52 protein-coding genes, 1 tRNA gene and 3 pseudogenes are annotated in these 52,497 nt (G+C 41.9%); 23 read left to right on the top strand and 33 right to left on the bottom strand.

The genetic code is table 11. The annotated features are described in order from the left end of the window. Nucleotides 1–331: LuxR C-terminal-related transcriptional regulator (locus tag ACKTT2_RS36680; RefSeq protein WP_407895901.1), on the top strand; the 331-nt coding region annotated here is incomplete at its 5' end. 73 nt (nt 332–404) lie between these two features. Here the strand turns inward: ACKTT2_RS36680 and ACKTT2_RS36675 are convergent. The 4 genes from ACKTT2_RS36675 to ACKTT2_RS36660 all read right to left on the bottom strand — a co-directional run bounded on the left by ACKTT2_RS36675 (nt 405) and on the right by ACKTT2_RS36660 (nt 2,407). Continuing rightward, on the bottom strand, nt 405–713 hold the full coding sequence (locus tag ACKTT2_RS36675) for an NIL domain-containing protein (protein WP_407895900.1): 309 nt from the start codon (nt 711–713) through the stop codon (nt 405–407). A gap of 509 nt (nt 714–1,222) precedes the next feature. Continuing rightward, nucleotides 1,223–1,585, bottom strand: coding sequence for a response regulator (locus tag ACKTT2_RS36670; protein WP_407895899.1), 363 nt, complete (start codon nt 1,583–1,585; stop codon nt 1,223–1,225). Between the two features lie 298 nt (nt 1,586–1,883). Continuing rightward, a complete protein-coding gene (locus ACKTT2_RS36665) occupies nt 1,884–1,994 on the bottom strand; it encodes a hypothetical protein (protein WP_407895898.1) in 111 nt (36 codons plus the stop codon). Nucleotides 1,995–2,047: 53 nt separating this feature from the next. Continuing rightward, nucleotides 2,048–2,407: a chemotaxis protein CheW gene (locus tag ACKTT2_RS36660; protein WP_407895897.1), complete on the bottom strand. Its 360-nt coding sequence runs from the start codon at nt 2,405–2,407 to the stop codon at nt 2,048–2,050. A gap of 112 nt (nt 2,408–2,519) precedes the next feature. Here ACKTT2_RS36660 and ACKTT2_RS36655 point away from each other — a divergent pair. Both ACKTT2_RS36655 and ACKTT2_RS36650 read left to right on the top strand, forming a co-directional pair. Then, nucleotides 2,520–2,672 (top strand): annotated as a pseudogene (locus ACKTT2_RS36655) (Uma2 family endonuclease); the annotation flags it as partial. Between the two features lie 20 nt (nt 2,673–2,692). Beyond that, nucleotides 2,693–2,881 carry a hypothetical protein gene (locus ACKTT2_RS36650; protein ID WP_407895896.1) on the top strand — a complete coding sequence of 63 codons (189 nt, stop codon included), beginning with the start codon at nt 2,693–2,695 and terminating at the stop codon, nt 2,879–2,881. A 52-nt stretch (nt 2,882–2,933) separates the two neighbouring features. Here the strand turns inward: ACKTT2_RS36650 and ACKTT2_RS36645 are convergent, their stop codons facing one another. Continuing rightward, a complete protein-coding gene (locus ACKTT2_RS36645) occupies nt 2,934–3,203 on the bottom strand; it encodes a hypothetical protein (protein WP_407895895.1) in 270 nt (89 codons plus the stop codon). Beyond that, the gene (locus tag ACKTT2_RS36640) at nt 3,151–3,489 is read right to left on the bottom strand and encodes a DUF6972 family protein (RefSeq protein ID WP_407895894.1); all 339 of its coding nucleotides are present in this window, start codon (nt 3,487–3,489) and stop codon (nt 3,151–3,153) included. Before ACKTT2_RS36640 ends, ACKTT2_RS36645 begins: the two co-directional genes overlap by 53 nt. Nucleotides 3,490–3,608: 119 nt before the next feature. On the opposite strand from ACKTT2_RS36640, the gene ACKTT2_RS36635 reads away from it, so the two are divergent. After that, complete coding sequence (locus tag ACKTT2_RS36635) at nt 3,609–3,857, top strand: hypothetical protein (RefSeq protein ID WP_407895893.1); 249 nt, start codon at nt 3,609–3,611, stop codon at nt 3,855–3,857. A gap of 32 nt (nt 3,858–3,889) precedes the next feature. Here ACKTT2_RS36635 and ACKTT2_RS36630 read toward each other — a convergent pair. From ACKTT2_RS36630 to ACKTT2_RS36620, 3 genes and pseudogenes are all read right to left on the bottom strand, one after another. After that, nucleotides 3,890–4,495: pseudogene (locus ACKTT2_RS36630) on the bottom strand (Uma2 family endonuclease). Between the two features lie 52 nt (nt 4,496–4,547). Further along, nucleotides 4,548–4,724 carry a hypothetical protein gene (locus ACKTT2_RS36625; protein ID WP_407895892.1) on the bottom strand — a complete coding sequence of 59 codons (177 nt, stop codon included), beginning with the start codon at nt 4,722–4,724 and terminating at the stop codon, nt 4,548–4,550. Nucleotides 4,725–5,500: 776 nt separating this feature from the next. Continuing rightward, nucleotides 5,501–6,406, bottom strand: a complete 906-nt coding sequence (locus tag ACKTT2_RS36620) for a LysR family transcriptional regulator (RefSeq protein ID WP_407895891.1) — start codon at nt 6,404–6,406, stop codon at nt 5,501–5,503. Between the two features lie 216 nt (nt 6,407–6,622). Between ACKTT2_RS36620 and ACKTT2_RS36615 the strand changes: the two genes are divergently transcribed. The 4 genes and pseudogenes from ACKTT2_RS36615 to ACKTT2_RS36600 all read left to right on the top strand — a co-directional run. Beyond that, on the top strand, nt 6,623–7,951 hold the full coding sequence (locus ACKTT2_RS36615) for a Na+/H+ antiporter NhaC family protein (RefSeq protein WP_407895890.1): 1,329 nt from the start codon (nt 6,623–6,625) through the stop codon (nt 7,949–7,951). Between the two features lie 101 nt (nt 7,952–8,052). Next, complete coding sequence (locus ACKTT2_RS36610) at nt 8,053–8,532, top strand: GNAT family N-acetyltransferase (RefSeq protein WP_407895889.1); 480 nt, start codon at nt 8,053–8,055, stop codon at nt 8,530–8,532. A gap of 321 nt (nt 8,533–8,853) precedes the next feature. Beyond that, nucleotides 8,854–9,087 (top strand): hypothetical protein, encoded by a 234-nt coding sequence (locus ACKTT2_RS36605; protein WP_407895888.1) that lies wholly within the window; start codon nt 8,854–8,856, stop codon nt 9,085–9,087. A gap of 61 nt (nt 9,088–9,148) precedes the next feature. Further along, nucleotides 9,149–9,268 (top strand): annotated as a pseudogene (locus ACKTT2_RS36600) (type II toxin-antitoxin system VapC family toxin); the annotation flags it as partial. Between the two features lie 103 nt (nt 9,269–9,371). On the opposite strand, the gene asnS reads toward ACKTT2_RS36600, so the two are convergent. Then, complete coding sequence (gene asnS / locus ACKTT2_RS36595) at nt 9,372–10,763, bottom strand: asparagine--tRNA ligase (protein WP_407895887.1); 1,392 nt, start codon at nt 10,761–10,763, stop codon at nt 9,372–9,374. A gap of 14 nt (nt 10,764–10,777) precedes the next feature. Next, nucleotides 10,778–11,131 (bottom strand): sll0565 family protein, encoded by a 354-nt coding sequence (locus tag ACKTT2_RS36590; protein ID WP_407895886.1) that lies wholly within the window; start codon nt 11,129–11,131, stop codon nt 10,778–10,780. Between the two features lie 139 nt (nt 11,132–11,270). Between ACKTT2_RS36590 and ACKTT2_RS36585 the strand changes: the two genes are divergently transcribed. After that, a complete protein-coding gene (locus ACKTT2_RS36585; protein ID WP_407895905.1) occupies nt 11,271–11,558 on the top strand; it encodes a DUF6439 family protein in 288 nt (95 codons plus the stop codon). A 104-nt stretch (nt 11,559–11,662) separates the two neighbouring features. On the opposite strand, the gene ACKTT2_RS36580 is transcribed toward ACKTT2_RS36585, so the two are convergent. Beyond that, a complete protein-coding gene (locus tag ACKTT2_RS36580; RefSeq protein ID WP_407895885.1) occupies nt 11,663–12,112 on the bottom strand; it encodes an ATP-binding protein in 450 nt (149 codons plus the stop codon). 429 nt (nt 12,113–12,541) lie between these two features. Further along, nucleotides 12,542–13,903 carry a 23S rRNA (uracil(1939)-C(5))-methyltransferase RlmD gene (gene rlmD, locus ACKTT2_RS36575; RefSeq protein WP_407895904.1) on the bottom strand — a complete coding sequence of 454 codons (1,362 nt, stop codon included), beginning with the start codon at nt 13,901–13,903 and terminating at the stop codon, nt 12,542–12,544. 81 nt (nt 13,904–13,984) lie between these two features. On the opposite strand from rlmD, the gene ACKTT2_RS36570 reads away from it, so the two are divergent. Beyond that, nucleotides 13,985–14,470, top strand: a complete 486-nt coding sequence (locus ACKTT2_RS36570; protein WP_407895884.1) for a bilin-binding protein — start codon at nt 13,985–13,987, stop codon at nt 14,468–14,470. Between the two features lie 976 nt (nt 14,471–15,446). Next, nucleotides 15,447–15,587: a hypothetical protein gene (locus ACKTT2_RS36565; protein ID WP_407895883.1), complete on the top strand. Its 141-nt coding sequence runs from the start codon at nt 15,447–15,449 to the stop codon at nt 15,585–15,587. Nucleotides 15,588–15,903: 316 nt separating this feature from the next. On the opposite strand, the gene ACKTT2_RS36560 is transcribed toward ACKTT2_RS36565, so the two are convergent. The 3 genes from ACKTT2_RS36560 to ACKTT2_RS36550 all read right to left on the bottom strand — a co-directional run bounded on the left by ACKTT2_RS36560 (nt 15,904) and on the right by ACKTT2_RS36550 (nt 16,913). Continuing rightward, complete coding sequence (locus ACKTT2_RS36560; RefSeq protein ID WP_407895882.1) at nt 15,904–16,290, bottom strand: type II toxin-antitoxin system death-on-curing family toxin; 387 nt, start codon at nt 16,288–16,290, stop codon at nt 15,904–15,906. Then, complete coding sequence (locus tag ACKTT2_RS36555; RefSeq protein ID WP_407895881.1) at nt 16,290–16,487, bottom strand: DNA-binding protein; 198 nt, start codon at nt 16,485–16,487, stop codon at nt 16,290–16,292. Before ACKTT2_RS36555 ends, ACKTT2_RS36560 begins: the two co-directional genes overlap by 1 nt. A gap of 123 nt (nt 16,488–16,610) precedes the next feature. Next, on the bottom strand, nt 16,611–16,913 hold the full coding sequence (locus tag ACKTT2_RS36550) for a hypothetical protein (protein ID WP_407895880.1): 303 nt from the start codon (nt 16,911–16,913) through the stop codon (nt 16,611–16,613). Between the two features lie 259 nt (nt 16,914–17,172). On the opposite strand from ACKTT2_RS36550, the gene purL reads away from it, so the two are divergent. From purL to ACKTT2_RS36535, 3 genes are all read left to right on the top strand, one after another. Beyond that, the gene (purL, locus tag ACKTT2_RS36545; protein ID WP_407895879.1) at nt 17,173–19,650 is read left to right on the top strand and encodes a phosphoribosylformylglycinamidine synthase subunit PurL; all 2,478 of its coding nucleotides are present in this window, start codon (nt 17,173–17,175) and stop codon (nt 19,648–19,650) included. A 189-nt stretch (nt 19,651–19,839) separates the two neighbouring features. Beyond that, entirely contained in the window at nt 19,840–21,339 is a 1,500-nt protein-coding gene (purF, locus tag ACKTT2_RS36540) for an amidophosphoribosyltransferase (RefSeq protein WP_407895878.1), read from the top strand. 385 nt (nt 21,340–21,724) lie between these two features. After that, entirely contained in the window at nt 21,725–21,985 is a 261-nt protein-coding gene (locus tag ACKTT2_RS36535; protein WP_407895877.1) for a hypothetical protein, read from the top strand. Nucleotides 21,986–22,042: 57 nt separating this feature from the next. Here ACKTT2_RS36535 and ACKTT2_RS36530 read toward each other — a convergent pair whose 3' ends face one another. From ACKTT2_RS36530 to ACKTT2_RS36515, 4 genes are all read right to left on the bottom strand, one after another. Then, nucleotides 22,043–22,417, bottom strand: coding sequence for a response regulator (locus ACKTT2_RS36530; RefSeq protein ID WP_407895876.1), 375 nt, complete (start codon nt 22,415–22,417; stop codon nt 22,043–22,045). 314 nt (nt 22,418–22,731) lie between these two features. Beyond that, nucleotides 22,732–23,016 carry a hypothetical protein gene (locus ACKTT2_RS36525; protein WP_407895875.1) on the bottom strand — a complete coding sequence of 95 codons (285 nt, stop codon included), beginning with the start codon at nt 23,014–23,016 and terminating at the stop codon, nt 22,732–22,734. Nucleotides 23,017–23,107: 91 nt separating this feature from the next. Continuing rightward, nucleotides 23,108–24,154 (bottom strand): ABC transporter permease, encoded by a 1,047-nt coding sequence (locus ACKTT2_RS36520; RefSeq protein ID WP_407895903.1) that lies wholly within the window; start codon nt 24,152–24,154, stop codon nt 23,108–23,110. 59 nt (nt 24,155–24,213) lie between these two features. After that, complete coding sequence (locus ACKTT2_RS36515; protein WP_407895874.1) at nt 24,214–24,732, bottom strand: adenine phosphoribosyltransferase; 519 nt, start codon at nt 24,730–24,732, stop codon at nt 24,214–24,216. A 475-nt stretch (nt 24,733–25,207) separates the two neighbouring features. Here ACKTT2_RS36515 and ACKTT2_RS36510 point away from each other — a divergent pair, with 475 nt between their 5' ends. Both ACKTT2_RS36510 and ACKTT2_RS36505 read left to right on the top strand, forming a co-directional pair. After that, nucleotides 25,208–25,834: a DUF3038 domain-containing protein gene (locus ACKTT2_RS36510; protein ID WP_407895873.1), complete on the top strand. Its 627-nt coding sequence runs from the start codon at nt 25,208–25,210 to the stop codon at nt 25,832–25,834. After that, nucleotides 25,831–27,393 (top strand): DUF4335 domain-containing protein, encoded by a 1,563-nt coding sequence (locus ACKTT2_RS36505; protein ID WP_407895872.1) that lies wholly within the window; start codon nt 25,831–25,833, stop codon nt 27,391–27,393. Before ACKTT2_RS36510 ends, ACKTT2_RS36505 begins: the two co-directional genes overlap by 4 nt. A 144-nt stretch (nt 27,394–27,537) precedes the next feature. Here the strand turns inward: ACKTT2_RS36505 and ACKTT2_RS36500 are convergent, their stop codons facing one another. Continuing rightward, nucleotides 27,538–29,805 (bottom strand): transglycosylase domain-containing protein, encoded by a 2,268-nt coding sequence (locus ACKTT2_RS36500; protein ID WP_407895871.1) that lies wholly within the window; start codon nt 29,803–29,805, stop codon nt 27,538–27,540. Between the two features lie 414 nt (nt 29,806–30,219). On the opposite strand from ACKTT2_RS36500, the gene ACKTT2_RS36495 reads away from it, so the two are divergent. Further along, a complete protein-coding gene (locus ACKTT2_RS36495; protein ID WP_407895870.1) occupies nt 30,220–30,915 on the top strand; it encodes a hypothetical protein in 696 nt (231 codons plus the stop codon). Nucleotides 30,916–31,191: 276 nt separating this feature from the next. Here the strand turns inward: ACKTT2_RS36495 and lspA are convergent, their stop codons facing one another. Beyond that, on the bottom strand, nt 31,192–31,662 hold the full coding sequence (lspA, locus tag ACKTT2_RS36490; RefSeq protein ID WP_407895869.1) for a signal peptidase II: 471 nt from the start codon (nt 31,660–31,662) through the stop codon (nt 31,192–31,194). 1 nt (nt 31,663) lies between these two features. Further along, nucleotides 31,664–32,251: a biotin transporter BioY gene (locus ACKTT2_RS36485; protein WP_407895868.1), complete on the bottom strand. Its 588-nt coding sequence runs from the start codon at nt 32,249–32,251 to the stop codon at nt 31,664–31,666. Nucleotides 32,252–32,699: 448 nt separating this feature from the next. Here ACKTT2_RS36485 and pstS point away from each other — a divergent pair, with 448 nt between their 5' ends. The 4 genes from pstS to pstB all read left to right on the top strand — a co-directional run bounded on the left by pstS (nt 32,700) and on the right by pstB (nt 36,904). Further along, nucleotides 32,700–33,899 (top strand): phosphate ABC transporter substrate-binding protein PstS, encoded by a 1,200-nt coding sequence (pstS, locus tag ACKTT2_RS36480; RefSeq protein WP_407895867.1) that lies wholly within the window; start codon nt 32,700–32,702, stop codon nt 33,897–33,899. 296 nt (nt 33,900–34,195) lie between these two features. Further along, nucleotides 34,196–35,146, top strand: a complete 951-nt coding sequence (gene pstC, locus ACKTT2_RS36475; protein WP_407895866.1) for a phosphate ABC transporter permease subunit PstC — start codon at nt 34,196–34,198, stop codon at nt 35,144–35,146. Between the two features lie 20 nt (nt 35,147–35,166). After that, complete coding sequence (gene pstA / locus ACKTT2_RS36470; RefSeq protein ID WP_407895865.1) at nt 35,167–36,051, top strand: phosphate ABC transporter permease PstA; 885 nt, start codon at nt 35,167–35,169, stop codon at nt 36,049–36,051. 46 nt (nt 36,052–36,097) lie between these two features. Beyond that, nucleotides 36,098–36,904 carry a phosphate ABC transporter ATP-binding protein PstB gene (gene pstB, locus ACKTT2_RS36465; RefSeq protein WP_407895864.1) on the top strand — a complete coding sequence of 269 codons (807 nt, stop codon included), beginning with the start codon at nt 36,098–36,100 and terminating at the stop codon, nt 36,902–36,904. A 167-nt stretch (nt 36,905–37,071) separates the two neighbouring features. Here the strand turns inward: pstB and ACKTT2_RS36460 are convergent. The 5 genes from ACKTT2_RS36460 to ACKTT2_RS36440 form a co-directional block, all read right to left on the bottom strand. Beyond that, nucleotides 37,072–37,142, bottom strand: a tRNA-Gly gene (locus ACKTT2_RS36460). 78 nt (nt 37,143–37,220) lie between these two features. Next, the gene (locus ACKTT2_RS36455; RefSeq protein ID WP_407895863.1) at nt 37,221–38,339 is read right to left on the bottom strand and encodes a hypothetical protein; all 1,119 of its coding nucleotides are present in this window, start codon (nt 38,337–38,339) and stop codon (nt 37,221–37,223) included. 197 nt (nt 38,340–38,536) lie between these two features. Beyond that, entirely contained in the window at nt 38,537–38,731 is a 195-nt protein-coding gene (locus tag ACKTT2_RS36450) for a hypothetical protein (RefSeq protein ID WP_407895862.1), read from the bottom strand. Next, nucleotides 38,728–39,045, bottom strand: a complete 318-nt coding sequence (locus ACKTT2_RS36445; protein WP_407895861.1) for a hypothetical protein — start codon at nt 39,043–39,045, stop codon at nt 38,728–38,730. Before ACKTT2_RS36445 ends, ACKTT2_RS36450 begins: the two co-directional genes overlap by 4 nt. Before the next feature lie 124 nt (nt 39,046–39,169). After that, nucleotides 39,170–42,751: a response regulator gene (locus tag ACKTT2_RS36440; protein ID WP_407895860.1), complete on the bottom strand. Its 3,582-nt coding sequence runs from the start codon at nt 42,749–42,751 to the stop codon at nt 39,170–39,172. A gap of 633 nt (nt 42,752–43,384) precedes the next feature. Here ACKTT2_RS36440 and ACKTT2_RS36435 point away from each other — a divergent pair. Both ACKTT2_RS36435 and ACKTT2_RS36430 read left to right on the top strand, forming a co-directional pair. Further along, nucleotides 43,385–44,011 carry a GNAT family N-acetyltransferase gene (locus ACKTT2_RS36435; RefSeq protein WP_407895859.1) on the top strand — a complete coding sequence of 209 codons (627 nt, stop codon included), beginning with the start codon at nt 43,385–43,387 and terminating at the stop codon, nt 44,009–44,011. Nucleotides 44,012–44,717: 706 nt separating this feature from the next. Beyond that, on the top strand, nt 44,718–45,278 hold the full coding sequence (locus ACKTT2_RS36430) for a hypothetical protein (protein WP_407895858.1): 561 nt from the start codon (nt 44,718–44,720) through the stop codon (nt 45,276–45,278). Between the two features lie 8 nt (nt 45,279–45,286). On the opposite strand, the gene ACKTT2_RS36425 is transcribed toward ACKTT2_RS36430, so the two are convergent. The 5 genes from ACKTT2_RS36425 to ACKTT2_RS36405 all read right to left on the bottom strand — a co-directional run bounded on the left by ACKTT2_RS36425 (nt 45,287) and on the right by ACKTT2_RS36405 (nt 52,420). Next, complete coding sequence (locus ACKTT2_RS36425; protein ID WP_407895857.1) at nt 45,287–45,931, bottom strand: YqiA/YcfP family alpha/beta fold hydrolase; 645 nt, start codon at nt 45,929–45,931, stop codon at nt 45,287–45,289. Between the two features lie 132 nt (nt 45,932–46,063). Beyond that, nucleotides 46,064–47,443, bottom strand: a complete 1,380-nt coding sequence (gor, locus tag ACKTT2_RS36420; protein ID WP_407895856.1) for a glutathione-disulfide reductase — start codon at nt 47,441–47,443, stop codon at nt 46,064–46,066. Nucleotides 47,444–47,629: 186 nt separating this feature from the next. Then, nucleotides 47,630–48,970 carry a glutathione-disulfide reductase gene (gene gorA / locus ACKTT2_RS36415; protein WP_407895855.1) on the bottom strand — a complete coding sequence of 447 codons (1,341 nt, stop codon included), beginning with the start codon at nt 48,968–48,970 and terminating at the stop codon, nt 47,630–47,632. 70 nt (nt 48,971–49,040) lie between these two features. Next, the gene (locus tag ACKTT2_RS36410) at nt 49,041–51,194 is read right to left on the bottom strand and encodes a cation:proton antiporter domain-containing protein (RefSeq protein WP_407895854.1); all 2,154 of its coding nucleotides are present in this window, start codon (nt 51,192–51,194) and stop codon (nt 49,041–49,043) included. Between the two features lie 449 nt (nt 51,195–51,643). Continuing rightward, nucleotides 51,644–52,420, bottom strand: coding sequence for a PDDEXK family nuclease (locus ACKTT2_RS36405; RefSeq protein ID WP_407895853.1), 777 nt, complete (start codon nt 52,418–52,420; stop codon nt 51,644–51,646). Between the last annotated feature and the right edge of the window lie 77 nt (nt 52,421–52,497).

Genomic DNA, 52,497 nt, shown 5'->3' with positions numbered 1-52,497 from the left:
TGATGTGTACATGGTCAAGCCTTTTGAGCCAGAGGAACTCGTAGCACAGGTAGAATCTTCTCTGAAGCAGACCATTCGCTGGAAAGAACACCAAGCAAAAGGAGGGGAAAATGGTTCTCGCATCCAAGTTCCCTTCGATGTACAACTGACCCCAACCGAACTAAAAGTTGTTCAATTTGTGGCGCGAGGCTTAGCTAACCGCGAAATCGCTGAAGAATTAAATGTTAGTCAGCGTACAGTCGAAAGCCACGTGTCCAATATGTTGGGCAAAACCAATCTCCACAATCGCACCGAACTTGCACGGTGGGCGATCGAAAACCAAATGGCGTAAAGGGATGCGTGGATTTTAGATTTTGGATTAAGAATCAAAAATCCAAAATCTAAAATCCACGCATCCCTTTGTGTTACCAACCGTCTTGATTAACCATTGGTTGATGCTTAATTTCTAGATTTAGTTCATCTAGATAGGTCAAAGCACTGGCAATTTGGAAAACTGTTCCTCGTAGTTCCAAATCAAAACAGCCTTTTTGCGATACATCCCCAAGGAGTTGTGCTGTAGCGATATTGACCGTAACGCCACTGTGAGAGATCAGCTTGGAAATAACGGGCTGTTCGTGCATATCTTTGGGAATGTAAACCGTAACGCGAGTTTCTGTACGTCTGTTATCGCGAAAATTATTGGTAGATTTACCCTGTCTGACCAGAAGAGCCATAATAGTAGATTTCCCTTGAAATTAGTAGATTTCCCTTGAAAATGATTTGAAGGGAGTTTGAATTAGCACAAATCTTTTCCCCCCAATCAAATACAGAGATATCACTTTTTTAAGCACAATTCAAGACCCTATATTTCTATAGTTGGGACAAGTATATTTTATAAATCTCAATATAATTTTTGATAAAATTTAATATTTATAAAGTAATACCTTTTCTTCAAATATTAGCAACAGATGCTCCCCCCTAGCTCCCCTTAAAAAGCTACGGTGTACACACAAATTGAATTTACCCCCCTTAATCCCCCCTTAAAAAGGCTACGGTGTACACAGATCTCTCGAAAAGATATGAAACATCATGAAAACAGGAGAATTTGATTCCAATTCCCCCCTTTTTAAGGGGAGCCAGCGCTCTGGTGCAGGGTCTCCCGAACTCACAGCGACTGGCGTGGGTTAGGGGGGATCGAAACCGCAAGAGAGCACTTCAAAAGACTTGTGTGTACACCGTAGCCTTATGGTAACTTAATTAAATAATCGTTTGCACCTTGAGCAAAGGCTTCTGCTTTTAACTCTGGTTCTTCTTTGCCAGATAGAATAACAATGGGAATATCTCGAGTTGCTTCGTAGAAACGAAACCAACGCAACAGCATAAGCCCATCTATACCTGGTATTACCAAATCTAAAAGAATCACTGTTGGTGTAATTTCTACAGCTTTCTGAATAGCTTGAGTTGGAGCGCTTATGTAGTGAAACAAAATATCTTTTTCATGCGTCAGTATTTGCCGAACTGTTTCGCCAACGATCGCCTGGTCATCAATCAGCAGAACAGTCACTGTATCGTTTTGAAGAGTGAAAGTCGATGTGATTGTTGGCAAGTTTTGCTGAGTGTTGAATTTAGACGCTCTTTGGACTATTTGTTTCGTTTTTTGTAAGATTTTTCTCGACTTTAAAATCCTGTTATATCTCCTAGCCATAAACATAACTCAATATTGTCAACTATTAACGACAATTATAGAATCAAGAAAATACAAATTATAAGAGTTTGCTTATATATTTTGTAGGAATTATTCCTTGAATAAATTCAGTAAGTCTACTGTTGTCGAAAAATAGATATAGATATGTTTATGTTAGTGGTTAATTCTTAGTAGGAGCAAAAGGCATTTACTCAAAGGTCTAATATGTAGTACGTACCCGCTCGCAGCAGACAGAAGCGATCGCATCCACTGGTAAAATCTCTGTTGCTGCTTCTAATTCTGCGGCGGCTTTAGGCATCCCATAAACCACTGAAGTTCGACGGTCTTGAGCAATAGTATGCCAGCCAGCTGTTCTTAATTTTTTTAAACCTCAATGTTTAGATCGACCATCTCGGTTTCAGAGATGTGCAATGTTTCTACAACTCTTTCCACCATTAAACCCACTAGATGGGGCATTTCCGATTTTGAAGTTTCGTTGCGATCGCTCAGACAGTGCTTAATCAATACGATGCGAGTACTAAAATTCTCACAGCATGGGCGATCGTGCATTAACTGGCACAGGTCAAGCACTGGTACAATACGTCCACGGTAATTAAAAACCCCAGCAACGTATTTGGGTGTGTGGGGTAGAGTTTTGAGAATCACCAGGGGGAGGACTTCTACAACCTGCTGACTTGCGATCGCATAAAGTTGATTATCAATATTAAGTAATAAAAATAACATTTATAGACCTTGTAATATGGATTAAGTGAATGCAGTTTAACTCAATCCTGCAAGGTCGTTAAACAGAGAAAACACTTGAAATTGGGATTAACACGGGGGTGTTTGAGTGGTATTGCAGCAGCCTGCTGGTTCTATACCCATTCTATCCCTAGAGAGTGGCGATCGCCTAACTCGTACTGAATTTGAGTGCTGCTATGAAGCAACCCCAGGAAAATTCAAAGCCGAACTGATTCAAGGAGTGGTTTGCGTGGCATCCCCTGTAAGAGTTATTAAGGTTAAAAATTGATGTTGCAATCAATTAAAGGAGTTTATAAGCACGGGAAGGTAGAGCTTACTGAATTACCTTCTGATGTATCAGAAAGCCCTGTAATTGTCACTTTCGGTTACAGAGCAACTGGAAAAACAAGTGTTTTAAACAATATCATTAAACCAAATGAATCTTGTTCCTCCAGCGCTCTCATTTGCAGCATTTGATCGAGTACTACTTTTATAAAAAGTGCAATCGCTCTTTTAAGATTTGAGCAAGTCAAGCTAATTCTGATGCTAACAGCCGACCTTTTATTGGTTCATACTCATCTTCTAGTAACCAAAGCTGTGCTTCATCATAACTATTGCTTGAAAACACAATTTTATACCCTTGAGCCGGGTCGTAAATCCTATAGTTCCCGTGAATGTTACTTAGTAGTAGAAGAATATAAGGAGGTGACAGCATAGGATCTACCCATACTTCTGCAAACTCCCAGTCATTGTTCACTGGGTCTTGTGCGGGGGATGACATGGTATTGGTCGTATGCATTGATTTTTATCTCACCATAGTAAAGCGGAATACGGCTACCGTCTGGACTAATTCTATAACCAACTGGTTCATCAAAGAACATTCCATAGCGCTCATATTCCCGAATGATTCCAGTAAATTCTCCCTTTTCTATTATGGCTTGGGTAACTCGGTTCATAATAAACTCATCTTTAAATACATGAGCGGCAATTCCTCTGTTCAGGAGTCTTTGCATTTGTGGTGTATCTTGAAGGTGTTTGGCAACGTGCCTATAGTCTAAGGTAATTTGACGACTAATTCCGCTCATGAATTCATAGCTTGGGATGGTAATTAGTTAGTCTACTATAACTTTATTGACTCAATCGGAGTGAATTAATTATATTGCTCTACGTATAAACCTTAATTACTCATTTAATGAAAGTTCAAATGCTCCAGATTTTAACCAAGCTTTTGCGGCATTGCCAAACTATTTGGCTGCAAGTGTTACCTGAACAAACCACGACTGAACTCCTGCCTTTGCTTGGGCATCTCTATGAGTCTGGTTTACTTACACCGCCCATGTCCTCTGATGCAGAACCGATTTCTGATGCTGATTTAGCAGCAATGGTTCAGTCTATTTATGTTGCTGGTCAACCACTTTCAGAAACAATTATTGAGGAGCGAGGTGAGTGGTAACAGCGTACTTTCTTTAGTTGACCCTACAGTCTTCAACGAGGAAGGATGTCATCTAAGCGAAGTTCAAGACCGGGAAAAAGCGGTGAGTTAATTAATTGATTTAATCTATATTGTTGTTGAATATAAGTATCTTCAACTAATTGACAAACGGTAAAGGTAGGTTGTTTGGGCTTACCAATAAATGCTACGCCACCCAGACCGCGATAATCCACAATCCAATATTCAGGAATACCTAAAAGCGTGTATTCTTCAACTTTGGGAGCATAATTAGTTTCCCAGTTGCTACTAACAACTTCAACCACCAATTTTATCTATCGCCCCATAGTAATTACAGGTTCTCGTTCCCAAAGTGGTTCGCGATCTAGAACAGTTTCATCCAGAACAATAATATCAGGACGACGAGCGGTAGCTATATCTGCAAAGGGGTAAATTAAACAAGTGCGAGGAATAAACCAGGGAAGTTTTTCCGCAACAAGATAGATACCAATTTGGGTTGCAAGCTTACCACTCACTGTTTCATGAGGACCAGTAGGTTCCATGTCAATTAGTTCTCCATCTGCTAGTTCATAGCGGGAATTATCTCGGTATTGGGAGACAAAATCTTCTTTAGTGAGAGTTTTTGGAGGGATATACGTCATGAAAATCTCCTCAGTAATGCGATCGCTTTAAGACAGAACTTTTGCAAAGTCTTTAGTATTGCGTATAACCAAAATACTCTTTACGACGTTCTGCTTCTATATCAGCCAACACTTCATCAAAAAGTAGATTATCATTATACATTCCAATTACCTCAAGCCAGGGATTATCAGTTTGGGGAGAATCAATTTCTAAAGTCACTATTTTTGAATTTTGTAAACGTTTTTGCAAAAGCTACTGTAAGTTTTCCAAAGCTTCATTTTCAGTTTTGCCAGAGCTTTTACAGTTTGATAATCCTAAGACCAATGCACTAAATCTACCATCAGACTCACGTTCAACCAACACACTATAAGTTAGCTTAGAAGTATCACGCTTAGGACTGTTTGAAGAGCTAAAACCGATCGGACTTTTTTCCTTTTTCGATATTTTATAATTTTAGTAGATTTAGACACAAGATGAATGGAACAGCAGTCATAACTAGCGATTGTAGATTTCTTTACGGCTAAGCAGACCAGTCACTTGCACGGGATTCTCACTCAATTCGTCAATTATGTCATGTTTTTGAAACGATCTGTTCTTCAACAAAACAATTACTTTAATATCATCTCCACTGATGTCTTGTTTGTACTCATCGGAATCTGAATTAAACCGTTTTGAATTTTTGCTTGAAACTCTACAGCCTTTAACATTTTTAAACTCTCCTTTATATCGATACAACTCAATCTTAACTCTATTACTTATATCTTCAATAGAAGATAATTAACTTAGTTACCAATAGCTACTCTCTCACTACTATAGCAATCCTAAGTCATTTGTAAAATTCTCTCTTCTCTCTTTACTTCGCGCTCTTTGCGTCTTTGCGGTTAATACTTTAATAACTTAAATAGAACTGCTATATAAAGAACTTAGAAGTAATAACAATGCACTAGAACAATCCTAAATCATTTGTAAAATTTCCTCTTTCTTCTCTCTGTGTTCTCTACGCCTCTGCGGTTCATTAAAAAAATTTACAATTTCGTTACCCATACTTGTTTGAGAACGTCCAAAAAAGCAAAGACTCCTTTTGGTAATATGGCATCAGCCAGAATAATAACTCCAATAATACGCTCCAAAGGAACTGGCAAACTCCTAACCTGTATCTCTTCTGGTATGGGTTCGGCTGTGAGTCGAGCCATGACAGTCGCTCCGAGTCCCTGCTTCACCATGCTGAGAACTGTTGAATCCTCCCTGACTTTGTGGTCAACTTTCAGCGTGTGACCAAATTGTAAAAAATGCTCTTGGATGACTTTGTTGTGTTGAGGACTCCGCAGATTGACAATCATTGGATACTCTGCTACTTGTTCCCAACTGAGCGGTACATCACAAGCAAGCACTCCTGGTGACAGCAGTACAACAAACTCGTCTCGAAATAATTCCCAAGCATCAAACTCTTTTCCTGTTGGAAGCAAAGTAAAACCGACTTCTGCTTGACCTTGTTGTAATGCTTGTTCGACTTCCGCATACCTGTCATATTCGGTAATGACAACACCCAACGTGGGATACTTCTCGCGAAAACGAGCGATGACTTTTGGGAGCACGTGGGTTGCGATACTCCGAACGCAAGCCACTCGCACTTGTCCGCTTTGCAATCCTTTTTCTCGTTCGGCTTTTTCTAGAACGTTCCCCAACAAACGCAAAATTTGTCGTGCTTCCTCAAAAATTTCCTCTCCAATCGGCGTTAACGTCGCACCGTGACGACCTCGCAGCACGAGAACAACTCCTAATTCTTCTTCTAAAGTCGCGATCGCATAACTCACCGTTGATTGAGATAAACCCAACTCCAAAGCCGCTTCGCTAAAGCTGTTGCGATCGCCAACAGCCACCAAAGCTCGTAGCTGAGAGATTTTTAGATTACAGTCGTTGATTTTGTCCATCAAAGTCAAGAAAGCTTTCTATTTTAGGACTTACGCAACCTCAATAGTATTTTGGGGATTTCACGCGTTGTCGATCCCCCCAACCCCCCTTAACAAGGGGGGCTATGCGTAAGTCCTGTATCTATCGATTTTATCGATAGAAGGTATCGAGGGGATCGTTTGTTTTTCAATTCAGTCATAAATAAACTGTTTATTATTGGTAAATCAATTCAAACAATGTCTTCATTATTTTCTCTCACGCTTTGCTTTGTGATTTTATTGTTTAGCGTGACTAAAGGATACTTTGTTGCTTATTCTCTCGGTCTATCTTTAGTCATACTGCTGGTCACTTTTACTTACCAAGGCTTTCCTTTCGCAATTCTACTAAAAATGGGTTACGTCAGCAGTCAAAAAGCTTTTTCCATTATCACAATTTTATTACTTATAGGAGTTGTCACATCAATTTGGATGGTATCTGGAACAATTCCTGCATTGGTTTATTATGGGACTCAATTCATCAATCCTCAATACTTTATTCTTTCAGCCTTTCTTCTTAGCTGCATTATTTCCGTACTTCTAGGAACTTCTTTTGGGACTGTCAGTACTGTAGGTGTCGCACTGATGATTATGGCAAAAGAAGGAAATATCGAGCCTCACATAATTGCTGGAGCTATTATTGCAGGCGGCTATTTTGGAGACAGATGTTCCCCCATGTCTTCTAGCGCTCATTTGATTGCTAGTCTTACCAAAACCAATCTATATAAAAACCTTGCGTATCTCATGACGACTGCTTGGTTTCCATTCATCGCTTCTACCATAGTTTACTTTTTTCTTTCGCTGGACAATCCCATTCAAGCTAGCAGTCACAATCTACTGGCGGAAATCCCTCAAATCTTTGATATTAACTTGCTAGTTTTATGTCCTGCAATTGCTGTTTTCTTCCTTTGTCTCTTGAAAATAGAGGTGAAAGTGACGCTGGGGATTAGTATTGCGATCGCATTATTTCTAGGATGCTTTGTTCAAAATTATTCCTGGCTGCAAATGTTGCAATTTGTGGTTTTTGGATTTCATTTAGATTCACAAAGTCAGCTTGCTGAAGCTTTAACTGGGGGAGGTATTTTATCAATGATGAGAGTTTCAGTCGTTGTCGTAATTTCCACATTTCTTGTAGGAATTATCGTGGGGACGAAGACTCTAGCATCTGTGGAGAAAGTCTTCAGAAGAATTTCTTCTAAAAGTGGCTTATTTCTGAGCACTATTGCTGTTGGGTTGGTATCTGCTGCTTTTGGTTGTACTCAAACACTTGCTATTCTCATGACTTATCAACTTATGAAAGACAAGTACGAGCACAGAAAAGTGAGCCATTATCAACTCGCGATCGATATTGAGAATACTGCTGTTGTGCTTGCGCCTCTTGTTCCTTGGAATATTGCTGGTTTAGTTCCAGCGACTATTTTAATGACTGATTCGGGATTTATTCCTTATGCGGTTTATTTGTATTTGATTCCGGTTTTTAATTGGGTTGGGTTTAAGTTGGTTGAGTCGAGGAGACTTTGCAAAAGTTAAGAAAATGAATATTTAACCGCAGATGAACGCACCCTCGACGTAGATGTACAGCAATTTTAATTCTTAGCGCTCGATATTTTACTACTTAAATAGGATTGTTTATGAACGGACAAAATCTTTTAATTAGACTCGCGACAAAAGATGATATCTCGACTATTATGGAGCTTATTTTACTGAAGGCTGAGTTTGATGGATGTCTCGATTTTTTGGAAGCAACGCCTCAGAAACTAGAAGATACAATATTTTGTCACAATCCTCTTGCTTTTATTTTGTTGGCTGAGATTGATGAAAACGCAATTGGATTAGCAAGCTATCATCGCATATACTCTACTTTTCTTGCTAAGCCGGGAATTTGGTTGGACGATCTATATATTAAAGCTGAATACCGTCATTGTGGTGTTGGGACAGCGTTGATAAATCATTTGTGTCGAATAAATGAAAATATAGGTGGTGCAAGAATTGATTGGATAGTTAGAGTCAATAATGCACCAGCAGTCAAGTTTTACGAAAAAATGGGGGCAAAAATTCTTGAACGAGTCAGGTTGTGTCGTCTGGAAAGAGATGCGATAAGCGAAGCTTAACGGAGTACAGCCGTATCGCTTGTAGAGCATACGAAAACGAAAACTTTCTGCTTTAGACATAAGGAATTTTCAAGACATAAATTCTCCATCTTGTGGTGCGGGCGTCCTCGCCCGCCACTAATACAGGACGGGCGGGGACGCCCGTACCACAAGAAATTTTTTATTTGGAATTCCCTAAATAAACCCATTCATGCAAGCGATATCCATACCCGGAGTTATGAATGAGTTTATCAAGGCAAATAGGATTACACACTTGGAAGGTGCGCTAGGATTTTATAGAAAGCTGTAAGTGGGATACGTACACAAAACGGAGCTAAAACAATGCAAAATATAAAATTACGTTCGCGTGTTGGAAAAGATGGAGTATTACACCTTGATATTCCAGTAGAAATGACAGATACAGAAATCGAGGTGACAGTAACAATTCATAGAGTTACACCACAAGAACGAGGCTGGATGTCTGGTTTTTTTGAAGAAGTCATTGGCGGTTGGGTGGGAGAACCGCTACAAAGACCAGAACAGGGGGAGTATGAGACAAGGGAGCAGCTATTTTGACTTATCTTCTTGACTCAAATGTTTGCATTCGCTTAATAAATAATAGCAGGCCTGCAGTAACAACTCGCGATTAATTGCGGCGATCGCTTTGACGAATAGTTTAATATTAGTTACGCATAATGTGCGTGAATTTAATAGAGTCAATGGGTTGCAGATTGAGGATTGGGAGGAAGGGGGTTAATGTCTATGAGATTTTCAAGTAAAAAATCATCTCGAAGTGCAGGAGGCGGAGCCTCCATGAAGGCATTCCCAGGCTGAGCCTGGGAACGAGGTGGAGAACTCGACTAAAATTCAGCGCTTTCAGGTGTGCGTGGGAAGGGGATAACATCTCTGATATTGCCCATCCCCGTCATAAATTGCACGAGTCTTTCAAAACCAAGCCCAAATCCGGCGTGTGGAACGGTACCGAAGCGGCGCAAATCCAGATACCACCACAAATCCTCTGGCTTCATCCCTTGGGCGAGTATACGACGTTCTAACACTTCTAAGCGTTCTTCCCTTTGCGAACCACCAATGATTTCACCAATTTTGGGTGCAAGAATGTCCATTGCGGCTACGGTTTTTTCATCGTCGTCTAAGCGCATATAGAAAGCTTTGATTTGCACTGGGTAATTTGTGACGATGGTGGGCTTTTTGAACAGCTGTTCGGCTAGATAACGCTCGTGTTCTGATTGTAAATCTAGTCCCCAACTGACTGGGTATTCAAATTTGACGTCAGCTTTCTCTAATAGTTTGATGGCTTCTGTATAAGTTACACGTTCAAATTCATTATTAATAATGTTATCTGCTGTTGCTATAACTGTGTTATCAATGCGCTGGTTAAAAAATTCTATGTCTTCAGCACAAGTTTCCATCACGTATTTAAATATGTGTTTGAGAAATGCTTCTGCTAAGTCCATATCTCCTTTAAGATCGCAGAATGCCATCTCTGGTTCTACCATCCAAAATTCTGCGAGGTGACGGGAAGTGTTGGAGTTTTCTGCACGGAAGGTAGGACCAAAGGTATAGACGTTGGTAAACGCTGTCGCCATCACTTCTGCTTGTAGCTGTCCGCTTACTGTTAGGTATGTTGGTTTACCGAAAAAGTCTTTACTATAATCTACAGCTTTGGTGTCCTGGCGAGGCACATCTTTTAAATCTAAACTGGTGACGCTGAACAGTTCGCCTGCACCTTCACAATCGTTGGCGGTGATGATGGGTGTATGTACCCACAAAAACCCGCGTTCTTGGAAGAATTGGTGAATGGCTGTAGCGCATGCATTCCTAACTCGGAAAACTGCACCAAAGGAATTGGTTCGCGATCGCAAGTGTCCGATTGTTCTAAGAAACTCAAAGGAATGACGTTTCTTTTGCAGGGGATATGTATCGGGATCGGCTTCTCCGTATACTGTTACCTTATTAGCTTTTAATTCTACACGTTGCCCTTTTCCTTGAGAAGTAACAAGCACTCCTGCAACTTCTACTGACGCACCTGTGTTTAGCTGTTTCAAAATACTGTCGTATTCTGGCAAATCTTCATTAATTACGACTTGCAAACTAGCCAAGGATGAACCGTCATTCACTTCAATAAAAGCAAATCCTTTTAATTCCCGTTTTGTCCGAACCCAGCCTTGAACTACCAGAGACTCATCAGGTTGACCATTTCGCAATACTTCTGCAATCCGTTGATAGACCATATCATTTAGCTAACTTACTTTATCAACCAGCCTATGATAACGCCCAATCCCCCAAATCGAACTGCCAACCAGAAAGGTTCTTTTAAACTTTTCCAAGAGAATAACTTACTTTCTAATCTCAGTTCTAGTTCTTCTAGTTGCTGTTGAATGTGCCTTAACTCTGTTTTCAGACCGGGCTGTTTGCTGTGATGCAATTCGTCACGGCGCTGCTGCAACTCTTGTTGATGCGATCGATCTGCTTGCACTTGATTGTAACGTTCTTTAAATGCAGCAAGTGCTTGCTCCACTTCCAAAAGTTGTTCTTCCAATTCTTGCTCTGGGCTCTCTCCATCCGTTGGTGGTTCAGATGGTTTTTGATCCGGTTTCATACGTTGGTTAGTGGTTAGTGATTAGTAGGCTTGGCAGTAACTTAACATTTGTTGGCATCACCATTAGGCTATGTTAAGTACGATGCTGCCGACAGCTAAGCTAAATTTGTCTATATTAACCTACTCGATCGCTCATCTCATGTCTCAACCAACTCAGATTCCCAAAACTAATGAACTAAGCCAGTTTAGTACATTGGAATTAGCCCAGGCTCTCATGGAGAGGCTGAGTATTTCACCTAACGATTGGCATCGCCTTAAGTCTAACCGCAAAGTTCGTGCTAGCGAACAAGCCGCCGCCGCTCTTGTTTTTCTTTTAAAAGACAATCCAGAAGAAGCTTTGCAAAAACTTCAACAAGCAAGCGGTTGGTTGGATAAGTCTATTTCTGCTCCTCCTTGTCCGACTCATGGTGGAGGGATTAGGGATTAGAGATTGGGGACTAGGGAGTAGGGAATTAATCAAAGAACTCTTCCACTCCCCAATCGCCAGTCCTCATTGCCCCTTATCCCCAGAGGAAACCCCGAGTTCCCCAATCACCGTCTTAAAGATAATTTAGCTCTCTGTTCTAATTGTTTGCATAATCTTAACTCTGTTCCTTTCCTGTTCCACTCCACTCGATCGAACACTTGGCGCAGAATACACAATCCTCGACCATTTTCTGACTCGTCGGGTGGTAAATATTCTGTAGGATCTTCGTAACAAGGAGCAGCAGGCATGAAGCCGTCTCCTTGGTCTGATACGATCCACCAGTATTGATTGTCAATTAAGGAGAATCTAACTATAACTGTTTTTCCAGGATCTAGGTTGTTACCATGCTTGGCTGCGTTCACTAAAGCTTCCTGAAGCCCAAGGCGCAATTCTGCTTGTAACATTGATGGAATCTCTGCCAATAATAAATCTAATATTGGACACAGATATAGTGTTGAGGCGAAACTAATTGTACCCCAATTACGTCCTGTTGGACGGAGCGAGACATTAATCACAATGAGGAACCCCGTAGCTTTCAGAGTTAGCTAGACATCAGTTTGCTGTCACAGGCACCCTGATCTTGTGTGAGGTGGTCGTGTTGCCTTCAAACTTGCGTCTGTTGAACTAAATTTTGAAAATGCTAGGGCGCATAGACTCTCTCAAAAGATATGAGTTGATTAAGCACAGTACGGCTAGTAAGCACCAATCGTAAATTCAGGCAATTATTATTGCGTATAAAAGAGTATACTTTCACTCTTTTCATTGCTAAGCATAAGCTAGACAACTCGATTCATAACTCCAAGAGAGACTTTGCTTTTTACTTATCCATGCAAAATGAATTGCACAGAAGGAATCATATTTTTAGCTTAATTCTATAGTAGCATCTCTCGTCGATAACGATCCATAAATTTTGCTTTTGAGTTTTTGTTAAAGAGGAAGAGAATTCAGAGCAAGGCGGATAGTGTAAGGAACGCTGCTGCTTCTACGTGGGCTGTCTGTGGAAAGAAATCCGCAGGTTGCACTCGTGTCAGCGTATACAGTCCATCCTCACAGAGTAATTTGAGGTCACGAGCCAGGGTGGCTATTTTACAACTGACGTATACAATGCGAGGAGGTTTCGTTTGCTTTAAGGTTTCAATCACAGAGCGATCGCATCCCTTGCGTGGAGGGTCGAGCAAAACGATATCTGGTGAAATGTCCATGTTGGGGAGTAATTCTTCTACTGCGCCAGGATGAAAGATGGCATTCTCGATCCCGTTAAGCTTTGCGTTTAAATTTGCCTGTTCCACTGCTTCTGCTTGAAGTTCTAACCCTACAGCTTGCCGTACTTTTTTGGCTAAAGGTAGGGTTAGTGCCCCAATACCACAATAAGCATCAAATAGCACTTCCTCACCTTGTAAATTGAGTTCTGACTCAATAACCTGTAACAACGCTTCTGCTGTTTCCGTATAAATTTGGAAAAACGTATCTACCCGCACTTGAAATTCTAGACCAGCAAATTGTTCTTTTAGGTAAGGAACACCAGCAATACAACGGGTTTCTTGCCCAAAAATAGCATTGGTACGTTCTGGATTCCGGTTAACACACACTCCGATTAGCTGAGGATAGCGCTCCAACCACTCTTGCGCTTGGTCGTAAATTCCTGGTAAGTTCCAATCCTTAACCACCAAAGTCAGCAACATTTCCCCTGTATGACGACCGATACGCAAACCGAGATGTCGTATTAAACCAGTATGATTGTGCTCGTTGTAAATTTGCCAGTTACGCTTTTGAATGTCTTGTTTAACTTCCAACAGTAGGGGGTTTAATCGCGGATCTTGTACTGGACATTGATTTAAATTAATTAATTGATGGCTGCTTTTTTGGTAATAACCCGCTTGGACAAGTCCTGTATGAGATAATCCTACGGGATATGTTGCTTTGTTACGATAACCCAAGCATTCCGAACCAGATAGCATTGGAGCGACTGGTGGTTGAGTAAAACCGCCAATACGTTGCAAGCCTTGAATAACTTGATGGCGTTTGGCTTCTAATTGATATTGATAATCAATATGTAACCATTGACAACCCCCACATTTATCAGCAACGATACAACTCGGTCGAATGCGGTGGGAAGATTTTTCCAGCAGTTGTTCGATTTGTCCGCGAGCATAACTAGGTTTTACGTAAACTAGACGGACAGTAGCGCGATCGCCGGGTACGGTATCCGGAACAAAAACGACGCGATCGTTCCATCGTCCGACACCATCACCAGTATCGCTTAAATCGGCAATCTCTACTTCAATTAATTCGCCTTGTTTCCACATTCCCCATGCCCCTTTATTTATGTCCTCAAGACTCGTTAAACTAGCAAATAATAAAATAAAATCACGTTCTACGCGATAACCATGACTGTAGTAAGCCAAGTTATTCTCAAAGCTGATGACGAACTGCGTTACCCTAGCAGTGGCGAACTCAAGAATATCAAAGACTATTTGCAAACTGGCGCACAACGGATTCGCATTGTCGGTATCCTAGCCGAAAATGAGAAAAAGATAGTTCAGGAAGCTACCAAGCAGCTTTGGCAAAAGCGTCCTGACTTTATTGCTCCAGGTGGCAATGCTTATGGAGAACGCCAACGCGCTCTATGTGTCCGTGACTATGGTTGGTACTTACGCCTAGTTACTTATGGTGTACTTTCTGGTGACAAAGAACCAATTGAAAAAATTGGTTTAATTGGTGTCAGAGAAATGTACAACTCCCTCGGCGTACCCGTACCGGGAATGGTAGAAGCTATCAACTGTTTGAAGAAAGCTTCTGTTGACTTACTTAGCGCAGATGATGCTGCAGAAACCGCTCCCTACTTTGATTACATCATTCAAGCAATGTCCTAGTACTTAGCGCTCGGCATCACTAATACATCCATATTAGCTGGATTTTCCCCACATCTGGTGGTGGCTATGGCAGATTTTCTGTCAGGTTAGCATCGGGTTGTGGGGAAATTTTATTGGGGGATTGGCGATTGGCGATTGGCGATTGGCGATTGGCGATTGGGGAGATAAGGGAGAACAACTAACCACTAACCACTAACCAACCCTAAAACAAAAAGCCAACAGTCCCTCTTTTGGGCTGTCGGCAATTAGTGTGTTCCCTATTAATGACTCGGCTAGAGTTCAGTTGTGGATATCATCTCAATTTGACTCTACAGAGAATAGGATCTTAATCATGAGCACTAGTGATTGTCATCACTACAATTATTTACAGCAGAGGATACTGACAAGTTCAGCTTTCTGACGCTGGTGGGCGCGATCGCAACCCATCTTTAAAACTGTAAAATTTATTACACTCAAATGACTAATTTTTCAGAAATACTAATTTGAAAGAAGAATGCTGTAGATACAGATGCCATACCACTTGCTTTATGTTGGGAAACTCATCCACTACAGTGGCTGCTCTGTTTTTTGAAGTCAAAGTTTACAAAAGCTGCTTCATACGGATGAATAAGTAAGGGTGTTCTACTATTAAAATAATGGAGTTGTAAAGCTAAAATTGATTCCCTAGCATTTCTAGAATTTTTGTTATGCGATAAACCACCAATCCAATCTTTAGGTTTTCTGTAACAATTCTGTTAAGTACTACTGTAGTAACACCCAGAAAAAATTAAAATTTCATGAACTAGAGTCAGCATGACTCTTAACTGCAATGGTAGAATACGGAAACTAATGCGTTCCGAACACCGTTGTCAGTAAAATTGCTGTACCAACAATTACTTAAAATTTCATGCTTTACTCAAGCTAATTTCTATTTTATGAAATAGTCTTTATAGTTGAAATGTTGGAAATACTTAAATACACTACATAACCTTGGGCTTTGCCCAGGAAATTACGTATTTCCCTAGTAGATTCAAATGAAGCATCATTAGCATCAGCAGACTCTGGCAGTTATGTTATTTGCGATCGCAAATCTATCGATTTACCTGATTTATCTATCTTATCCCAGTCACATCTGTAAAGTCCTCAATAAGAGGATGTTTGAAAAGTCATGAATTGATGTATCAAATATTTTTTACCCCACCCTAACCCTCCCCGATATATTGGGGAGGGAACTGGATTTTTCTTATTTCCCCCCAATACATCGGGGGGATAATGGGGGGTAATAATGTGATTAAAACGACAGCCAACCACTTTTCAAACATCCTCTAAGATTAAGAGTCTTGCAAACTTCTAGGTTTCTGTCAATTTCTCAAGTTCTAGTCATACACCAAGAGCCGGTAAAAAGCGCGATACTTTATAAATGCTTTAGGATTACTATAGTTCAATCAAGATTGCTACAATCTAGGAATTATATGACCTCGAAGCCATTCAGTAAGTTGGTCTCGACTTAACTGACCAGAAGCTACTCGTAAAATCACCTGTTCTTGTTCGTCCACTGCTGCATTAATCTCATAGCCGTTTAAGACAAGGAAAACTTCCATTACAGCATGACCAATACGTTTGTTGCCATCTATAAAAGGATGGTTTTTAATCAAAGAAAAACAAAGTGCTGATGCTTTTTCAATAATGGTAGGATAAAGTTCTTCTCCACCAAAGGTCATTTGTGGTTGAGCTATAGCTGACTCCAATCCACCTATATTAGCAATACCTGCCGAGCCACCAGATTGCTCAATTACGCGGTGATAAAGTTCTACAATCTCAGTTAGAGTCAGATAACGCATTAAGCTAACCGTTGATACAGTTCAGAATTTTTTTGAAGAACATAATCTGTAGCTTCTTTAAAAGTCACTTCTGACCGCTCCAGTAACTCTTCAACACTCTTCAGTACTAATTCTTCTAACGATATCCCAAGATGAGTAGCTGTTTCTTGAAGTTTTAGCAAATGCTCGTCAGTAAGTTGAATCGTAACTGTATTCATTGCTCTATACAAATATAGTTATACTACTAATGTAGCACTAAAACTTTTATATATTCAAAGAAATGAAGAGCAGTAAATTAGGCAAATAGTATAGCAATTCTGAATCATTTAGAAAAAACTTTATTAGCATCCTAAAATAGATTTCACAATAATCACCAATTGAGTCACTATCTCAAGTGATGTAGCAACTGAACCAATTGTGCTAGCCATTCCTGCTATTGTTGCTGCAATAGAATCAAAGCTAGCTCCTGCTACAATCATCGGTACTAACGTACCTGCTACACTAACAATTCCAGTAATACCTACACCTGAAAGAGCTAGGATACCACCAACTACAGTAACTATGATACCCCATTCCAATGGAGTAGGGTTATGACAAACTGAAACTTGTGCAATTATAAGCGTTGCTAAATGAATTGTGCTCACGTTTATGTTTATTTGTAAGCTTGTTTGATGATGATTATTGTATTTTGTAGTATTTTTTATTGATAATAGGGGAAATACTTAAATGTATGCTTAGTTTTTTAAATCTTCTCTTAGCGAGTAATTCCCATACAGTACTTAAATTTTTTCTGACACGGGACGGGCAAGATGCCCGTACCACAAGAAATAGCAGGTGACTTTAGTGACGCAAAAGGTTCACAAATCGCTAAAATAAACCTCTGTCCCCTTGGTGCGTACTTCCATGACCAGCATCTCCTCTGCTCCTTTTTCTCCTGAAGAAATTGCTGATGAAGGTTTAAAGCCAGAAGAATATGAAGAAATTGTGCGCCGGTTGGGACGCCATCCCAATAAAGCTGAACTTGGAATGTTTGGGGTGATGTGGTCCGAACATTGTTGCTACAAAAATTCTCGCCCTTTACTCAAACAATTTCCCACAACAGGACCCCGCATTCTTGTTGGTCCCGGCGAAAATGCAGGTGTTGTCGATCTAGATAATGGTTTGCGACTTGCATTTAAAATTGAATCTCATAACCACCCCTCAGCGATTGAACCCTTTCAAGGAGCTGCAACAGGTGTCGGCGGTATTCTTCGCGATATCTTTACAATGGGTGCGCGTCCCATTGCTGTTCTCAACTCCTTACGCTTTGGTTCCCTAGAGGATGCTAAAACACAACGGCTTTTTAGTGGGGTAGTAGCCGGAATATCTCACTATGGTAATAGCGTTGGGGTTCCCACAGTCGGTGGGGAAGTATACTTTAACCCTGCTTACTCTGATAATCCCCTTGTGAACGTTATGGCACTTGGGTTGATGGAGACGCCAGAAATTGTAAAATCTGGTGCATCTGGTATAGGCAATCCCGTACTATATGTAGGTTCTACTACCGGACGGGATGGTATGGGAGGTGCAAGTTTTGCGAGTGCAGAACTGAGTGAAGAGTCTATGGATGACCGTCCTGCAGTGCAAGTAGGCGATCCTTTTCTTGAAAAATCGTTGATTGAAGCTTGTTTGGAGGCATTTAAGACAGGGGCTGTTGTGGCTGCACAGGATATGGGCGCTGCTGGTATCACCTGTTCTACCTCAGAAATGGCAGCTAAAGGTGGTGTAGGTATTGAGTTCGATTTAGATAAAATTCCTGTTAGGGAAACGGGAATGGTTCCTTACGAGTACTTGCTTTCTGAATCGCAAGAACGGATGCTCTTTGTTGCTCATAAGGGACGCGAACAAGAGTTAATTGATATTTTCCATCGTTGGGGATTACAAGCAGTTGTGGCGGGAACTGTCATTGCCGAACCTATTGTCAGAATTTTATTTCAAGGAGAAGTTGCTGCAGAAATTCCTGCTCGAGCTTTGGCAGAAAATACGCCACTGTATCATCGAGAATTGTTGGCAGAACCACCGGAATATGTTCAAAAAGCTTGGGAGTGGACTGCTGAGTCTTTGCCGCCTTGTACTGCTGCGGGTATTGAGATTCAAGGTCAGTTCCACAGTTGGAATGATATTTTGTTAACTTTACTGGATGCACCAACTGTGGCTTCCAAACGTTGGGTCTATCGTCAATACGATCATCAAGTACAGAATAACACTATTCTGTTACCGGGCGGTGCTGATGCTGCTGTTGTCCGGTTGCGCCTTCAGGAGGAGGGGGAGATTGGGGGCTTGGGGTCCCCTTTGGGGTTGGGGGCTGGGGGAGAGGGGGGGAGTCATCCCAGTACCCAATCGCCAGTACCCAATCGCCAAAGCGCTATAGCAGCTACAGTTGATTGCAATCCCCGTTATGTTTACCTCGATCCCTATGAGGGGGCTAAGGCAGTTGTGGCTGAGGCTGCACGCAATCTCAGTTGTGTGGGGGCAGAACCTTTGGCGGTGACTGATAATTTAAATTTTGGTAGCCCGGAAAAGCCTGTTGGTTACTGGCAATTAGCTGAAGCTTGTCGCGGGTTGGCTGAAGGTTGTCGGGAACTGGCAACTCCGGTGACTGGTGGTAATGTTTCTCTCTATAATGAAACTCTTGATTCTCAAGGAAACCCACAACCCATTTATCCTACTCCTGTTGTGGGTATGGTGGGGTTGATTCCAGATCTAACTCAAATTTGCGGTCAAGCTTGGCAAGCAGAAGGCGATATTATTTATCTGCTGGGTTTACCTGTGAGTGTAGAATCCAAAATCCAAAATCCAAAATCCAAAATCGAACTGGGTGGTTCGGAGTATCTAGCAACTATTCACTCTACTGTGGCTGGTAAACCACCAAGAGTGGATTTTGAATTGGAACGTCAAATACAGCAAGTTTGTCGCGAGGGAATTCGTCGGGGTTGGATTCGTTCGGCTCATGATTGTGCTGAGGGTGGATTAGCTGTTGCTGTTGCTGAATGTTGTATTGCAGCTAAACTCGGTGCGGAAATTCAGTTACCGATATCTGTCAATAGCCAAGCAGGGGGGAGTTCTTCTCTCCGTTGGGATGAGGTGCTTTTTGGTGAGGGCGGTGCGCGAATTGTAGTCTCTGTTGCATTTGAACAACAAGAAACCTGGGAGACTTTCTTAGGGGGACAAGTTGCTAATCACTGGCAAAAACTTGGCAAGGTTGGAAAATCCGAATTGGGTTTGCGGGTTTTAACAACTGATAACCAAACTTTAGTTAGCGTTAGCATAGATGATGTAAGCGATCGCTATTTCAACGCGCTTGAAAGGCGTTTAACCATCCAGAATACTTCCTCTAGTTAAAAGAGAATGAGTTGTTGGGAAGGAAAAATAAAAACATTAACTCCTTCCTTCTGAAACTATTGGCGTTCGGCGATAAGGACTGCGATACTGTTTTAATGGATGGTTAAGATTTTTTTAAGACTTCTCCGACTATCCTCTTAATATATCTATCCCCAAAAATTTAACACCCCCATCAGGAGCATAGCCAGCATGATCCCCAACCGTTCCGCCCATGCAGATGACCATCCAGAGTCATTCAATAACTCAAAGAATAATGCAGATAATCGCCCGGATAAACCAGAAGAGGCATGTGGTGTTTTTGGTGTTTATGCACCAGAGCAAAATGTTGCGAAACTAGCCTACTTTGGATTGTATGCTCTCCAGCACCGGGGTCAAGAATCGGCTGGGATTGCCACATTTGAGGGCGAACGAGTTCATTTACGTAAAGACATGGGGTTGGTTTCCCAAGTTTTTAACGAGTCGGTTTTACAAGATTTGGTAGGCGCTATAGCCGTCGGTCATACTCGATATTCAACAACAGGGTCGAGTCGCAGAGTCAATGCTCAACCTGCTGTGGTTGAAACTCGTTTGGGTTCTCTGGCACTGGCACATAATGGTAATTTAGTCAATACAGGACAACTGCGCGAAGAGTTGGTGAAGAACAACTGCAATCTAGTGAGTACAACTGACTCAGAAATGATTGCTTTTGCGATCGCACAAGAAGTCGATGCAGGTAAAGATTGGTTAGAAGGTGCTATTCGGGCATTTCATCGTTGTAAAGGAGCCTTTAGTTTGGTCATTGGCACTCCCGATGGAATGATGGGAGTCCGCGACCCCAACGGTATTCGCCCTCTTGTCATTGGCACTTTGGAAGGAAATCCAGTTCGTTACGTTCTCTCTTCTGAAACTTGTGGCTTGGATATTATCGGTGCTGAGTACCTGCGCGAGGTACAACCAGGGGAGGTTGTTTGGATTAATGATGAAGGTTTGGCATCATTTCAATGGACTCCCAAGGCGGAGAGGAAACTGTGTATTTTTGAGATGATTTATTTTGCCCGTCCCGATAGCGTCATGCATAACGAAAGCTTGTACAGCTACAGAATGCGTTTGGGACGACGATTAGCTCAAGAATCTTTTGTGGATGCTGATTTGGTCATTGGCGTTCCTGATTCTGGTATTCCAGCTGCAATTGGCTATTCCCAAGCCTCTGGTATTTCCTATGCGGAGGGGCTGATTAAAAATCGCTATGTGGGGCGTACTTTTATTCAACCCACACAAACAATGAGGGAATCGGGTATCCGCATGAAACTGAATCCTTTGAAAGATGTGCTGTATGGCAAACGGGTTGTAATTATCGATGACTCTATTGTTAGAGGAACTACAAGCCGGAAACTGGTTAAAGCTTTGCGCGATGCTGGTGCGCTAGAAGTGCATATGCGAATTTCTTCTCCTCCGGTGACTCATCCTTGCTTTTATGGCATTGATACTGATAGTCAAGACCACCTAATTGCTGCCCGGATGTCGGTGGAAGAAATTGCCAAGCAACTTGAGGTGGATACTCTGGCGTATTTGAGTTGGGATGGTATGGTGGAAGCTACGAGAGAAGAGTCTGGTAGTTTTTGTTCTGCTTGCTTTACAGGAAAGTACCCCGTTCCCGTTCCCGAATCACTTAAGGATTCTAAGTTGATGTTGGAAAAGACCGCAGTGTAGGTTTTTTTTGAACCGCAGCCTGTAGCAGACGGACGTGGATAATTTTTGAATAATTATCTGCGTCCGTATTTTTTTCTAAAAAATATCGGGATGCCCAAAACGCCTTAAAGAAGCTTTAATACCAATTCCCTATATCTTTGAGACAAATGCGATCCCCCCTAGCCCCCCTCTGGGGTTGGGGGGAGATGGGGGGATCGTGTGTAGCGATCATTTGGAGAATTGGTATAATTTTGCGAAAATTAAAGCTTCTTATCCTTTAGGTAGGCAAACATATGAGAATGTAACGATATTCACAGAAAAGATTAATACTTACTGCTTCTTATGAAAGATGTTGTAGGAGAGCAAAGGTTGTTACCTTTCTCTTGAAATTATCTTTAAAACAGTTATGCTTCCTAACTTTCAAAATAATACGTGTGTTTCACCTGAGTACAATGGGTTTCTTGAAGAGTACTGTAAACTACTAAAGTACTCTGTAGAAATCTCACAAATTTTAGTTTTAATTAGAACTTTAGAAAAGGGAAATACCCAACTTATTCCTTTATACAACCTGGCTGTAGAGGCGTACTTCAAAGCTACGGCTACTTACATACGAATGTTAGCAATACGCGAGCAGCTTTTTCAGAAGTATTGGAATAATATCCACTAGTAAGGTTTTGAGAAGGAAAATCCGAAAGTTCGACTACTTTATAAGAGCTTTCGTCATTTAGCGAAAACATCCACTGATTTTTGCTAGTAATCCATCGAGTTTAATGGGTTTACGGACAAAATCATTGGCTCCTAACTCTAATCCTTTTTGCACATTAGCTTCTGAGCATCCTGAAACGAGCAGAATACAAATAAAGGGTAATGTGTTATTTTGGCGGATACGTTGAGTTACTTCTATGCCGCTCATTTTGGGCATCATAATATCTAGCAGCACTAAATCTGGTGGTGAAGCTTCAATTTTAGCTAGAGCCAAACAACCATTTGTTGCTGTATCAACGTCATAGCCCTCTGCCGACAAAGCTGTTTGATATAACTGTAAAGTAAGCGTGCAATCATCCACAACTAGGATACGCCGACGTTCATTTGACTGCATAAAGTAAAATTTTATCAATTAAGTGATATTGAAATTTTATTAAACTAAGTATTTATGCTTGCAGACTTCTCGAACGTTGAAATCATTCCTTCGGAAGATATAGATAACGTTAAATGTCAAGGTTGCCTGTCTTTTTAGAAAAATAGTATAAAATTATACATTTATATAAAGTTTACCTAAAGTATGAGAGAATCTACTGACTGCAAGCAATGGATATACTTAAGCTTTCATGACCTAACAATATTAACGAATTACGCTCTATCTACCAACCTAATGATACCCAGAATTAAAACTTTATAATTATTCTGATAATTTTACTTCTGTTGTAAAAATTCGATATTAGGTACTAGCGGATCGGAGACGATTCCTACGCCTGTAAAACCCCAACGTTGAAGTAAATTTCCGAGTTGAGAACTGGGAAGCGATTCCACAGAAAAGCGGTTTGCTACTTCTCCAGCATGGGTGTTGAGGTAACTCAAAGCATCAAAGTTTTCGCGAAACAAGAGCAAATATGTTGAAGCATTATCGGGATTGGGATATGCTACGAGATAACGACCGTCGGCTTTTGAGCGTAGTAAGTAATAGACTTCGGAGAACATATGTTTGTTAATGGATAGTGGTTGGTAGGATAACTACTGTAGGGGCGCAAGGCCGCCGCGCCCCTACTAACTATCAACAACTAACCACCAACTAATTTAAATTTTCTAAACGAATGCGGGGGTCGGCGATTTTTAACAGTAAGTCTGCTACTAAGTTACCAATACTTAGCAGTACGGCACTCATCACTAAACTCGCCATCACTAAATATAAATCTTGGGATTGTACTGCTAATAAGGTTAATCTTCCCAATCCGGGCCAGTTAAAGAAATATTCGGCAATAAAAGCACCACTTAATAAACTGGCAAGTTCAAAACCTAATAAAGTGATTAACGGATTAATGGCGTTGCGGAGGGCGTGAACGTAAATGACTCGGTTTTCTGGTAATCCTTTAGCACGAGCTGTTTGAATGTAATCTTGTCTCAATACATCCAACAACTCTCCTCTAGTAATACGTTGCAAGCCAGCAAAACTGGTAATACTGAGTGCGATCGTTGGTAAAATCATGTGCCAACCAATGTCTAATATCTGACCGAACCATGTCAATTCGTTGAAATTGATGCTTGTCATTCCACCTACTGGAAAAACGGGTGAGGTGTTTTGAGCAAAAATTAGTAGAAACAGGGCAGTTACAAAGCTGGGGAAACCTTGCCCGATGTAACTGATGACTTGAAAAATTCGGTCAACCCACTGATTTTGTTTGACGGCAGCAATGATTCCTAAAGGAATAGCGATCGCCCACGTTACAATGAGAGAGGAGACTGCTAGCAGTAAAGTTGCTGGTACGCGCTCCCATAGAAGTGATGATACTGAACGTTGGTAAACAAAGCTCGTACCAAAATCTCCTCTTGTCAGAATTCGCCACAACCAAAGCCCAAATTGCTCTGGCCAAGACTTATCAAGACCGAATTGTCGTCTGAGTTCTTCAATTCGTTCTGGGGATATTTTCGGATTTTGCCTGAGAGTGTCTACGTAATCTCCTGGTGCTAGTTGAATAATAAAGAACGACAATGCCGACGCCAAAAACAGAGTTAACAGCGCTTGCAATAGTCGCTTCATTATGTAAAGAAATGTGTCGCTAGTGACCACCCTTGTCACCCAATCGCGACTTCCTTCTAAGGAGATTTTTGAAGTAGTCATTTGTTGTTTATCACTGGTCACTGGTCACTGGTCACTGGTCACTGGTCACTGTTAAATGACTAATATTCTACAAGAGTAATAATTGGTGCATCCGGCAAATGTTTCCGTCCTTGTAAATCCCGTAGCTCGATGATAAACCCAAAACCCACAAGTTCGCAGCCAATTTGCTTTACAAGTTTTGCTGTTGCAGCAGCAGTACCACCTGTGGCAATTAGGTCGTCTACTACAAGAACTCGGCAACCCGATTGTAAAGCGTCTTTGTGAATTTCCAAACAATCCGTACCGTACTCAAGTGCATACTCAACAGAGTGAACTTCTGCTGGTAGCTTCCCTGGTTTGCGGACGGGAATAAAACCTGCTCCCAGTTTATAAGCAAGTGGTGTGCCGATGATAAACCCTCTTGACTCTATTCCTACCACGTAGTCTGCTGTAAGGTTGGCGTCTTGGATTTTGTCTGCAAATAAGTCTACTGTGTATCGTAGCCCCTCTGGGTCGCGCAGTAACGTTGTGATATCGCGGAATAAAATTCCTGGTTTGGGAAAATCTGGAATGTCACGAATGAGAGATTTTATATCCATAGTCAGCGATTATTAGGGATTCACTGGTCAGGTGGTCACTGGTCAGGTGGTCAGGTGGTCACTGGTCAGGTGGTCAGGTGGTCACTGGTCACTGGTCAGGTGGTCAGGTGGTCAGGTGGTCATTGGTTACTGGTCACTGGTCACTGGTCACTGGTCCCCAACCACTACGTACCGCAAAAATCGTACACTATAATGTCATACGCTTGGTATTGAGTTTTCAGCAAAAAATCCGTTGACGATCGCTGGAATCTACACCAAGCTGGTGATGTAACAATTTCTATCCAAGGTTAAGGCAGGTGAATTTATGCTTGAATAAAGTTTAAATTTTAGTATACGGAAAAGTTAGTGTAAAAAGAGTAAGTAATGTATGTGATAGGAATCTTGCCACAACTGAGCCGAGTCGAATTTTAAAAATTGGCTTGCTTATTTTAAATTAGTTTTACCTGTTTTGTTAAAGTCGTACAAGGTCTTTATAATGAATGTCTCTGCTAGTGTAACCCCTTATAATAGCCCAACCCCTAAGTCTTTGCCGATGATTCTGGACTCTTTACCCGAACCGACGGTGGAGGGACAGGGTTGTCCCCGCCGAACTCGGATGCAAATTGACTTAATATTACTGGCGATTGAAGCTTTGGAGCTCGGTGGCTCGGAAGCTATTTTGGCATTTGCTGAGGAGTTGGATCTTAAAGGTATTGTAAAAAATCGGGTCAATTTGTGGCGAATGCGGAGTACAAATCCTTTGCGAAGAGCACATACTCGTCGTATCTTGACTGTTACAGAGGCAAAAGCTTTAGTTGTTATTGCGTGTTACATAGCGCGACGTCTGACTGTTGTGATTCGTCAGTTGTTAATGGTGTATCAACAAATGGTTGAAAAACAGATACCATTAGAACAAAATTTGCGTCTCTCAAATTATCTAGAACGATTTAGAGCGCATTTCAAAAGCCGTATGAATCCCCGACGGTCTGGTTTAACTACATTAAATTCTGATGAAAAATTAGATGAACTGGCTATAAATTTATTGGGACAACTCTTATTTTGTACCGGTACATCTGGAATGCAAAGGTTCTGGATTAGTCTATTTGACGGTGAAGTGGAATGAATATTCAGCGTAAGTATAGTTTACCTAATTGTACTCTCCTTCTGGAGGGTTTGAGTGATGCTACAAGAGCGGCGCATCTTCAAGAATTGCGTCCGGAATTATCGATATTGGTAAATGCAGAATGTTATATATCTGGATATACAAAACCTGTATCAGGAGGACGAGAGTTTTTTGAAAGTTTCGTAAGGGTTGTTAGCGCCTATGCTCAAGAGTTTTTAAGCAATATACCCCATCCTCAAGCACATGACTCAGAGTCGGAATTGGTACAGTTACAAAAAGTGAGTCGCGATCGCCACAGATTAGTTGTACACTCTGAGAACGCATCACAAGCAACCAGCGCAAATTCTCACAATCAACACGCTACTGAAATCGATTTAAACACAGTACAGCTTTTTGATTTAGTAGAAGCCATAGACCAATTTTTCGCAGATAGCCAAACACTACCAGAGTTGTCGTTAAAAGTACAACCGATTGCCAGACGATACGGCAACTTCAGCCAAGCTTTAGTCAAGCAAGCAGTTCCAGCCGGTATAGGTGTCACCAGTTTAGCGGCGGCAGCTGTTGCTTTTAGCATCTTTCCAGTCCCTGAAGTCCGGACTCCGCAACAAAACAATACACAATCAACTAGCAACACGACATCTCCTACTAACAGTGTTGCTTCTCCTACTGTCGCACCCACACCGACTCCCAACGAACCAATAGCTGCAAGCCCCACTTTCACCCCCACACCCGCACCTACAACGACTGCTGGTGCGCCCACACCTGCTCCTCTTGCTGCATCTGTGAATCCTACAACACCTACACCTACTCCCACAGTACCTACAGCAACTGCTAATCCAACTCCCAACCCAACTGAGGTTAAAGATTTAGAAGCACTTTTAAACACGGTTCCCGAAATCACGGATGCATCAGTATTGCGTGCATTGCAACGCCAAGTTTACAACCAAATTAATCCAGAATGGTCGAATCGCTCGGCATTAACTCAAGACTCCGTTTTTCGAGTTGGTGTTGCAGGGGATGGTTCCCTTGTTGGCTATAAAGCAGTCAATAAAGCGTCCAATGATACTGTAGCGAATACTCCTCTACCCAAGCTTCTTTATAATCCTGCGGGTTCGCGAGGTCCTATTGCCAATGAACCAATAGCCCAATTCAAAGTCGTTTTTACAAATCGAGGCATTTTGGAAATTAGCCCTTGGCGCGGCTACACAAAAACGCCAGAGGTTGTAGGTAACAAAATTACTGATGCCAACACAGTTAGTACTCTGAATAAGAAACTGACTGACACTATCCGCCAAGGTTGGAGTAATAAAACTTCTTTTCCAAAAGATTTGAAGTATCGGGTAGCCCTGACTAAAGAGGGAACGATCGCGGATTATGAACCCCTCAATCAAGTGGCTTTTGACTATTTCCGACAAACACCTCTTCCCAAAATGTTCCAAGACGTTTATGGTACAAATGTAGCTGCAGCCAACAGCAAAGAACCTCTTGCTCACTTCCAAGTCGTCTTCAAGCCTGACGGCAATCTTGAGGTGACTCCTTGGAAGGGGTACGGGAATTAGGGATTGGGGAACTCGGGGCCCCCTCTGGGGATAAGGGGCAATGGGGATTGGGGACTAGGGACTGGGGAGTAGGTAAACAAGAAGGTACAAGTTACTTAATCCTAATCGCCAATCCCCAATCGCCAATCGCCAATTGCCAATCCCCTATTTCGTAATTCTCTTCATATAATTGCCCCAGAGTTGTGCTGCTTGAGCGCTACTACCAGATGTAGGAGCGTTATTGTCGTTTCCCAGCCAAATCCCTGTTGCTAGCCGTCGTTGGGGAATAAAGCCGATGAACCACAGGTCAACATTTTTGTCTGTTGTACCCGTTTTGCCTGCTTCTCCTAACCCAATGGCTGCACTGCGACCCGTTCCATTTGTTACAACTCCACGCAACATCCGCACCATTGTATCGGCAACTTCAGGTGATAAAACTCGCCTGTTGGCTTCTGGATCTTGGTCAAAGGAATAAATCACGCGACAAGTCTTTGGGTCATTGCGATCGCGGCAATCGCTGCTATCTAGTATTCTACTAATTGCATGGGGACGGTTCCATACACCGTTGTTCCCAATAGCACTAAACGCACCGGTCATTTCTAATACATTAACTACACTCTGACCCAGTATTAACCCAGGTACCGCTTCCAGATCGGATTTGACTCCCAATCGCTGTGCTGTTGATATAACTTTATCTAGCCCTACATCTTGAGCTAGTCTCAAGGCAATAGGGTTTTCAGATAAAGCTAACCCTGTGGCAACAGTCAAACTTCCCGCACCCGTGCGACAGGGCTTATAAGTAAAGCCTCCCCAACGAAAAGGCGAACAAGAATAAGATTTGCTTGGTGAAATTCCTTGCTCGATAGCTGTTGTGTAAGCAAAAACTTTAAAGGTGGAACCGGGTTGTCTTTTTGCTTGAACGGCACGATTGAATTGGCTGGTTTTGTAATCTGTACCGCCTACCATAGATAAAATCGCACCTGTTTTAGTATCAAGAGTTACCATCGACCCTTGAGAAAACCCAAAATTTCTTCCGGCGCTGCTAACTTGATTGCGTAACGCTAATTCCGCTTGTGATTGAATTTGTGGGTCTAGCTGAGTTTCAATAATAAAATTCCCCTCAGTTGCTAACTCTTTTCCCAAAATTTTCTCTAGTTCTTGAAAGACATAACTATAAAAATAAGGAGCAATGGTTTTTGCTTGTCGTTCGCAAACTTTGGAACTGACTTCAACAGGCGATCGCCTTGCTCTGTTATACTCATCCTGTTTAACTTTGCCCATTTCTAGCATTCGTCTCAGGACGCGATTGCGATATTCTATAGCTCTGAGCTTGTTGTCGCTATCTCCACAAAAGTCGAAAGCATTGGGGGCGGGCAGAATTCCTACCAGTGTTGATGCTTCTGCCAGTGTTAATTCTTTGGCTGACTTGTCAAAATAATACCGAGATGCATCTTCAAAACCCGATGTATCTGCTCCCAAAAAAACTCTGTTTAAATAGGTCAGCAGAATGTCATCTTTACTGTAAAACGTTTCTAATTTTAAGGCGACAACCGCTTCTCGGAATTTTCGTCCGAGAGAATCTTGTCTGCCTACGTAACCTTGAAATAAACTCCGGGCGACTTGTTGGGTAACAGTACTGGCTCCCTGTTGGACATCACCACTACGAGTATTAATAAACACTGCTCGTAAAATTCCCAATGGATCGACCCCAAAATGCCAGTAATAGCGACTATCTTCAGAAGCGACAACTGCTGCGGGCAAATAAGGACCAAAATCCTGCAACCGCTTCATATCAATGTGAGCGGTTGTTCGTGGTTCTCGCAGTCTTGTTTCTCCATCACGAGCATAAATTACCACTGGTGCTCGCGTTGCACCAGGTAATGGTCTGACATTGACTTTTAACGATTCAACACCAATGACAAGTGCTGCTAGGGAAACCGCGCCAGTTAAACCCAACCCTGCCCATCCTGCTGCTCTAACATACCAAGCAGGTGGGTTAACATACTGTAATCTGACTGAAGCTGCTAGTTCTGGCGGACCTAGAGTCAGAACATCACCATGACGCAATTCTAAGAATTTTAACCGTCGCTTGCCTCGATAAATGCCATTTGTCGATTCTTCATCTTTAATGACAAACAGGGGAGTTCTTTGGTTAGAATCCCTGGAGAGTGATAGATGAATTTGACTAACGACTGGATTGCGAACAACGATATCGCAAGACTTAGAACTGCGTCCCAGTATATAGCGATCGCCCAATAGGGGATATACTTCTGCTTTATCTGCCCCCGCATCCTGCACCCAGAGTTCCGGTACTTTGGCATTAGGCTTGAGTGCCAGTTTAGAGAAATCTACTCTAGCTTGAATTGTCTGTACTGCTTGAGTTATTTGACCAAGCAAAGTTTGTGGCTTTTGAGGCGGTTGGGGGGAACTCATCTGCTATTCACACTACTGTGTATGAGTGAAGAACCGGGATTTATTTGTCTTTAATACCAAGTATTCCACCATTTTACTCATAAGGTTATGAAGACGTTGGCTTTAATTGACAGTTCCCGATTCAAGTTAACTATTTATATCTGTTGACTGATGTTATTAACTTTGTCACATGTTTATCTTGTTATAGCTTGTTTTTTCATTGTCATACTTATTTTAACTGTAAGGTAACAGGACAGAGGTAAGTTCTGCTTGTTAATGATTATCTTTTACTAAAAATTGATAAATTTTCCTTTAGTAACACATAAATATATTTTAATGCAAAAATATATCTCCTCATTTAGGATGATTTTCTATGTGCCATTGTCTGTTTAAATAAGCGGAAGTACTCCGTTGAGGTGTTGAGGTTAAGTAAGTATGAACGGAAAATATTTAGCCTTCATTGGTACAGCTATTGCTTTAGCATTTTCAAGCAATGTTGCTGTTGCCCAATCAAGCAAGTTTGAGCGAATTGCTCAGGGTAACCAGCCATCTACTGCTAAACCATTCAAACTTTCTCCAGAGGGCAAGAAAATCCTGTGCCAGAATTTCCCACTGAATTCTCAGTGTCAAGGTGCAGGCGCAGCATCTCAAAGTCCTTCTAGCAGCGGACAAACCAAACCGTCTGACAGCAGCACAACTCCTGGAACAGGTACACCAGGATCGGCCCCAGCAGAACCCGGAACCGTAAATAATCCTAGCGGTACCACTGATGTTGCTCCACCACCTGTTACTACACCAGGGACAGGAAGTGGGGGAAGCGGTACTCAGATAGCTCCTCCTTCTGATACAACAGGCTCCCCTGACAGCGTACCCCCAAGCGGCACAACAGGTTCCCCCGACAGCGTACCCCCAAGCGGCACAACTCCTGGCAGCACAAAGCCTGAAAGCATAACTCCTGACAGCGCGAACCCCGACAGCACAGTTTCACCAGGCACAGCTCCAGCCGACCCTGCCACTACAGATACTCCTAGTGGTACTACTGAAACTACACCTTCTGATGGACCAGGTAGCAATACCCCTTCTACCACTCCTGGCTCCGGCTCCGGTTCTGGCACAAGCAGACCTCGTTAATTCGTATATAATTTGTAACTCACTTCCGGGTGCAATGAATCTTTAGGTATAAGTATAAGGGAGAAGTAAAATGATAGGATTTTACTTCTCTCTTTCATTTCGCCATTGGTCATCGACCGTTTGTCATTCTTCATTGGTAAGGATATCAGTAGTACCGTAGTACTGTAGAGTGGCATTGCCCACCAATGGCGAATGATGTGGTGGGCAATACCCACCCTACGTGTTTAGGCAATCGAATGGCACTCTCAGGGAGTATCTTTATTTGGGACGGCTGACTTACCTATGATGTGAAGTTGGTGTTTTTTGAAACGTAGAAATTAATAGACAAGCAATACCGACATTAATAAAAACATCCGCTAAATTAAATACAGGAAAGTTAATTAACCGAAAATCGAGAAAATCGACAACATAGCCCAAAATAAATCTGTCAAGACCATTACCAATTGCCCCTCCTAAAATAAAACCGTATCCCAATCGATCCCAAAAATGTAATGCAGGACCAAACAATGCCATTGCTATCAACACCAGACTGACCCCGAATGATAACCAGCGCAACCACTCTACTTTTCCGGACAATAAACTAAAAGCCGCACCAGTGTTGGTCACATACGTAAAGTGAAATATTCCAGGTAATATGGCTTGCGTTTGTCCCAAGTAAAAAGTTTGCATTATCCAATACTTCGTCAGTTGATCTAAGCAAAAAGCCACTATGGCAGCAATCCAGAAGAGATTATTTTTTATACGCATACTAGTAAAACATAAGATGGCGTAGCACATATGCTATGACAACGACAGCGCAAATCACAGCAAGTTGTCCTGGTAATGCAAACCAAGAATATTTAAGCATTGCTTGCGTTAAAGACAAAGTTTCTGTGCCTTGCAATTTTAAAACAGAACTAATAATCAAATAAGTAATACCGCAGATGTGGACGGTTAACAAGCCACAAAAACAACTAAAAGTCAGAGTTTCTAGCTTGGGTTTAGCTTTAAAGGCAAAATGTCCACAAATCCATGCCCCAGGAATAAAGCCTAGCAAATAGCCAAAGTGAGATAACTTGACGTAACCAATTCCACCACCTTCAGCAAATACGGGTATTAGAGTTAAGCCCATAACTAAGTAAGCAATTTGTGAGAGTGCGCCAGCATTTTTGCCTCCCAAACAACCAACTAGCAGCACCCCACCAATTTGATAGGTGACTCCCAGTGAGAAAGTGTGAACTCCCTGGTGGCTCCAACTCCAAGGTAAGGTAGTAACATGAGCTTCTAAGAACGTACCACCCATTGTCAGGAGTAAGCCAATCATAGACCATAATAATTGATTGGATGCAGCTAGCATTTCCACAGCACTCTCGTGAAGGACTTGTATAAATAAAAGTGAAAAATAACTAATATTATCTTATTTTTTAAATTATTGAATGAGAAATATTGGTTAATGAAAGGTAGTAGTAACTACCTCTATCTGGAGAATGGGAACTGGCGATTGGGGATTGGGAGAAGAATTATTGTGACGCGATCGCTCTAGTCTATTGCCCGTAATTAGCTGTCTTAAAAATAGAAATCATAAAGATACCGTATTTTTCATCTCTCTTTTAGTACAAATATATTAAAAAAGTTCATTTGTTTTTCAAAAAATTTATTTCAAGAAAATATTGTCAGTCAAGAATGTTAACTTTTGTAATATCGATTAAACTAGGATGATTAGCTTTGGCCTTGTTAACCTTTTCTTTACTCTACAGCTGTATAGTATAAACGCTTAGCTGGAAAATTCGTAAAACTACACGTTCATGCTTTTCCGTTACCCTGTCATTAATTCTTCTCGCCTAACGAGAACAGCTTCAGTACTCGCACTTGCCCTGAGCTTAGCTGCTTGTGGTGGTGGAGAACAGCAAGCACAAACTGGTAATAACACTAGTGAGAATACTGGAACTGCTACAAATACAACTGCTACCGCACCTGGAAAACTCGATTTAGGTGGCAATGTATCCTTAACTGGTGCTGGAGCATCTTTCCCTGCACCTTTGTATACAGCTTGGTTTCAGGGACTCAATCAAAAATATTCTAGCCTGCAAGTTAACTATCAGTCTGTTGGTAGTGGTGCAGGTGTCGAGCAATTTATCAAAGGTACGGTTGATTTCGGTGCCAGCGACGTTGCTATGAAGGATGAAGAAATCAAGAAAGTAGACAGAGGTGTTCTTTTACTACCGATGACTGCTGGTAGCATTGTGGTAGCATACAACGTGCCTGGAGTGGAGCAACAGATAAAGCTACCTCGGGAAGTTTATACCGATATCTTCCTTGGAAAAATCAAGACCTGGAACGATCCCAAAATTACTGCCGCCAACTCTGGTGTTAACTTACCCAATACACCAATTACAATTGTACACCGCTCAGATGGTAGTGGAACTACAGGTGTTTTCACGGAACACTTAAGTACAATAAGTCCAGAATGGAAATCTAAAGTTGGTAGTGGTAAAACTGTCAGCTGGCCTATTGGGGTAGGTGCTAAAGGTAATGAAGGTGTAACTGCCCAGATACAGCAAACACAAGGTGCTGTTGGTTACGTTGAGTATGGCTACGCCAAACAAAACGATCTGAAATTTGCTTCTTTAGAAAACAAAGCAAAGCAATTTGTTGCGCCTTCGGATGCATCAGCAGCAAAAACTCTGGAATCTGTTACATTGCCAGAAAATCTCCGCGCTTTTATTAAAGATCCAGAAGGGGCAGAATCTTACCCCATGGTGACCTACAGCTGGATTTTGGTTTACAAGAAATATCCTGACGCTGCAAAAGCCAAGGCAGTGGAAGCTATGATTGAATATGGCTTAACAGAAGGTCAAAAACTGGCTCCAGAACTAGGATATGTTCCCCTTCCTCAACCTGTAGTGCAAAAAGTTACAGCTGCTGCTGATGCAATTAGCCCCGATTACAAAATTGCGGGAGGTGCTCCTGGTAATACAACTACTGCTACTACTACTGGCAAATAGAGAAACAAGACTTACAAATTTTAACAAGGGCTTGTGAAAATGGTCATTGGGCATTGAGCGTTGGGCATTGGGTTTTTCTCTGACCTCTATTTTTATGTTTGTTAATCATGGGAAAATCCCTCCCCCCTAACCTCTACCCCCTACTCCCTTTTCCAAGTTCGCCGTCACCCATTTCATAAACACAAGCAGAACCGCTGAAATAATCTTAACGGTTACCTTGTTTAAAACATGAAATTGTAACTTCGATCTTTGTGCGGTTCGCTCCCACTTTTTTTCGTTAATGAGTCAATCAATGGATGAGTATGCAAGCTGAGAGTCGTCAACCTACTATTCAACCTCGCTCTCAAGTAGAAAAATCAGTCGATAATGGCTTTATCTGGTTAACTCGGATTTTTGCAATAGCAGTTGCTGCACTTTTATTGTGGATTGCAGTTCAAGTGGCTATTCAAGCAGGACCTGCAATTCGAGAATTTGGTCTTGGTTTTTTAGCAAAAAGCGCTTGGAACCCCGTCGCAAATGATTACGGAGTGCTACCGCAAATCTATGGAACCTTAATGAGTGCTTTTATCGGGTTACTTATAGCAGTACCAATCGGTGTTGGTACTGCTGTGTTGTTGAGCGAAAATTTGTTACCATTACCTGTAAAAACAGTCATAGTTTTTTTAGTAGAACTGCTAGCAGCTATTCCTAGCGTTGTTTATGGAGTTTGGGCAATTTTCGTCCTCATTCCTATCTTGACGGGTATTGGAAAATGGTTGAATGCTAACTTTGGGTGGATTCCATTGTTTAGTACCGTTCCTACAGGTCCAGGATTATTACCTGCTGGTGTTATCTTGGCAATTATGGTTCTGCCAATCATTACAGCTATATCCCGCGATGCTCTCATTTCCGTACCTTCTAGTTTGCGTCAAGCAGCTGTGGGGTTGGGAGCAACTCGATGGGAAACTATTTTTAAAGTTCTCATTCCGGCTGCTTTTTCTGGTATCGTCAGCGCGGTAATGCTGGCACTCGGTCGAGCAATGGGAGAAACCATGGCTGTCACAATGATTATTGGTAACGCTAACACGATTAGTCCTTCGTTGTTTGCACCATCCAATACAATTTCTTCGCTACTGGCAAATCAATTTGCAGAGGCAAGTGGTTTGCAAGTCAGCGCTCTAATGTATGCAGCGCTAGTTCTGTTTGTATTAACTCTGATAGTTAACATTCTGGCAGAACTGATTGTTTTAAGAGTGAAGCGACTGTAGGAAGTGGGTGTATTTAAAATATGGCAACTGTTCCAAACCAACCAGGTGGCGGATTTACTGGTAACTTAGCTCGCGCTCCTATGTCATCTCGAACGCTTTTTAGTTCGGTAATGACGGGTATAGCATTTCTATGTGGAGCATTGGCTCTTTTGCCTTTGTTGGCAGTATTAAGTTACGTTCTCATTAAAGGCTTTAGCAGTCTCAGCCTCGATTTGTTTACCAAACTACCACCACCTCCTTTAGTGAAGGGTGGCGGTTTTGGTAACGCAATTATGGGAACCTTAATTATGGTGGGGATTGCCGCTTTAATTAGCGTTCCATTTGGAGTCTTGGCAGCTATTTATTTGACAGAATTTAGTAGTGGTAAATTATCCCGATGGATTCGCTTTGCCACTAACGTTCTGAGTGGAGTTCCCTCTATCATCGCTGGGGTTTTTGCTTACGGTATTGTTGTCGCGACAACAGGTGGTTTTTCAGCAGTTGCTGGTGGCGCGGCTTTGTCAATTCTCATGTTGCCAATTATTGTGCGAACCACTGATGAAGCTTTGCAACTCGTATCAAAAGATTTGCGACAAGCTGCTGTGGGTTTGGGAGCAACTAACTTTCAAACGGTTTCCTGGGTAGTCGTACCCGCAGCTGTACCTGCTATTGTAACTGGCGCAACTCTAGCGATCGCTCGTGCGGCTGGGGAAACAGCCCCCTTGCTATTTACCGCTCTATTTTCTCAGTTTTGGCCGAGTACTTTATTTCAACCCACTGCTTCTCTAGCAGTGTTGGTCTTTAACTTTGCAATTGCTCCCTTTAAGAACTGGCAATCGCTGGCTTGGGCAGCATCTCTGATCTTAGTGTTGTTAGTTTTGATTACGAGCATCATTGCTCGTTGGGCAACTCGCGAACGCCGCTAAGCACGCATAGTTTCACGACTCTAAGATTCAAACCTCAGAAAATTTTATGGCAACTAACGTTAGAAGCGAAAATCAAACGGGAACCGTTTTCCGTACAGAAGGGCTTAATGTATACTACGGAAATTTTTTGGCAGTAAGGGATATTTGGCTTGATGTTCCCAGAAATAAAGTCGTTGCTTTTATCGGTCCTTCTGGATGTGGTAAAAGTACATTACTGCGTTGCTACAACCGCCTCAATGACCTAATTGAAACTTTTCGAGCCGAAGGAAAAGTTTTTTATCAAGGTGAGGACTTGTATGCACCTCATATAGATCCTGTTGTAGTACGTCGAAGAATTGGAATGGTGTTTCAAAAACCAAACCCATTTCCAAAATCAATTTATGACAATGTTGCCTTTGGTCCTCGCTTGAATGGGTACAAAGGTGATATGGATGAACTTGTAGAAAGATCCCTCAAACAAGCAGCTTTGTGGGATGAAGTCAAGGACAAACTCAGACAAAGCGGATTGTCTCTCTCCGGGGGACAACAACAGCGTTTGTGTATTGCTCGTGCGATCGCAGTTCAACCAGAAGTCATTTTAATGGACGAACCTTGTTCTGCACTTGACCCCATATCTACTTTACGTGTTGAAGACCTGATTCACGAACTCAAAGAGCGGTACACAATCATTATTGTGACCCACAATATGCAGCAAGCTTCGCGTGTATCCGATCTAACCGCCTTCTTTAACGTCCAAACCTCGGAAAAGGGTGGTCGTACAGGTTACCTCGTAGAATACGATCGCACGGAATCGATCTTCCAAAACCCACAGCAAGAAGCAACTAGAGAATATGTCAGTGGTAAATTTGGTTAATAACCACATCTACTAGTTGTAATTATTAGTAATTAAGCAGTTTCTTGACAAGATAGTGGGGTGAGCGATGCTCACTCTTATTTTTTTCATATTTCGGAAAGTCACAAATATTCCCTAGATTTTGCCATACTGTAACCAGTTTTTCCAAAATCTTAACCCTGATTCCAAGCGGGCAGCGAGAATCGAACTCGCATCAATAGCTTGGAAGGCTATGGTTTTACCACTAAACTATGCCCGCAAATTTCCTACTATTTAAACATAACACAATGTTTGGGAAATGACAAGTGGTTATTGGTCACTGGTCACTGGTCACTGGTCACTGGTCACTGGTCACTGGTTGTATAGTGATGCGTACAACAAGAGTGCTGACTGGAGGCTTTTTCCCGTTGATACTCGCTGGAGTAAATTTTTGGTCTTTAAAAAGTTCTAGCGCATACTCTCGATATCGACTGCTTTGAGGTTCTGAAATTGATGGAGGTATATAGACATCGGTGAGATTACCACTGCTGTCAATCAATAAGGATGCTTGGAAGGTTATGGGTCCAGGTGTGGGTTCTTCCTCAGATGAAATGTTTAATTCTTTTTGCTGAATTTTTCCTATGGGCTGAGCTAAGTCTTCTGGAGTGCCTTTTTGTACGTCACCTGTTTCTATATCCCAACTCGCAATCCCTATTCCTCCTTGTTGCGGAGTTGGTGATTGCGATTGCACTGGTGGAGCTAAATCTTCCAATGGCGTTTCTTTACCTACAGCCACTTCACCTTCTGTATTGGGCAGATTATCTGGTAAGCTATTAGTCTCGGTCGGTGAAGGACTAGGGCTGGTAGTGTCTTCAACACCTGGGCTAAATGAAGGAGTAGGTTCTGGAGTCTCTGTGATGTTAGGTGAAGGAGTCGATTCTGGTTGCTCGTTCTGAGGAGTCTCCGGTGACGAAGTGGGTTCTGGTGCTTGCGTTTGTAGAGGAATAGGATTTGTTGGTTTTGGATCTGGCTGAAATTTTGGTTCTGGCTTTACAACAACTTTTTTAGGTTGAGGTTTTGGGTTTTTGGGTTTAACGTTCTGATTGATTGAGGTTTGCGGAGTATCTGTAAAGGCGATGGCGCGATTGTCTTCAACAGGAGACGATTTGGCTGCTGAAGTCTTTGGACTCACTTGTTTTGGAGGTGTGACTGAAGAAGGTTTTTGCGCTGTTGGTTGTCTTGTTAGTGAAGCTTTTGTTGGAGTTTGTTTTGCCGGAATCGTTATAAATTCTATAGGTACGGCATTAGAAGAGTTTTTTTGCAAAAGGTTAAATCCATGCGATCGCAACAACCAAAATAGTAGCAGGTGTAGAATTATAGAACTCAAGGCGACAGCAATCCATAAACCAGGTGGATCGGTATGTCGCCTGTAAGTTCTTTCTGGTATTGGAGTTTGGTCAGCAACAGGCTGTATCATATAGCAATTTTCACTTGAATGAAGTACAGATTTATCTGCGTTCGTCTGCGTTCATCAGCGGTTCCATAACTTTTTTATGTATTGCACCCAATTGAAAACCGCTATATTTATAAAGTTATTAGATAGTGGTTAGTCGTTAGTCGTTATTTTTCATACTAACTACTAATCACTAGCCACTCACCACTCACCACTCACCATTATCTCTTAGTGAGCATTGTTTGTTCTCGTAAAAGCTGCCAACCAAGTCCATCTAAATCTTGCTTATCAATTGCCAAATAATACGAGAAACCCGTATCAAGAAGTCCATCAACTAGTAACTCTAATCCCTTCGATGTTATCAAACTAATTTCAAAAAGTAATGCATCCTCATCACCAAAAAAACCATCTATCATATTGTGCCGCAAACCCCAGTTTCGTTTATTCGGCAACTATAGTGTATCTTAGTAGGGTGCTGTTCGAGACAACGCAATGAAGCTAGTTCTAAATCTTTATCAACAAAATAATCACCGCTATCTGGCTCAACTGCAACAAACCAGTTGTAATGAGTTTCTATCAACTCAGAGCTGACTTTATCAAAAATGGGTTTGCAACGTTGATAAAATTCTTCACGTTCTGCTTCCCACTTGGCAAATTGTTCTTCAGTCCATTGGATTTCGGGGAATATTCGCCCCCGGCGTGCTGTACGAGTAGGTTTGCTTGTTGTCATAGTTCTCACCTTAAAACACAGCCAAAAAACAATTATTCCATCTTGTGAGAGATTTAGTTTCTTACTTAATTGTTATATACGTAGTCCAATTTTGGTGGGCATTGCCCACCCTACTAACTAACCATTATCTATTAACTACCACTTCTGGGGTTACGGAGAAGGTAAGAACTGTTTCGTCTACTCCTTTCAGTTCTAAGGGGCTGCATTTGGTAATTTCTTCGTCCTGTAAATAATCTGCTACGGCTGCAGAAACTAGTATAGTACCGGGAAGTGCTGCTTGTTGCAATCGCGCTGCAATGTTTACACTCGGACCGATGGCTGTGTAGTCAGCGCGTTCGGAACTGCCAAACATTCCTACGACTGCTGTCCCTTGATGGATACCGCAGCGAAACTGAACGCCTGTACGTCCGTCACTTTCAAACACTCCTTGCTCTCTCCATCGCTTATTTAATTGTGAGAGCGATCGCAGCATAGCTCTTGCTGTGTTAATAGATCTTCTAACTTGTTCGTTGGGTGTGAGTTCTTCTGGCGCTCCAAATAGAGCTAATATGGCATCTCCCATAAACTTATCAACTGTACCGCCGTTATTAAATACGGCTCGTGTCATTTCTTCTAAATATTCATTTAATAATTCTGCAACTCGACGCGATCGCAAAGTATTTGATAATTGAGTAAAACCTACAATATCGCTGAACAAAACTGTAATTAAACGGGGTTCTGGTCGTAAATCTAAAACTAGATCTCCAACTGCTGCTTTTTGTACTAAAACTGTTGGCAAAAACCTTTTCAAAACGGATTCTGTCAAATAAGTATTCAATTCTAAAACCCGCCGTTCGTTTTCTTTTAGGGCTAAAAGATTCCTAACTTCTGCAAGAAGTTCGCGATCGTTAAATGGTTTTGCTAAATAAGCATCTGCTCCGCGTTCTGTCCCTTCAATCCGAGTTTCCTCGTCAACTTTTGCTGTCAGTAAAATGATAGGTATTCCTTTTAACTTCTCCTCGTTGCGGATTTCCCGAATCATTTCTAATCCTGATATCACAGGCATCATCAAATCGCTGACAATTAAGTGAGGTACAAATTCTTTGGCAATCCGCAAGCCTTCTAAACCGTTACGGGCTGTACGGACTTGATATCCGTTAGCACGTAAAATTCCAGACACGTATATTCGCAAATCGGCATTATCATCTACTACTAAGACTAAAGCAGTGGAAGTGTTGGAGGAATGAGTGGCTGCTTTCTCTTCTTCCAATGTCCCTTGTCCCCAATTCTCCGTTTCTTCTTCTATAAGTTCTAAGTCAGCTAACTCTACGCTAGCGCGACTCATATTTAACTCGCATGGTGTTTCCAGAACCTGCTCTACGTTTAAGTGAGCGCTACCGGGAATTAGGGACACTGTGAAGGTTGTTCCTTCTTTGTATACTGATTGAACAGTGACTTCACCCCCATGAAGTTCTACCAATTCTTTAACAAGAGCCAAACCCAAACCACTTCCTTCATAGGAGCGATTCTCTGAACCTTCTGCTTGACGGAAACGCTCAAATAAGTAAGGAATTTGCTCTTTGACAATACCAATTCCGGTATCTTGTACCTGTAGTAAACATTGATTTCCTTGCGATCGCACCGTAACGCTAATCGTGCCACCATTTGGGGTAAATTTCATAGCGTTCGATAGGAGATTATACACTACTTTGTCAAATTTTTCTATATCCAAATAGATTCTGGGACAATCTTCTAGATTGCTGAGCAGTTGTAATCCCTTTTTTTCGCAATAGGGGCGAAACGATTCTATAATTTGATTGACAAATTCAGCTAAATTACAGGGACGGAAACCGGGCTGCATGCGACCAGCATCCAACCTTTGTAAATCTAGCAATTGATTGACAAGTCGTAACAAACGACGAGAGTTCCGTAATGCGATCGCACTTTGGGAGTAAGACAGCCCTTCTTTAGAAGCCACTGCTGCTTCCAAAGGTCCTTGAATTAAAGTTATGGGAGTGCGGAACTCGTGAGAAATATTTTGAAAAAATTCAGTTTTTTGTTTATCTAATTCTAATAAACGCTCGGCTTGTTCGCGGGTTTTTTGATAGAGGTGGGATTGCTGTACGGCAATAGCTGCTTGAGATGCAACGGCTTTCGCCAGATCTATTTCTGATGCGAGCCATTGTCTTGCCCTATTATTTTCCCGCAAGGTAATACTCCCTATGATTTTACCATCAGCGAGTAAAGGAACTACCAGAAGCGAGCGGGCAGGGAGTCGTAATGGCAAATCAAATCCTCTGATTTCCGGCGGACATTGGTTCATATCGGCGATCGCAATTGGTTCTTGCATCCGCAGTATTTCTTGTAAGATAGGATTTTCTTGAATAGACGACTGAGATATGGGTAAATCTTGCTTCCCATTTTGCTCGTGCTTGCCAAAATTTTCATTTAATAAAGTAGTATAAGAATTCTCATATAAACCTACACGTTGGACAAATTCATCTTCCTCTGTCCATAATGACAGAACACAACCGTCCACTTGTAAAGCTTGTCCTAGTTGTTGGGTAATAGCAGCAAAAATCTCTTGAGGATCTAAGCTAGAACGAATTGCACTAGTAATTGTATTAATCAGAGATTCCCGCTTTGCCAAAGCGCGGACTTGTTCGTAAGCATAAGCTTGAGAAAGAGCCAACGCTGCTTGATCTGCCACCATCATCACTAACTGCACCTCATCGTCCTCCCAAATCCGGGGAGTTTTGCACTGGTGTAGGGCGAGTACTGCCATCAGTTCTTGTCGGCAAATGAGAGGGACTATCAAGCTAGAAAAAATTTCCGCCTCTGCAAAAGCTGTTGCACGGCTTTTTAATTCGGGGCGATCGCTTTGAATGCGATCGTCAGTTGCTACTTGATTGATAACCTGAACCTCGCGAGTTTCCCATAGTGTCTGGGATATTGGCGATTGGCGATTGGCGATTGGCGATTGGCGATTGGCGATTGGCGATTGGCGATTGGCGATTGGCGATTGGGGTAATGGTTCTGTTTCCAGTTCCTTGTCCCCAGTCCCTAGTCCCAAGTCCCTAGTCTCTAGTTCCTTGTCCCCAGTCCCCAGTCCCCAGTCCCCACTAGCTTTCTGATAAATAAATTCCTCGTTCACCAGTTGGTTATCTTGAAAGGGACGCAAAAGACACACGTCCACCTCCAACATATGACCTACGGTATCTACAATTGCTTGTAAAATTTGGCGATAATCTAGAGCGCTACGAATCGTATTAGTAACAGTGTTCAGCAGCGATTCTTGGCGGAGGGTGCGGGTTAATTCGCGGGTTCGAGCTTTCAAAACATTGTGGGTATCCAAAGCTTGGCGTACCACTGTTTTCAGTTCTTCGGCTTCCCACGGTTTAGTGACATATTTGAAAACCTTACCAGCATTAATTGCTTCCACCAAATCTTCGACATCGGTGTAGCCAGTTAAAATAATCCGAATAATGTCTGGATATTGAGTTGCTGTTAAACTCAAAAATTCTGTACCACTCATCATCGGCATCCGTTGATCGGAGATGATGACTGACACATCTTCTTGTTTTGCCAATAATTCTAGTGCTGCTGGACCAGAGTTGGCTCTCAGTACTTTATAGTCTCTATAAAAGGTACGATATAGCAGATCGAGGTTGTCGGGTTCGTCGTCAACAACCAGAATAGTGGGTTTACTGTTTGCTTGAGATTTCATGCACCGCTTTCCTGCTGCAACGGCAGACGCATAAATAATAATCCGTAGTGGTAGTTATGTATCAGAGTTAGGTGAAAGCAGAACATTTTTAATAGTAGGGCTATTTGCCTACGTAACTGCTGGGCGGAGGAAAGTTTATTCACAGCCAAAAGCCTCAATTACTGGTATGGATTACCATTTACAAGGGATGCACTCCTTGGGAGGTTGATGGGTAACCTTTAGTCTTAACAGAATCATTGAATTCTTGCCAACTCTATCCCTGACCTCCAACGAAAATTATTAAACACTACAATGCAGCATCATGAGTGGATAAAACTCCAGCTAGTTAGGCTGCATATTTAAGTTTTCCCGCTACAGCACGATCGCTAACATTTTTGAAGAAATTTTATCGCTCGCTATCGTGGTAGAGTTTGTAATAGTACTATAATACGGGTAATCATCAAAGTATACTATTAGACAAAGACCTAACCCTAGTTTAACAATCAGCACTAGCAAACTGCCACAACACTCCTTATATTACCTGCACTCAGATCTTAACTTCACCGGAAATCTTAAAATTATCGTCTTAGGTAAGAAGGTGTTTTAGGATAGTTGAGAACAGTCACACTCCATAAAATCAAGATTAAACTAGCTTTGAACCCCTGGTTTTTTCATTCACCATTAGAAGAGCCAAAGATAGCCGCCACCCCCAACGCCCCTTCTAAGTTTCAAATTCGTGCAGCTACACCTGCTGATTTGACTGGCGTTGCTCAAATCATTGCTGAGAGTTTTCACTCCCAAAATGGTCTTCTGGGATGGCTTTTTCCATTATTGCGTTTGGGTATTTATGAAGATTTAAGACATCGGCTTGCATCAAGTGCTCCCTATCACCTGTGTTTGGTCGCTGCTAACACGACGAACTTCAGAGCGGATGATTTAGTTGGTACAGTAGAGATGGGTGTAAGATTTAATGATTCGTGGACTGAAGTTTCCAAGAGGGTTCTTTACCTGTCCAATCTAGCTGTTCATCCCACATATCGCAGGCAAGGAGCAGCGTCAGGTTTACTTCTAGCTTGTGAAAAAGTTGCTTTGAACTGGGGATTTCAAGATTTATATCTTCATGTTTTAGAGAACAACCACCAGGCACGCCACCTCTATTTTAAGCTGGGGTATCGAGTCTATAAGGTAGAGTCTTGCTTAAATGCTTTTTTTCTCAGACGTTCGCGCCAGATTCTTTTACATAAACATTTGACCAGTGACCACCTGACCAGTGACCAGTGACCACCTGACCAGTGACCACCTGACCAGTGACCAGTGACTTAGAGGCTCGCTGGTTACTGTTAGATATACTTTTGCATAGGAAAAATTTTACAGATTTTATCTTTTTAGGTCTTTACTGCTAGTTAAATTTATTATTTTTTTACAAAGAAAAAATTGTATCTTACAAGTGTATAATTCTCCATACACTAAGATTAAAGTCTATCGATTTTTTTGTTAGTAAACGCTTGTTTCTTAAAACAGAGGCTTTTTATGCTGTATCTCCTTATGGAATAACACAAGAAACAGCAAAAGCTTTTGCATAAATATAGATAGAGAAATTTTAAATCGTTCGGGAAAAGTTAGATCCCTGACTTCTTTAAGAAGTTAGGAATAGGGATACCGCAAACTTTTAAAAATCAGCTAGGATTGCTATATTTAGATTGACATCAGTAATATTACGATAAATATTCCAGTGAATCCTTACAAGAACTTTGTATTTAAGGTATCCATCTTTATAAAAACTTTAAAAAAATACATCTCCAGTTGAAGACAAATCCAGTTAAATCTCATAAAATATGATTACTCTAATACAGAACATTGTCTATTTATTAAAATTTTTGCAAATAGGCATTGTAATTATTAATATTAAAAATCAAAACTCCGAGCGCACAACCGTTCTTCTATCAAATTGCCAACTATCCCCAAAATCCTTTAACTCTGAGAAAAAATGGATAGCGCAAAGTACCAACGCTATCAATCTGCTATGGTATCTACTTATTACCCTGACACCAGATTCCTTGACTATTTTGTCATGCCAGATGGAACTGAGCAACCCTATGGCTCGGATCTCCTAACTATGCTGCTTAGCGGAAAAGTTTTTATGGTCAACAGTCGCAGGCGAAATGGTTTAATACTTTTTAAACATTTCCATGCTGAGTTTGCCGGACCAGGAGCAGCTGTTGGAGGTGATTACGATCGCGACTGTGTAGGGGCGCTACCAATAGGAAATCTATCTTTATTAACTCCCGAGACTCACGATGAACGTCAAAAGGCTTACTTGATCCGGAGGCAATGGATTAGATTGATAAAGCAAATCACAGAAAATCCAGTTCCCCAACAGCGAGTTCAGAAGGTTTTAGATCAATTTGAGCAATATTTTCCTCCAGAAATGGTTGCTCAGTTACCTGATGAAGCATTTGCTTTTTTGGTAGGTGTTTTACCGCAAACAGTCCGAATATCGCGTCGATTGGGAAGCGATGCTTTGGCAGAAGAAAGTTATGATGAATAAGTTAGTCGTTAGTTGTGAGCGGTAAGTAGACAAAATTGTTGGATGGCTTGCCAAATTTCTGGCATGACGTTGCTTAAACTGTGGTCGCTGTCAAGTTCTAATAACTTCACCCAAGGACGTTGAAGGGCAAAGTGGCGACTAGCTTGAATGGGAATGACTTCATCGTGTTTGCCGTGCAAGATCAAAGTTGGAGTGGGACGCTGCAAAACCTCCTCTTTATACTGATAGGCATCCGAAACGAAATTATAGCTTAGAGGAAGAGAACGTTTCTCTCCATAATGATGAACCATCAGATATTTTTCTTGTTGCCATTGCTGTAACGCTTCATCTCCTAGCTTAGGTAACCAATGATATAAAAATCCAAAAGCAGGTGCCAATAACACAAGACACTTAACTTGTTGATGCTGCTGTCCCAAATGGGCGGCGGTTAAACCACCCAAACTAGAACCAATTAAGGTGACTGATGTAGAAGGATCTGGGAATTCTAATGAGATTTGACTCAACTGACGGGAAATGCTTAAGTTGGTAAAGTCTCCCGCATTTAAATCGGGAATTTTTAACTTAATATGAACTTGGGTAAAGCAATCGTGAAGATATACTGCCTTAGCAGAACAAGGGCTTGACGCAAAACCGTGAAGGTAAATGTACTGCATAAATTATGAATTATGAATTATGAATGCTGAACAAAGATACTGAGTTGTTTCATAATTCATGAATTATGAATGCTGAATAAAGATACTGACTTATTTCATAATTCATAATTCATAATTCATAATTCATAATTCTTATCGCATTGTAACAAATTCTTCTGCGGATGTAGGATGGATACCGACAGTGGCATCAAAATCTTTTTTGGTAGCACCCATTTTAACAGCAATCGCAACACCTTGAATGATTTCGCCTGCGCCATCTCCTACCATATGAGCGCCTAAAACTTTGTCAGTGTTGGCGTCTACGACTAACTTCATCATTGTGCGATCGCTTGCGCCTGTCAAACTATGGAACAAGGGGCGGAAGCGAGTGCGATAAACCTTAATTCCATCTTCTCCGAGTTTTTCCTTAGCTTGGTCTTGTGTCAAACCAACTGTAGCAGCTTCTGGTGTGGAAAACACGGCAGTTGGAATATCTCCGTGACTGAAGACGCGACAGTTATCCCCGAATTCACTATCAGCAAAAGCACGACCCTCACCTATAGCAACAGGAGTTAAGTTCATTCTGTCAGTGACATCACCGACAGCATATATGTTACGTTGGGACGTTTGACTGTATTCATTGACAGCGATCGCGCTCATAGTATCATAGCCCGGTCCTTCAATAGCACTAGGAACGACATTAACTCCAGCGTTTTCCAAACCCAACCCTTCTACATTTGGTGCTCGACCTGTTGCGGCAAGAAAAACATCAGCAACAATTGGTTCTGTATGTTCTCCCGATAAATTTAACTTTAATCCTTCTGGAACTTGTTCTATCGAATCCACGATAGAATTTTTGACAATCCGCACCCCATGCTCTATCATCCCTTCTTGGATTCCCAAACGAATATCCTCATCAAAACCCTTTAAAATCAGGTCTTTCCGAACGATCTGTGTTACCTCACAGCCCAAACCACGCATAATACAAGCAAATTCCGTACCTATATATCCAGCACCAATGATGGCAATGTGCTTTGGTTTCTCCTTGAGGTGAAACATTTCGTTAGAGGTGATAGCATTTTCGATTCCAGGGATATCTGGTTTAACAGGACGCCCACCCACAGCTATCAAAATTTTATCTGCACTTACCTTACGTCCATCAACTTCTACAGTGTGTGGGTCTACGATAGTAGCGCGGCTTCTAAAGAGTTCAACTCCTGCTTTTGCTAAAAAGTTAATATGAAGTTCCGATAACCGCCTGACTTCCTTATCTATAGATGTGATGAAATGTTCCCAATCTAATTCTGCTTCACCAACTTTCCAACCATAACCAGCTGCATTTTGAAATAATGCTGGAAAGTGGGAACTGTAAACCATGAGTTTTTTAGGAACGCAACCGCGAATCACGCAGGTTCCACCAACTAAGTCATTTTCGGCAATGGCTACTTTTGCCCCATAACTAGCAGCACGTTTGGAAGCTGCCAAACCTCCAGAACCAGCACCAATCACAAACAGGTTATAGTCATATGTCATAACTGAATTTCCTTTACTGAATTGGGAATTATGAATTATGAATTATGAATTATGAAACTTGAAAAAAGATGCTTGGAATAGCAGTACCTTTTTTCAGAAATTACTAAAATCTCGTATTCCCTACTTTTAGAGAGCGCATTCTTTTAATTTATTTTCATTCATCATTCATCATTCATCATTCATAATTTAAGAGAGAGAGAGGAACTCTTCACCTACAGTTGGATGAATGCCAATAGATTCATCTAAGTCTTGCTTGGTAATACCTTTGCGAATGGCAACAGCGAGACTTTGAATAATATCTGCAGCATTTTCTCCAACCATATGAGCGCCTAAAATCCGCTCTGATTTCCCTTCAACAACTAACTTTATCGTAGCTTGTTCGTTCTCATTGGTTAAAGATGACAAAGGTTGAAAGCTGTGGCGATACACTTTGATAGAGTCGCCAAATTTCTCTCTTGCTTTTGCCTCCGTCATACCTACACCCGCACCTTCAGGACGGCTAAAAACAGCAGAAGGAACTTCATCGTAATTAATTTTTTGCTCTTTTTTGCCAAAAACTGTATCAGCAAAAGCTTCTCCTTGTGCTTTTGCTACGGGTGTTAATTGAGGGCTACTCGTACAATCACCAACGGCAAAAATGTTTTCCTGAGTTGTGCGGTTGTATTCATCAATCTCGATCGTTCCTTTTTGTTGGAGTTCAACTCCTACCTTTTCTAAACCAAGATTTTTTGTATTTGGAGCACGACCAATAGCCACCAAAATTGTATCTGCTGGTACTGTTTTTCTAGATTCGCCAACCATTAACAGCAAGCGTTCTTCCAAGTATTTAATCTCTTTAACCATGCTGTTGTTAATGAAACGAATCCCTCGTTTGCTTAATCCTTGTTGAATGCCTCGACGGAGATCGATATCAAATCCCGACAAAATTGTTTCATCTTTGTCTATAACCGTCACCTCGCACCCAAAAGCGTTCATCATACTGGCAAATTCTACACCAATGTAACCGCCGCCAATGATGACTAATCTTTTGGGTAAATAAGGCAAATGAAACATCTCGCGAGATGTGAGGGCGTAGTCAATCCCTGTTATTTTGGGCTTGATAGCATACCCACCTACAGCAATTAAGATTTTATCAGCCGTGTATTTCCGTCCATCTATATCTATAGTGTGAGCATCGGTAAAGCTAGCATGACCTCGAATGAGTTCAATTCCTGCTTCTTGTAACTGTTGAAGGTAGGAGTCTTGAATGCTGTCTATATGCTTATCTACAGATTTGATGAATTTTGTCCAGTCAAAGTAGGTTTTGCAGTCACTCCATCCGTAGCTAAGCGCCGTTTGATTTTTCAGGGCAAAATCGGCGGCTTGGACGATGAGTTTCTTGGGAACGCAACCGCGATTGACACAAGTGCCACCAATAGCTTCTTTTTCGGCAATGGCGACACGCGCACCATACTTAGCTGCTTTTTTGGCGGCTGCTAGTCCCCCAGGACCAGCACCAATGACAAACAGGTCGTAGTCGAAGGTCATGGCTTTTGGGAAGAATGAAAAGCAAATAATTAGATCTCTTATCTATCATCGCAATTCCTGACCATATCGGCTAGGGGTTAGAAGATGCTGTCTGAACGATCGCTCTAGGTTTGCGTAAACTTTCCTGGTAGCCTTGTGGTTCTCCTAGGAGAATGACTGAACAACGTATCTGCTGCACGGCTTCAGTTGTTACGTCGCTGATGGCTACCTGACCTATACTCAATCGCCGACGGCGCGATCGCAATACCACGAGGTCGCTTGATTGAGATGCTTTGACAATAGTACTCACTACGTTATCTGCTTGTACGACCGATATATTGGTACGACTTTGAGGGAAGTATCTAGAAACCAGTAGTTCCAACTGGGATTTCATCCAAGCAACTCGGACGCTTGAAGTCCGGCGATCGCATACGTGAAGTAATGTAACTTCTGCTTGGTTGGCAGTTGCTAGAATTTTGACAAATTGTACGACCCGTACTGACTCTTGGGTCAAGTTTTCAATGGGTATCAAAATTCTCTGAATGTTACTGGGAGAATCCAACAGACGGGTCACAGCCACCGGACAGTGAGATGCCCAAAGTACGCGATCGATAACATTACCAAACAACCGCGCTCGCAATCCCGTTGTTTTCCCCAAACCCATAACAACTAAATCAGCATTTTGCTCTCGACTGACATGGCTAATAGATTGAGGAATGTTGTAATCAATGCGCGTTACAGGTTCTACTTCTACACCGAGTTCTTGACCGAGTTCTACTGCGTTGGCGAGAAGAATTTTGTTTTGCTGTAAGTTTTTTTCTAATTCCGGAGAGTCCATATGCATATGAGCGGGTGTCACAGCCAAAGCCAAAATTTTACCTCTTTCACGGCGTACTAAAAGCCCTGCCATTTCAATCAAATTTCTTTCCGTCTCTGGATTGCGAACGGGAACAACTACAGTAAATCCATCCACACGTTCATTTCTCCAGCCAAGCATTGACTCTGAGGTTTCGTCTGTTTCTTCGGAACTATTATCTATGGTTGTTACCAACCCAGGTGCGCTACTGGCTGTGATTAGCGGTCCGAGTGTCGCTGTCACCATCATCAGAACTATGACTCCATTAAGCACATCTTCAGTGACCAACTTGGCTCTGTAAGCGACTAAAGTTGCTGCCAACGTAGCTGCTACCTGAGGAAGAGATAACGACCACATTGTAATCATTTCCCGCCAATTATAGCGGTAAACCAGCTTTGCCAGGAGTGCGGCGGCAAACTTACTACTAATTAAACCTACCAAGATAGCTACTGTTAGCCAAATAGAACTGATACTTTTAATAAATCCTGGGATATCAATTAATAAACCCAAATCAACAAAGAAAATTGGGATGAACAAAACATTACCAACAAAGACCACCTTTTCTTTTACGGGTCCCGAACCGATAACTTCATTCACCGCCAATCCAGCGAGAAATGCTCCAATAATTTTTTCTACACCAATAACTTCCGCACCTAACGCGGAGATAAAAACGACTAGCAGAACAAACAAAAATTGGTTTCCTTCTTCATCTCCAGTGCGTTTGAAGAATTGATGCCCCAACCATTTAAAACCAAATAAAATAATCGCTGAATAAATGACAAGTCCTAGTAATAGCTTAGTTAGACTGAATGCCGAAAATTCCCCTTGATGGATACCAACACATACTGCTAATACGAGCAATGAGCCAATGTCTGTGAAAATAGTTGCACCAATAGTCACTGTGACTGCTTCGTTGTTAATCACTCCCAACCTGCTAATGATGGGATATGCCAGCAAGGTGTGAGAAGCAAACAAGGAGCCAATTAAAACAGAAGCATTCCAACTAAAACCAAACATTCGCCCGACTATAGTTCCTGCAATCAACGGTATGAGGAAGGTAAAAGTTCCAAATCCTGCGGAACGATGCTTGGTTTGCTGAAACTGTTTCATATCAATTTCTAGCCCCGCTACAAACATCAAGTAAATCAGCCCAATGCCTGAGAGAAGCTTGAGGGTTTCCGACTCATTTTGAAAAAGACCTAAGCCTTGGGGTCCCAGGACAACGCCTGCTGCCAGCAAACCCAACAATCCTGGTATCTTAAAACGTTCAAAGATGAGAGGGACGATTAAGATAACCGTTAACAGAATGGCGAAAGAAACAATAGGCTCCAAATGCATCAATAGCTCCTGTGTTAAGCGGCGGACTGCATCCCATATCTTCAGGGACATAGAAATATTTATCTTCTGCCATTAGGCGGTGTCTAAGAGTGAGATTAATACTATCAAAAGATTCTTTGACACCACTTATGAGTGGTAACAAAAAAGCTATGGCTAAAACAGACAGCTAAAACCAAGTGGAAAAGCAAATTGAGCTACTCAACGAATTAGGGTTGACTGGATATGAAGCTACATTGACAAGTTCTCCTTTTTTACAGAATGAAACAGCCTAGCTTCTCGATTGAAACAGGGAGATTCAGATTTATACCGTCTTTAAGGGACTTCCAAATAAAAAAGTATAGAACTTTCTCTTGTGGTGCGGGCGTCCCGCCCGCCACTAATATAGAACGGGCGAGGACGCCCGTTCCACAAGATGGATAATTCCACAAGATGGATAATTCCACAAGATGGATAGTTCCACAAGATGGATAATTTATTTCTTGGACATTCCTAACCTGATACTAAATCTCGTCTGGATTCATGCCTAGAGATCGCAACCGTTCGGCAAGTCGCTGTGCCTTTGCTTCTGCTCCGTCTGCCCGTTCTGCTCCAGTGGGAATCACTTGCCCAGTGCGATCGCACCACCGAAGCCACAATCGCGTCACGTCTTCCTCGAACTGCCCCTCCCACAATGTCAAGCCAATTCCAGCAGCATTGAGCCAAATCGACTGCCCAATTTCGCTAATCCCTTCCGAAGCTGTTAACTCAGAGTAGCCCTCTGGTGAAATCGACCATACACGCAACAAAGCCCCATTCATTTCATCCTGACTTTGAATCTGCTTCAAAGGATCGAATACAGCATAATAGCGCACTCCAATCTGAGCGTATAGGTCTTTCTTGATTGTCGTTTTGCCTTTCTGCCGCGATTTTTTGCTCAATGCTAACTCGTCACCTTCCTGATTCAAGACGATTTCGATGCAAACTTCAGGCACTTTACCAAACTCCCAGACAAAGTACGATCGATTGCGTCGCTCGGAGAAGTCATCGGGGCGCTGTACGCTAAGACTCAGTAAAACATCAGGAACAATCGGCTCGCCCTTGAGTTTGTAGAATAATCCCACATTCGCAGCCGCTAGGAAAGGAGCTAGTAGAGCTTTGGAACTGTAGAGCGGTTCCACCAATAACCGTTGCTGCTCTTCTGACTGAAAATTATCCACAGGCGTATCGTCCTCGATGACCAAATGACTGATGTCAAGCTCAGTGACGATTTCTTCTGTGTCAAAAAGCTGCTGACTCATGAGCGGCTTCCAGAATTCTATACATCTACTGATTTTAACAGACCGCTTTTCATTCTCAATAACGGGACTTTTAGGTC

The organism is Scytonema hankhaensis NUACC26 (genome assembly GCF_045865695.1).
GTDB lineage: Bacteria > Cyanobacteriota > Cyanobacteriia > Cyanobacteriales > Nostocaceae > Scytonema.
The sequence above is the reverse complement of the archived record's forward strand: the minus strand, read 5'-3'. Positions and strand labels throughout refer to the sequence as shown.

Coding starts and splice junctions, on each gene's coding strand:
- ACKTT2_RS36675 (WP_407895900.1), bottom strand. CDS start 713: ATGGCTCTTCTGGTCAGACAGGGTAAATCTACCAATAATTTTCGCGAT.
- purF (WP_407895878.1), top strand. CDS start 19,840: ATGATCCCCAACCGTTCCGCCCATGCAGATGACCATCCAGAGTCATTC.
- asnS (WP_407895887.1), bottom strand. CDS start 10,763: ATGGTCTATCAACGGATTGCAGAAGTATTGCGAAATGGTCAACCTGAT.
- ACKTT2_RS36645 (WP_407895895.1), bottom strand. CDS start 3,203: ATGCATACGACCAATACCATGTCATCCCCCGCACAAGACCCAGTGAAC.
- gor (WP_407895856.1), bottom strand. CDS start 47,443: ATGACATATGACTATAACCTGTTTGTGATTGGTGCTGGTTCTGGAGGT.
- ACKTT2_RS36520 (WP_407895903.1), bottom strand. CDS start 24,154: ATGACTACTTCAAAAATCTCCTTAGAAGGAAGTCGCGATTGGGTGACA.
- purL (WP_407895879.1), top strand. CDS start 17,173: ATGACCAGCATCTCCTCTGCTCCTTTTTCTCCTGAAGAAATTGCTGAT.
- ACKTT2_RS36450 (WP_407895862.1), bottom strand. CDS start 38,731: ATGATAGATGGTTTTTTTGGTGATGAGGATGCATTACTTTTTGAAATT.
- ACKTT2_RS36620 (WP_407895891.1), bottom strand. CDS start 6,406: ATGGACAAAATCAACGACTGTAATCTAAAAATCTCTCAGCTACGAGCT.
- ACKTT2_RS36515 (WP_407895874.1), bottom strand. CDS start 24,732: ATGGATATAAAATCTCTCATTCGTGACATTCCAGATTTTCCCAAACCA.
- ACKTT2_RS36635 (WP_407895893.1), top strand. CDS start 3,609: ATGCTCCAGATTTTAACCAAGCTTTTGCGGCATTGCCAAACTATTTGG.
- ACKTT2_RS36585 (WP_407895905.1), top strand. CDS start 11,271: ATGTCTCAACCAACTCAGATTCCCAAAACTAATGAACTAAGCCAGTTT.
- ACKTT2_RS36525 (WP_407895875.1), bottom strand. CDS start 23,016: ATGTTCTCCGAAGTCTATTACTTACTACGCTCAAAAGCCGACGGTCGT.
- ACKTT2_RS36590 (WP_407895886.1), bottom strand. CDS start 11,131: ATGAAACCGGATCAAAAACCATCTGAACCACCAACGGATGGAGAGAGC.
- ACKTT2_RS36640 (WP_407895894.1), bottom strand. CDS start 3,489: ATGAGCGGAATTAGTCGTCAAATTACCTTAGACTATAGGCACGTTGCC.
- ACKTT2_RS36610 (WP_407895889.1), top strand. CDS start 8,053: ATGAACGGACAAAATCTTTTAATTAGACTCGCGACAAAAGATGATATC.
- ACKTT2_RS36495 (WP_407895870.1), top strand. CDS start 30,220: ATGAACGGAAAATATTTAGCCTTCATTGGTACAGCTATTGCTTTAGCA.
- ACKTT2_RS36660 (WP_407895897.1), bottom strand. CDS start 2,407: ATGTTATTTTTATTACTTAATATTGATAATCAACTTTATGCGATCGCA.
- ACKTT2_RS36410 (WP_407895854.1), bottom strand. CDS start 51,194: ATGTCCCTGAAGATATGGGATGCAGTCCGCCGCTTAACACAGGAGCTA.
- ACKTT2_RS36560 (WP_407895882.1), bottom strand. CDS start 16,290: ATGCGTTATCTGACTCTAACTGAGATTGTAGAACTTTATCACCGCGTA.
- ACKTT2_RS36445 (WP_407895861.1), bottom strand. CDS start 39,045: ATGACAACAAGCAAACCTACTCGTACAGCACGCCGGGGGCGAATATTC.
- ACKTT2_RS36440 (WP_407895860.1), bottom strand. CDS start 42,751: ATGAAATCTCAAGCAAACAGTAAACCCACTATTCTGGTTGTTGACGAC.
- ACKTT2_RS36500 (WP_407895871.1), bottom strand. CDS start 29,805: ATGAGTTCCCCCCAACCGCCTCAAAAGCCACAAACTTTGCTTGGTCAA.
- ACKTT2_RS36425 (WP_407895857.1), bottom strand. CDS start 45,931: ATGCAGTACATTTACCTTCACGGTTTTGCGTCAAGCCCTTGTTCTGCT.
- ACKTT2_RS36530 (WP_407895876.1), bottom strand. CDS start 22,417: ATGCAGTCAAATGAACGTCGGCGTATCCTAGTTGTGGATGATTGCACG.
- ACKTT2_RS36555 (WP_407895881.1), bottom strand. CDS start 16,487: ATGAATACAGTTACGATTCAACTTACTGACGAGCATTTGCTAAAACTT.
- ACKTT2_RS36510 (WP_407895873.1), top strand. CDS start 25,208: ATGAATGTCTCTGCTAGTGTAACCCCTTATAATAGCCCAACCCCTAAG.
- pstB (WP_407895864.1), top strand. CDS start 36,098: ATGGCAACTAACGTTAGAAGCGAAAATCAAACGGGAACCGTTTTCCGT.
- ACKTT2_RS36570 (WP_407895884.1), top strand. CDS start 13,985: ATGACTGTAGTAAGCCAAGTTATTCTCAAAGCTGATGACGAACTGCGT.
- ACKTT2_RS36505 (WP_407895872.1), top strand. CDS start 25,831: ATGAATATTCAGCGTAAGTATAGTTTACCTAATTGTACTCTCCTTCTG.
- ACKTT2_RS36615 (WP_407895890.1), top strand. CDS start 6,623: ATGTCTTCATTATTTTCTCTCACGCTTTGCTTTGTGATTTTATTGTTT.
- ACKTT2_RS36455 (WP_407895863.1), bottom strand. CDS start 38,339: ATGATACAGCCTGTTGCTGACCAAACTCCAATACCAGAAAGAACTTAC.
- ACKTT2_RS36650 (WP_407895896.1), top strand. CDS start 2,693: ATGTTGCAATCAATTAAAGGAGTTTATAAGCACGGGAAGGTAGAGCTT.
- pstC (WP_407895866.1), top strand. CDS start 34,196: ATGAGTATGCAAGCTGAGAGTCGTCAACCTACTATTCAACCTCGCTCT.
- ACKTT2_RS36605 (WP_407895888.1), top strand. CDS start 8,854: ATGCAAAATATAAAATTACGTTCGCGTGTTGGAAAAGATGGAGTATTA.
- pstA (WP_407895865.1), top strand. CDS start 35,167: ATGGCAACTGTTCCAAACCAACCAGGTGGCGGATTTACTGGTAACTTA.
- ACKTT2_RS36535 (WP_407895877.1), top strand. CDS start 21,725: ATGCTTCCTAACTTTCAAAATAATACGTGTGTTTCACCTGAGTACAAT.
- pstS (WP_407895867.1), top strand. CDS start 32,700: ATGCTTTTCCGTTACCCTGTCATTAATTCTTCTCGCCTAACGAGAACA.
- ACKTT2_RS36485 (WP_407895868.1), bottom strand. CDS start 32,251: ATGCTAGCTGCATCCAATCAATTATTATGGTCTATGATTGGCTTACTC.
- ACKTT2_RS36430 (WP_407895858.1), top strand. CDS start 44,718: ATGGATAGCGCAAAGTACCAACGCTATCAATCTGCTATGGTATCTACT.
- ACKTT2_RS36405 (WP_407895853.1), bottom strand. CDS start 52,420: ATGAGTCAGCAGCTTTTTGACACAGAAGAAATCGTCACTGAGCTTGAC.
- gorA (WP_407895855.1), bottom strand. CDS start 48,970: ATGACCTTCGACTACGACCTGTTTGTCATTGGTGCTGGTCCTGGGGGA.
- rlmD (WP_407895904.1), bottom strand. CDS start 13,903: ATGTGGAAACAAGGCGAATTAATTGAAGTAGAGATTGCCGATTTAAGC.
- lspA (WP_407895869.1), bottom strand. CDS start 31,662: ATGCGTATAAAAAATAATCTCTTCTGGATTGCTGCCATAGTGGCTTTT.